At 70.4% G+C, this 56634-nt stretch carries 50 protein-coding genes, 2 tRNA genes, 1 pseudogene and 1 riboswitch (1 of these 54 only partly in view); of the genes and pseudogenes, 31 read left to right on the forward strand and 22 right to left on the reverse strand.

Going from position 1 to position 56634, the window contains the following annotated elements; translation table 11 throughout:
* On the reverse strand, nt 1-1117 hold the 5' portion of the coding sequence (locus tag SSPS47_RS22820) for a ThiF family adenylyltransferase (RefSeq protein ID WP_164252671.1). 119 nt of this gene lie to the left of the window's left edge; 1117 of the gene's 1236 nt are visible here — the first part of the coding sequence; its start codon is at nt 1115-1117; its stop codon lies beyond the left edge, outside the window.
* A 186-nt stretch (nt 1118-1303) separates the two neighbouring features.
* Between SSPS47_RS22820 and SSPS47_RS22825 the strand changes: the two genes are divergently transcribed.
* From SSPS47_RS22825 to SSPS47_RS22840, 4 genes are all read left to right on the forward strand, one after another.
* Nucleotides 1304-1927: a M48 family metallopeptidase gene (locus SSPS47_RS22825; RefSeq protein WP_164252672.1), complete on the forward strand. Its 624-nt coding sequence runs from the start codon at nt 1304-1306 to the stop codon at nt 1925-1927.
* 112 nt (nt 1928-2039) lie between these two features.
* Complete coding sequence (locus tag SSPS47_RS22830; RefSeq protein ID WP_164252673.1) at nt 2040-3704, forward strand: TerD family protein; 1665 nt, start codon at nt 2040-2042, stop codon at nt 3702-3704.
* Nucleotides 3705-3717: 13 nt separating this feature from the next.
* Nucleotides 3718-4398 carry an AIM24 family protein gene (locus SSPS47_RS22835; protein WP_164252674.1) on the forward strand — a complete coding sequence of 227 codons (681 nt, stop codon included), beginning with the start codon at nt 3718-3720 and terminating at the stop codon, nt 4396-4398.
* Nucleotides 4399-4414: 16 nt separating this feature from the next.
* Nucleotides 4415-5173: an AIM24 family protein gene (locus SSPS47_RS22840; protein WP_164252675.1), complete on the forward strand. Its 759-nt coding sequence runs from the start codon at nt 4415-4417 to the stop codon at nt 5171-5173.
* Between the two features lie 87 nt (nt 5174-5260).
* Here SSPS47_RS22840 and SSPS47_RS22845 read toward each other — a convergent pair whose 3' ends face one another.
* Complete coding sequence (locus SSPS47_RS22845; RefSeq protein WP_164252676.1) at nt 5261-5800, reverse strand: NUDIX hydrolase; 540 nt, start codon at nt 5798-5800, stop codon at nt 5261-5263.
* Nucleotides 5797-7299, reverse strand: a complete 1503-nt coding sequence (locus SSPS47_RS22850; protein ID WP_164252677.1) for a zinc-dependent metalloprotease — start codon at nt 7297-7299, stop codon at nt 5797-5799. The genes SSPS47_RS22845 and SSPS47_RS22850 overlap by 4 nt, the downstream gene beginning before the upstream one ends.
* 193 nt (nt 7300-7492) lie before the next feature.
* Here SSPS47_RS22850 and SSPS47_RS22855 point away from each other — a divergent pair, with 193 nt between their 5' ends.
* The 4 genes from SSPS47_RS22855 (at nt 7493) to SSPS47_RS22865 (ending at nt 10879) form a co-directional block, all read left to right on the forward strand.
* Nucleotides 7493-8605 carry an SDR family oxidoreductase gene (locus SSPS47_RS22855; RefSeq protein ID WP_164252678.1) on the forward strand — a complete coding sequence of 371 codons (1113 nt, stop codon included), beginning with the start codon at nt 7493-7495 and terminating at the stop codon, nt 8603-8605.
* A gap of 328 nt (nt 8606-8933) precedes the next feature.
* Nucleotides 8934-9395 (forward strand): molybdenum cofactor biosynthesis protein MoaE, encoded by a 462-nt coding sequence (locus SSPS47_RS22860; RefSeq protein ID WP_164252679.1) that lies wholly within the window; start codon nt 8934-8936, stop codon nt 9393-9395.
* A gap of 143 nt (nt 9396-9538) precedes the next feature.
* Entirely contained in the window at nt 9539-9712 is a 174-nt protein-coding gene (locus tag SSPS47_RS34900) for a hypothetical protein (RefSeq protein WP_187280061.1), read from the forward strand.
* 75 nt (nt 9713-9787) lie between these two features.
* On the forward strand, nt 9788-10879 hold the full coding sequence (locus tag SSPS47_RS22865; RefSeq protein ID WP_164252680.1) for a PDZ domain-containing protein: 1092 nt from the start codon (nt 9788-9790) through the stop codon (nt 10877-10879).
* A gap of 214 nt (nt 10880-11093) precedes the next feature.
* Here SSPS47_RS22865 and SSPS47_RS22870 read toward each other — a convergent pair whose 3' ends face one another.
* Complete coding sequence (locus SSPS47_RS22870) at nt 11094-11690, reverse strand: PPA1309 family protein (RefSeq protein WP_147873953.1); 597 nt, start codon at nt 11688-11690, stop codon at nt 11094-11096.
* Between the two features lie 159 nt (nt 11691-11849).
* Between SSPS47_RS22870 and SSPS47_RS22875 the strand changes: the two genes are divergently transcribed.
* The 4 genes from SSPS47_RS22875 to SSPS47_RS22890 all read left to right on the forward strand — a co-directional run bounded on the left by SSPS47_RS22875 (nt 11850) and on the right by SSPS47_RS22890 (nt 17273).
* On the forward strand, nt 11850-14771 hold the full coding sequence (locus tag SSPS47_RS22875; RefSeq protein ID WP_203558100.1) for a UPF0182 family protein: 2922 nt from the start codon (nt 11850-11852) through the stop codon (nt 14769-14771).
* A gap of 43 nt (nt 14772-14814) precedes the next feature.
* Nucleotides 14815-14888 (forward strand) — tRNA-Met (locus tag SSPS47_RS22880).
* Between the two features lie 237 nt (nt 14889-15125).
* Nucleotides 15126-17108, forward strand: coding sequence for a tetratricopeptide repeat protein (locus SSPS47_RS22885; RefSeq protein WP_164252681.1), 1983 nt, complete (start codon nt 15126-15128; stop codon nt 17106-17108).
* A 91-nt stretch (nt 17109-17199) separates the two neighbouring features.
* A tRNA-Met gene (locus tag SSPS47_RS22890) sits at nt 17200-17273 on the forward strand.
* Between the two features lie 95 nt (nt 17274-17368).
* Here SSPS47_RS22890 and SSPS47_RS22895 read toward each other — a convergent pair.
* Nucleotides 17369-17785: a Fur family transcriptional regulator gene (locus SSPS47_RS22895; protein WP_164252682.1), complete on the reverse strand. Its 417-nt coding sequence runs from the start codon at nt 17783-17785 to the stop codon at nt 17369-17371.
* Nucleotides 17786-17927: 142 nt separating this feature from the next.
* On the opposite strand from SSPS47_RS22895, the gene SSPS47_RS22900 reads away from it, so the two are divergent.
* A complete protein-coding gene (locus SSPS47_RS22900; RefSeq protein WP_164252683.1) occupies nt 17928-19379 on the forward strand; it encodes a catalase in 1452 nt (483 codons plus the stop codon).
* A gap of 91 nt (nt 19380-19470) precedes the next feature.
* Here SSPS47_RS22900 and SSPS47_RS22905 read toward each other — a convergent pair whose 3' ends face one another.
* Both SSPS47_RS22905 and hisN read right to left on the reverse strand, forming a co-directional pair.
* Nucleotides 19471-19872: a CBS domain-containing protein gene (locus SSPS47_RS22905; RefSeq protein ID WP_164252684.1), complete on the reverse strand. Its 402-nt coding sequence runs from the start codon at nt 19870-19872 to the stop codon at nt 19471-19473.
* A gap of 236 nt (nt 19873-20108) precedes the next feature.
* Nucleotides 20109-20909, reverse strand: coding sequence for a histidinol-phosphatase (hisN, locus tag SSPS47_RS22910; protein ID WP_164252685.1), 801 nt, complete (start codon nt 20907-20909; stop codon nt 20109-20111).
* 139 nt (nt 20910-21048) lie between these two features.
* Between hisN and SSPS47_RS22915 the strand changes: the two are divergent.
* A pseudogene (locus SSPS47_RS22915) lies at nt 21049-21510 on the forward strand (TetR family transcriptional regulator); the annotation flags it as partial.
* A 382-nt stretch (nt 21511-21892) separates the two neighbouring features.
* Here the strand turns inward: SSPS47_RS22915 and SSPS47_RS22920 are convergent.
* From SSPS47_RS22920 to SSPS47_RS22935, 4 genes are all read right to left on the reverse strand, one after another.
* The gene (locus SSPS47_RS22920; protein ID WP_147873948.1) at nt 21893-22219 is read right to left on the reverse strand and encodes a multidrug efflux SMR transporter; all 327 of its coding nucleotides are present in this window, start codon (nt 22217-22219) and stop codon (nt 21893-21895) included.
* Between the two features lie 124 nt (nt 22220-22343).
* A complete protein-coding gene (gene rsgA, locus SSPS47_RS22925) occupies nt 22344-23354 on the reverse strand; it encodes a ribosome small subunit-dependent GTPase A (RefSeq protein ID WP_147873947.1) in 1011 nt (336 codons plus the stop codon).
* Between the two features lie 4 nt (nt 23355-23358).
* The gene (aroA, locus tag SSPS47_RS22930; RefSeq protein ID WP_147873946.1) at nt 23359-24735 is read right to left on the reverse strand and encodes a 3-phosphoshikimate 1-carboxyvinyltransferase; all 1377 of its coding nucleotides are present in this window, start codon (nt 24733-24735) and stop codon (nt 23359-23361) included.
* Between the two features lie 193 nt (nt 24736-24928).
* The gene (locus SSPS47_RS22935) at nt 24929-25666 is read right to left on the reverse strand and encodes a M50 family metallopeptidase (RefSeq protein WP_164252686.1); all 738 of its coding nucleotides are present in this window, start codon (nt 25664-25666) and stop codon (nt 24929-24931) included.
* Between the two features lie 347 nt (nt 25667-26013).
* Here SSPS47_RS22935 and SSPS47_RS22940 point away from each other — a divergent pair, with 347 nt between their 5' ends.
* The 10 genes from SSPS47_RS22940 to SSPS47_RS22985 all read left to right on the forward strand — a co-directional run bounded on the left by SSPS47_RS22940 (nt 26014) and on the right by SSPS47_RS22985 (nt 35940).
* Nucleotides 26014-26529 (forward strand): lytic polysaccharide monooxygenase auxiliary activity family 9 protein, encoded by a 516-nt coding sequence (locus tag SSPS47_RS22940; protein WP_164252687.1) that lies wholly within the window; start codon nt 26014-26016, stop codon nt 26527-26529.
* A 197-nt stretch (nt 26530-26726) separates the two neighbouring features.
* The gene (locus tag SSPS47_RS22945) at nt 26727-27542 is read left to right on the forward strand and encodes an SOS response-associated peptidase (RefSeq protein WP_164252688.1); all 816 of its coding nucleotides are present in this window, start codon (nt 26727-26729) and stop codon (nt 27540-27542) included.
* A gap of 108 nt (nt 27543-27650) precedes the next feature.
* On the forward strand, nt 27651-28295 hold the full coding sequence (locus tag SSPS47_RS22950; RefSeq protein WP_164254876.1) for an alpha/beta family hydrolase: 645 nt from the start codon (nt 27651-27653) through the stop codon (nt 28293-28295).
* 277 nt (nt 28296-28572) lie between these two features.
* Nucleotides 28573-29232: a sigma-70 family RNA polymerase sigma factor gene (locus SSPS47_RS22955; RefSeq protein WP_023538783.1), complete on the forward strand. Its 660-nt coding sequence runs from the start codon at nt 28573-28575 to the stop codon at nt 29230-29232.
* Nucleotides 29229-29549: a mycothiol system anti-sigma-R factor gene (rsrA, locus tag SSPS47_RS22960; protein WP_164252690.1), complete on the forward strand. Its 321-nt coding sequence runs from the start codon at nt 29229-29231 to the stop codon at nt 29547-29549. Before SSPS47_RS22955 ends, rsrA begins: the two co-directional genes overlap by 4 nt.
* Before the next feature lie 190 nt (nt 29550-29739).
* Nucleotides 29740-31275: an HD-GYP domain-containing protein gene (locus SSPS47_RS22965; protein ID WP_164252691.1), complete on the forward strand. Its 1536-nt coding sequence runs from the start codon at nt 29740-29742 to the stop codon at nt 31273-31275.
* 444 nt (nt 31276-31719) lie between these two features.
* Nucleotides 31720-32952, forward strand: a complete 1233-nt coding sequence (locus SSPS47_RS22970; RefSeq protein WP_203558101.1) for an HD domain-containing protein — start codon at nt 31720-31722, stop codon at nt 32950-32952.
* 104 nt (nt 32953-33056) lie between these two features.
* The gene (locus tag SSPS47_RS22975; protein WP_078079485.1) at nt 33057-34061 is read left to right on the forward strand and encodes a hypothetical protein; all 1005 of its coding nucleotides are present in this window, start codon (nt 33057-33059) and stop codon (nt 34059-34061) included.
* A gap of 166 nt (nt 34062-34227) precedes the next feature.
* Nucleotides 34228-34923, forward strand: coding sequence for a peptide deformylase (gene def / locus SSPS47_RS22980; RefSeq protein ID WP_164252693.1), 696 nt, complete (start codon nt 34228-34230; stop codon nt 34921-34923).
* A gap of 279 nt (nt 34924-35202) precedes the next feature.
* Nucleotides 35203-35940: a D-Ala-D-Ala carboxypeptidase family metallohydrolase gene (locus tag SSPS47_RS22985; RefSeq protein ID WP_164252694.1), complete on the forward strand. Its 738-nt coding sequence runs from the start codon at nt 35203-35205 to the stop codon at nt 35938-35940.
* Between the two features lie 63 nt (nt 35941-36003).
* Here the strand turns inward: SSPS47_RS22985 and SSPS47_RS22990 are convergent, their stop codons facing one another.
* From SSPS47_RS22990 to SSPS47_RS23020, 7 genes are all read right to left on the reverse strand, one after another.
* Nucleotides 36004-36966 (reverse strand): helix-turn-helix domain-containing protein, encoded by a 963-nt coding sequence (locus SSPS47_RS22990; RefSeq protein WP_147873937.1) that lies wholly within the window; start codon nt 36964-36966, stop codon nt 36004-36006.
* A gap of 157 nt (nt 36967-37123) precedes the next feature.
* On the reverse strand, nt 37124-37576 hold the full coding sequence (locus SSPS47_RS22995) for a DUF2809 domain-containing protein (RefSeq protein WP_164252695.1): 453 nt from the start codon (nt 37574-37576) through the stop codon (nt 37124-37126).
* A 22-nt stretch (nt 37577-37598) separates the two neighbouring features.
* Entirely contained in the window at nt 37599-37802 is a 204-nt protein-coding gene (locus tag SSPS47_RS23000; protein WP_164252696.1) for a DUF397 domain-containing protein, read from the reverse strand.
* Nucleotides 37799-38641, reverse strand: a complete 843-nt coding sequence (locus SSPS47_RS23005; RefSeq protein ID WP_164252697.1) for a helix-turn-helix transcriptional regulator — start codon at nt 38639-38641, stop codon at nt 37799-37801. Before SSPS47_RS23005 ends, SSPS47_RS23000 begins: the two co-directional genes overlap by 4 nt.
* A gap of 97 nt (nt 38642-38738) precedes the next feature.
* On the reverse strand, nt 38739-39278 hold the full coding sequence (locus SSPS47_RS23010) for a GNAT family N-acetyltransferase (protein ID WP_164252698.1): 540 nt from the start codon (nt 39276-39278) through the stop codon (nt 38739-38741).
* A 59-nt stretch (nt 39279-39337) separates the two neighbouring features.
* A complete protein-coding gene (locus tag SSPS47_RS23015) occupies nt 39338-40357 on the reverse strand; it encodes a ribonucleotide-diphosphate reductase subunit beta (RefSeq protein WP_203557901.1) in 1020 nt (339 codons plus the stop codon).
* Nucleotides 40357-42765 (reverse strand): ribonucleoside-diphosphate reductase subunit alpha, encoded by a 2409-nt coding sequence (locus SSPS47_RS23020; protein WP_164252699.1) that lies wholly within the window; start codon nt 42763-42765, stop codon nt 40357-40359. Before SSPS47_RS23020 ends, SSPS47_RS23015 begins: the two co-directional genes overlap by 1 nt.
* Nucleotides 42766-42910: 145 nt before the next feature.
* Nucleotides 42911-43043, reverse strand: a riboswitch (cobalamin riboswitch).
* 190 nt (nt 43044-43233) lie between these two features.
* Between SSPS47_RS23020 and SSPS47_RS23025 the strand changes: the two genes are divergently transcribed.
* Nucleotides 43234-43818, forward strand: coding sequence for a Uma2 family endonuclease (locus tag SSPS47_RS23025; RefSeq protein WP_164252700.1), 585 nt, complete (start codon nt 43234-43236; stop codon nt 43816-43818).
* 61 nt (nt 43819-43879) lie between these two features.
* On the opposite strand, the gene SSPS47_RS23030 is transcribed toward SSPS47_RS23025, so the two are convergent.
* From SSPS47_RS23030 to SSPS47_RS23040, 3 genes are all read right to left on the reverse strand, one after another.
* The gene (locus SSPS47_RS23030; RefSeq protein ID WP_147873929.1) at nt 43880-44086 is read right to left on the reverse strand and encodes a YbdD/YjiX family protein; all 207 of its coding nucleotides are present in this window, start codon (nt 44084-44086) and stop codon (nt 43880-43882) included.
* Nucleotides 44083-46287 (reverse strand): carbon starvation CstA family protein, encoded by a 2205-nt coding sequence (locus SSPS47_RS23035; RefSeq protein ID WP_164252701.1) that lies wholly within the window; start codon nt 46285-46287, stop codon nt 44083-44085. Before SSPS47_RS23035 ends, SSPS47_RS23030 begins: the two co-directional genes overlap by 4 nt.
* 187 nt (nt 46288-46474) lie before the next feature.
* Nucleotides 46475-47239 (reverse strand): GntR family transcriptional regulator, encoded by a 765-nt coding sequence (locus SSPS47_RS23040; RefSeq protein WP_078075156.1) that lies wholly within the window; start codon nt 47237-47239, stop codon nt 46475-46477.
* A 280-nt stretch (nt 47240-47519) separates the two neighbouring features.
* Here SSPS47_RS23040 and SSPS47_RS23045 point away from each other — a divergent pair, with 280 nt between their 5' ends.
* The 4 genes from SSPS47_RS23045 to SSPS47_RS23060 all read left to right on the forward strand — a co-directional run bounded on the left by SSPS47_RS23045 (nt 47520) and on the right by SSPS47_RS23060 (nt 52479).
* Nucleotides 47520-48821: a sugar ABC transporter substrate-binding protein gene (locus SSPS47_RS23045; RefSeq protein WP_164252702.1), complete on the forward strand. Its 1302-nt coding sequence runs from the start codon at nt 47520-47522 to the stop codon at nt 48819-48821.
* A 197-nt stretch (nt 48822-49018) separates the two neighbouring features.
* Nucleotides 49019-50038, forward strand: a complete 1020-nt coding sequence (locus tag SSPS47_RS23050) for a sugar ABC transporter permease (protein ID WP_164252703.1) — start codon at nt 49019-49021, stop codon at nt 50036-50038.
* Nucleotides 50035-50937 (forward strand): carbohydrate ABC transporter permease, encoded by a 903-nt coding sequence (locus SSPS47_RS23055; protein ID WP_147873925.1) that lies wholly within the window; start codon nt 50035-50037, stop codon nt 50935-50937. The genes SSPS47_RS23050 and SSPS47_RS23055 overlap by 4 nt, the downstream gene beginning before the upstream one ends.
* 6 nt (nt 50938-50943) lie before the next feature.
* Nucleotides 50944-52479 carry a glycoside hydrolase family 3 protein gene (locus SSPS47_RS23060; RefSeq protein WP_164252704.1) on the forward strand — a complete coding sequence of 512 codons (1536 nt, stop codon included), beginning with the start codon at nt 50944-50946 and terminating at the stop codon, nt 52477-52479.
* An 85-nt stretch (nt 52480-52564) separates the two neighbouring features.
* Here the strand turns inward: SSPS47_RS23060 and nagB are convergent, their stop codons facing one another.
* Nucleotides 52565-53347, reverse strand: coding sequence for a glucosamine-6-phosphate deaminase (nagB, locus tag SSPS47_RS23065; RefSeq protein ID WP_164252705.1), 783 nt, complete (start codon nt 53345-53347; stop codon nt 52565-52567).
* A gap of 180 nt (nt 53348-53527) precedes the next feature.
* On the opposite strand from nagB, the gene SSPS47_RS23070 reads away from it, so the two are divergent.
* The gene (locus SSPS47_RS23070) at nt 53528-54616 is read left to right on the forward strand and encodes an SIS domain-containing protein (protein WP_164252706.1); all 1089 of its coding nucleotides are present in this window, start codon (nt 53528-53530) and stop codon (nt 54614-54616) included.
* Nucleotides 54617-54950: 334 nt separating this feature from the next.
* A complete protein-coding gene (locus SSPS47_RS23075; RefSeq protein ID WP_164254885.1) occupies nt 54951-56444 on the forward strand; it encodes a PAS domain-containing sensor histidine kinase in 1494 nt (497 codons plus the stop codon).
* Nucleotides 56445-56634: the final 190 nt, after the last annotated feature.

A 56634-nucleotide genomic window follows, 5' to 3' on the forward strand; every position in this document is an offset into this window, starting at 1 on the left:
GCAGGGGCTGGGTGATCTCCCAGCGCGCACCCGTGCTCGCCGGCAGCTCGCCGTCCAGGAAGGACAGCGCGTGGGCGGTGGTGAGACCGGCCACGGTCGTGGCGAGACCCAGGTCACAGGCCGGGGTGACAGACGCCCGGCGGCCCGACCGCCACTGGGCGAGCATGAGCGGCCATCCCGGCTCCCGGCCGACCCGCTCCTCGGTCAGACAGCCCGCGCACGCCGTGCCGCCGGGGAGCACCAGTGGACCCACCACACCCGTGGCCTCGACAACTCCCGCGTAGAGATGGGGAGTCCCGGTGGCGATCCAGCGCTCGGCGGACGCCGGATCCGGCGCGTAGGCCGCGAGCCCGTCCCGTGGCGCGACGACCACCAGCGACAGCCCCGCCCCGCCGCCGACGCTCGCCCGCGCCGCCCGCTCGTCGGCGCGCTCGGGCTTCTCGGCCACCCGCCCGCCCGCCGACCAGTCGTCGACGGCTTCGCTCTCCGCCCCGCCCGCACCGGACCCCGCTCTGCCGGCCCGGGTCGGTGCCGAGCGGCGCACCAGATGCCGCGCCGCCACTTCTCTGCGCTCACCCACCGACTCCGCGGGCAGCCCGCCCGGCGCCACGTCCCATGCCTCGGCGATCCCGCTGTCCAGCACATCCACCCGGCCCACCCCGGCGGCCGAGAGCGCCGAGGCGACGGCGGCGCCGACGCGGCCCGCTCCGCGCACCTGGACGCGCATGGTGCGCCGCGCCGCGAGCCGGTCCATCGCCGCACCCGGCTCACGGTGGGTGACGGACAGTGACGCCAGATCCGCGCGCAACCGGTCCAGCTCGACCTTTCGATTCCGTAACGCTTCGGCGGCCCGCCCGCCCGCCGTGCTGTCGTCCAGCAGCCCGGCCGAGGCGAGCCGGTCCACGAGCGCGTCCGCCTTGCCGTCCGGCAATCCCATCGTCCGCGCTTCCTCGCGCAGCAGCGGAAGTCCTCTCGTGCCGTCGAGCAGATCGAGAAAACTTCCCGTCGCCGTATCGACAGGGCCCACCACCACCGCGTGCGCGGGCGTGATTCCGAACTGCACCGTCTGCCGCTCCCGCCAGGCCCGGCGCAACGCGGGCTTCACCATTGGATGCATATTCGTCTCCCCCCGTGTGCCTGTCCCGTGATCGGAATCCAGAATGCAGGGAACTGGTGAGAGATGCGAAGAGTTATCCACAGGCATGGGGAATTAGCCGTTCAAATGACGGGTGCATGGAGTGGATCAAGATCAAAGGGTTCCCACGACGGGACGTCCCCCACTGACAGCGGGTAACGTCGAGACGTGTCCGCCGACCCTTCCCCTCGCGTTGCGGGGGAATCCCCACCGCACAGCGCCGGAAGTGAAGAGCGCAGCGTGACCGGCCGTCCGCAGCGCGGCCCGGCGACCAGTGCTGTCGAGGTCCGCAGGAGCGCCCGGCGCAACAGAACGGTCTCGGCCTACCGCGAGGGCGACCGCACCATCGTGCTCATTCCGGCCAGGATGTCCGAGGCCGAGGAGCAGCGCTGGGTGACGGTGATGCTCGACAAGCTCGCCGCGCAGGAGAGCAAGCGCATCCTCGGCGACGGCGATCTGACCGACCGGGCCAAGCGGCTGTCCGAGCAGTATTTCGAGGGTCGGGCCCGCCCCGCGTCCGTCAGGTGGGTCACCAACCAGAACACCCGCTGGGGCTCCTGTACCCCGGCAGAGGGCAGTATCCGCCTGTCCCACCGGCTCCAGGGCATGCCGGAGTACGTCGTCGACTACGTGCTCGTGCACGAACTCGCGCACCTGCTCGTGCCCGGACACGGCCCGAGTTTCTGGAAGCTGCTGGAGGCGTATCCGCGCACCGAAAGGGCCCGCGGCTACCTCGAGGGCGTCGTCGCCGGCGAGCGGCTGCCCCATCTGCCTTCCGCCCCCGGAGAGTGACGACGCCCCTCGCCGATCGTGTACCGAATCTGTACCGACTTGGCCCAAACTCGTACTCAGCCGTTAGCCTGACGCGACGTGTTCAGCTCGGGATGGGGGACGGTCGTTACGCATGGCGAGGGAATTCCAACGCGGCCACAAGGCCAAGATCAGTGACCTCACGCAGGGGACGGATCTGTACGTAGGTGTGCAGATCGCGGCACCCGGCTTGACGTTCGACATCAGCTGTTTCGGCCTCGACGCCAATGAACAGCTCTCGGACGACCGGTATTTCATCTTCTTCAATCAGCCGAAGTCTCCCGAGGAATCAGTCCAGTTGCTGGGCGCCCAGTCCGGGGACACCGAGTCATTCCGGGTAACGCTCGACCGCATTCCCGCGAACATCCAGCGGCTCTCCTTCACCGCCACCATCGACGGCGCCGGACAGATGTCCCAAGTGGGCCCCGGATACATCCGGATAGTCGCGGGCGGCGAAGAAGTCGTCCGATACGCGTTCACCGGCTCGGAGTTCACCACCGAGCGCGCGGTGATGCTCGGAGACTTCTATCTGAAGGACGTCTGGCGGTTCGCCGCGGTCGGCCAGGGCTTCGACGGCGGTCTCGACGCACTGCTGAAGAACTTCGGCGGCGAGGTCGCCGAGGAGGAGCCGGCCGCCGCCCAGCAGCCCTCCGGTGGAGCCGCGCCCGGGTTCGCCCCGCCGCCCGGTGGTCCCGCGCCCGCTCCGGCCTTCGGAGCCCCGGCCGCGCCGCAGGCCCCGCAGCCCGCGCCGTCGTTCGGCGCACCGCCGCAGGCCCCGGCCCCGCCACCCGCTCCCCACCCGATGCACGGTGCGCCGACCGTCGCCGCGCCCATGGCCCCGCCGCCCGCGCCGTCGCCGTACGCGCAGCCCGGCCAGCCGCAGGCCCCGCAGCAGCCGCAGTTCGGCCAGCTCCCCGGCCAGGCGTCGGGGCAGGCGCCGCCGGGCCAGCCGCCCGGTCAGCTTTCCGGCCAGTTCCCCGGTCAGGGCCAGCCGCCCGGCGCGCCCGCTCCGTACGGGCAGCCGACTCCGCCTCCGTACGGAGGTCAGCCCCAGGGGGCACCGCCCCCCGGCATGCCGCAGCCTGGCCAGCAGGCCGGAGCCGGTCTCCAGGCGGCGCTCCAGCCGTACCGCGAGGCGGCCACCGGCCAGCGCTGGACCCCGCAGAACCAGCAGCTCATGCGGGTCGACCTGGCCATGGGCGGCGCGTCCGTACTCGCCCGCCAGGGCAGCATGGTCATGTACCAGGGCAAGGTCGACTTCGGTTACAAGGGCGCCGGTTTCGCCGGCCGCATCGTCGGTAACGCGACCGGGCAGGAGATGCAGCTGATGCGCTGCTCCGGCCGGGGCCAGGTCTTCCTCGCCGAGGAGACCTCGCATCTGCACCCGATCGAACTCCAGGGCGACGGAATCTGTGTCTCCGCGGAGAACGTCCTCGCCTTCGACGAGTCCCTTCAGTACGAGGTCCGTCGTATCGAGGGCCACGGCATCCCCGGTGGAGCCCTGTTCACCATGCTGTTCCAGGGCACCGGGACCGTCGTCGTGAAGACTCACGGAGTCCCCGTCGTCCTGCCGGTCACGCCCACGACCTTCGCCGACAGCAACGCCGTCGTCGCCTGGTCCGCCGCGTCCCAGGTGATCCTCTCCAGCCAGGTCCGGCTGCGCCGCAACGCGTATCCCGGGCACAGCGGAGAGACCGTGAACCTCCAGTTCCGGGGAGCCCCCGGAAACTTCATCGTCGTCCAGCCGTACGAGGTCTGAGGGAGCCCGGCACATGAACCAGCAACTCGCGGGCTTCGCCCCGACCCCCGTCACGGCCCGGATGGAGAACCACGGCCGCACGATGCTCAAGGTCGCCATGGCCAGTGGGCAGGACCTCTACGCGCGCACCGGCTCGATGGTCGCGTACGAGGGCTTCGTGCAGTACGAGCCCAATCCGCCCGCCGTGCGCCAGATCGCCGGCCAGTGGGTGACGGGCGAGGGCACACCGATCATGAAGTGCGCCGGAGACGGCCTGCTCTACCTCGCCGACTACGGCGCCGACGTCGTCGTCATCAATCTCGACAACGACTCGATCTCCGTCAACGGCACCAACCTGCTGGCCTTCGACGCGCACCTCCAGTGGGGCGTCGAGAAGGTGAAGGGGCTGGCCAAGTTCGCCGGGCAGGGGCTGTGGAACGTCACGGTCGGCGGCACCGGCTGGGTCGCGCTGACCTCGCGCGGCACGCCGATCGTCGTCGACTGCGGCCGTGGTGAGGACGAGACGTACGTCGACCCCGACGCGCTTGTCGCCTGGTCACCCGGGCTCAAGGTGAAGGGCAAGCGGAGCTTCAAGGCCTCGTCGCTCGTCGGGCGGGGCAGCGGGGAGGCCTACCAGATGGCCTTCTCGGGCCAGGGCCTCGTCGTCGTACAACCGAGCGAGGACAGCACCGACCGCCTGCGGATCCGGGGCTGAGGGGGAGGGGAACATCATGCAGAGCCCGCTTTTCGGACTCGCGGAAACGCAGTCCCAGGACCGTTACGCCGTACAGAACCCGCAGCTGCTGCGGGTCGCGCTCACCGGTCACGACGACGTCCTCGCCCGTAAGGGCGCGATGGTCGCCTACCAGGGACTCATCGACTTCGACGGGGAGTACCAGTCGCCGGGGCAGCGGCGCGCCAGGGCCAACACCGGCGAGGGCCTGGACCTGATGCGCTGCTCGGGTCAGGGCACTGTCTACTTCGCCAACCTCGCGCAGCACGTGCACGTCGTGGACGTCGACCAGGAGGGCATGACCGTCGACAGCGCCTATGTCCTGGCGCTCGACTCCACGCTGCACATCGAGGTCATCGCGGTGGACAGCCAGTACGGCATCTCGGGCTCCGGCAAGTACCAGCTCAACATCTCGGGCCGGGGCAAGGTCGCCCTGATGACGTCCGGGCAGCCGCTGATGATGCACGTGACGCCGGAAAAGTACGTCAACGTGGACGCCGACGCGATCGTGGCGTGGTCCTCCGCGCTGCGGGTGCAGATGCAGGCACAGACGCACTCGTCGGGCGTACGGCGCAGGCGCGGCAACACCGGAGAGGGTTGGGAGCTGAGCTTCCTCGGCCAGGGCTTCGCGCTCGTGCAGCCCAGTGAGGTCATGCCGCCGCAGAACGCGGAGATCGGTCAGGGCGCGCGTGCGCAGTTCGGCGTGGGCCAGCAGGGTGCCCACGCGCAGAACCAGAACAACGTCTGGAACCGCTGACCGAGGCCCTTCCGGCTCCTCGTCCGTCTCTCGGGCTTCAGGGGCGGTCTCCTCGGAGGCCGCCCCTGCTCGGTCCCGCCGGGCGCGTCAGCCGCTCACCCCTGCCGCGAGCACCGCGCGCGTGCGCTCCAAGAGCCGTACGACCGACCCGTCGGCGACCGCCGCCACCTCGTCGTAGGCGAACCAGCGCAGATCCAGTGACTCCTCGCTGATCTCCTCCACCGCGCCGGCCGGCGCCAGCGCCGCGTACTGGACATCCAGATGCCAGTGGCAGGGCGCCGGAATCGCGTGCCGGTCGAGCTGTACGGGCCCGCCGGGCAGCAGTGTCAGTCCCGGGATCCCGGACTCCTCCGTGGCTTCACGCAGCGCCGCGGCGGCGAGCGAGGCGTCCCCGGGCTCGCAGTGCCCGCCCATCTGGAGCCACCTGCCCAGCTTCTTGTGAAGGGTCAGCAGGACACTCTCCCGCTCCGGGTCGATCACCAGAGCGCTCGCCGTGACATGCCCCGCCTCGCAGGACTTCCACATCCCGTCCGGACGGGCCGCCAGATGCTCCAGATAGATCCGGCGCAGCTCGTCCTGGCCGTCGTACGTCTCCAGTACGCCGACGGCGTCGTCGTGCAGGCTCACTTGGCGCCGTCGTCCTTGCCCTCGTCGTCCGTGCCCTTGCCGTCCTTGCCGTCCGTGTCGCCCGCGTCACGCCCGTCGGTGCCGGGGTCCTTCTCCAGCTTGGGCTTGCCGCCCGCCGCCTCGCCGAGCAGCTTGTCCAGCTCGGAGAAGTCCGCGTGCTCGTGGTGGACGAAGCCGTCCGGGTCGTCCAGGTCGGAGGCCGTCGGCAGGTTGTCGGGGTGCTCCCACAGCCCGTCGCGGCCGTCCACGCCCCGCGCGTCCGTGAGCGACGCCCAGAGCCGGGAGGCGTCCCGAAGGCGCCTGGGGCGCAGCTGGAGGCCGATGAGGGTGGCGAAGGTCTGTTCGGCCGGACCGCCGGAAGCGCGCCGCCTGCGCAGCGTCTCGCGCAGCGCGTCCGCCGACGTCAGACGGGTCTTGGCGGCCTCGTGCACCACCGCGTCCACCCAGCCCTCCACCAGCGCCAGCGCCGTCTCCAGACGGGCCAGGGCGGCCTTCTGCTCGACCGTGTCCTCCGGCTGGAACATGCCCTGCTGAAGCGCTTCCTGAAGCTGCTCGGGGTTCGACGGGTCGAGCTGGCTGACGGCGTCCTCCAGCTTGGACGAGTCGACCTTGATGCCCCGCGCGTACCCCTCGACGGCGCCGAACAGATGCGACCGCAGCCATGGCACATGGGCGAAGAGCCGCTGGTGGGCGGCCTCGCGCAGGGCCAGATACAGCCGCACCTCGTCCTGCGGGACACCGAGGTCCTTACCGAAGGTCGCGATGTTCAGCGGGAGCAGCGCGGCCTTGCCGGCCGGGCCAAGCGGCAGCCCGATGTCCGTCGAACCGACCACCTCGCCCGCGAGCACGCCCACGGCCTGCCCGATCTGCTGGCCGAACATGGCGCCTCCCATGGAGCGCATCATGCCGATCAGCGGGCCCGCCATGGCCTGCATCTCCTCGGGCAGCACGTCGCTCATGGCGGCGCCCACCCGCTCGGCCACCGGGTCGACGAGCTGCTGCCACGCGGGGAGAGTCGCCTCGACCCACTCGGCGCGGCTCCACGCCACGGTCGAGCCCGCACCGGACGGCAGGGACGTCACGGCGTCCAGCCAGACATCGGCGAGGCGGACGGCCTCCTCGACAGCGGTCCGCTCGCCGGGGCTCACGCTGGCGTCCCTCGTGCCGTCGGGCGTGCCCTGCGAGACCTGCCGGCGGGCGATCTGCTTGGCCATGTCCCAGTTCACGGGACCGCCCTCGTAGCTCAGCATCTGGCCCAGCTGCTGGAAGGCCGCGCCCAGGTCGTTCGGATTCATCGATCCGAACATCGCCGCGAACGGGTTGTCCCCGCCCGCGCCGCCGGGACCGCCCGGACCACCGGGGAAGCCGAACCCCGAGAAGGGGTTGCCTCCGCCCTGGCCGCCGGCACCCTGACCACCTCCGGCAGGGCCGTTCTTCTTGCCGTCGCCGTCCTCTGGCTCCTCCGGCGGAAGGCCGAATCCGAATGGGGTGTCACTCACGGGTTTCCTCGGCTCGTTGGGCCGCCGGCTTATCCGCCGACAGCGACTGCCCGACAACACCACCCAGCGTAGACATCCGAGCCCGCATCCGGGCTCGGTGCTCCGCCAACGCTTGGCCTGCGGCAGGATGGACGCCACCTGGTACGTACGTGTCATACACGTCCGTACTGAAGACAACCGCTGGAGACGCCCGGTGAGTTCCCCAGATCCACAGGTTCGCGCAGCGCGAAACCGCTCAACCCCCACCCCGCCACGCGGCCCCGTCGTCGCGGTCACCGGAGCCGCCTCCGGCGTCGGAGACCTGCTCACCCGGCGCCTCGCGGCGTCCGAGGAGATCAAGCAGGTCGTCGCGATCGACGAGCGCCGCGGGGAGGTGAGCGAGGCGCAGTGGCACATCCTCGACGTACGGGATCCGGTCATCGCCGAGAAGCTGCGCGGCGCGGACGTGGTGGTGCACCTGGCCCTCGATCTGGACCTGGAGCGGGACGCGGCTGCCCGTACGGCGTACAACGTCCGGGGCACCCAGACCGTGCTCACCGCTGCCGCCGCCGCGGGGGTGCACCGGGTCGTCCTGTGCACCTCGGCCATGGTCTACGGGGCGCTGCCCGACAACGACATCCCTCTGTCGGAGGACGCGGAGCTGCGCGCCACCGCGGAGGCCACGGGCGTCGGCGACCTGCTGGAGATCGAACGGCTCGGACGCCGGGCGCCGCGCGCGCACCCCGGCCTGAACGTCACGGTCGTACGGCCCGCCGTCCTCGTCGGCGGCACGGACACCGCCCTGACCCGCTACTTCGAGTCACCCCGGCTGCTGGTCGTGGCCGGCTCCCGGCCCACCTGGCAGTTCTGCCACGTGGACGACCTGGTCAGCGCCCTGGAGTACGCGGCGCTGGAGAAGGTCGACGGAGAGTTCGCGGTCGGCTGCGACGGCTGGCTCGAACAGGAGGAGATCGAGGAGCTGAGCGGCATCCGCCGCATGGAGCTGCCGTCCGCCGTCGCCCTGGGCGCCGCCGCCCGGCTGCACCGGATCGGCCTCACACCGTCCCCGGCCGGTGATCTCGCGTACACGATGCATCCCTGGGTGGTCAGCGTCAGCCGTCTCCACGACGCGGGCTGGCGGCCCCGGTGGACGAACGAGGAAGTCCTCGGGGCGCTGCTCGAAGAGGTGGAGGGCCGGCACACCGTCGCGGGCCGGCGCCTCGGCCGCAAGGACGCCACGGCGGCCGGCGCCGCCGGTGCGACGGTCGCCCTGCTCGGCGCGGCGGCGGTGGTACGCCGCGCCCGTAAGGCACGCCGGCGCCTCTAGGCCGTGTCTTCAAAGTCCCGCCTGGCCCGCGACGCCCGGCACGGCACCTCGCCGCGTTGTCGGACTCGGCCGAGTACGCCCGGTACGAGACCGATCCTCCGCCTTGCGACACACCGCACCGGCCGCCGCCGGACCCGCCCTGCGGGCGGACGGCGCTACTTTGAAGATTCGGCCTGGGGCCTGTCCGGCGGATCTTCGGGAACGGGGCCCGCCCGGGGCGGTCGCTCTCCGTAGGAGGCCGGTCTGTAGGACGCTCCAAGCGTCAGGCCCGGCGGCCGGTCGAACGCGCCATTACGTGAAGGCGGTGCCGTACGGCACGATGGGCCGCATGGCACGCATCGAGGCGCATCCGGGCGAGAGCGCGGCACAGGACCCCGTCCGGCTGCTGGCGATACGAGAGACCCCGCTGTCCGTCGACGAGATCTTCCAGGCCGTCGGGGACGACGCGGCGGGCGGTACCGCCCTGTTCGTCGGGACGGTCCGCAACCACGACGGGGGCGCCGACGTGGACGCCCTCGGATACTCCTGCCATCCCTCCGCCGAGGCCGAACTACGCCGGGTGGCCGAGAAGGTGATCGCCGACTTCCCCGTACGCGCGCTGGCGGCCGTCCACCGTGTGGGCGACCTCGCCGTGGGAGATCTGGCGGTCGTCGTCGCGGTCTCCTGTCCGCACCGCGCGGAGGCCTTCGAAGCCTGCCGCAGGCTGATCGACGACCTCAAGCACGAGGTGCCGATCTGGAAGCACCAGACATTCTCGGACGGTACGGAGGAATGGGTCGGAGCCTGCTGACGCCCCTCCCGGACTCCGCCGTCGCCCTCTGTTCCCGTGTGGCCCGATTTGCGTAACCGCATCCCTGCCCGGAGCGTTGAAGCAGCGGATGGCTAATCTGCTGATCATCGGTTTGCACGCACACATTGGGTAGGGAGGTCGGAATGGCCGCGCTTGCCTGGTTGCTGATTCCGCTCTTCGCCGCGGTCGGCGCGGCGATATGGGGAAGCTGGGTTTCAAGAAACCGAACCATCGGAGACATGGCCGAACTGGCCGGGTACGCGCGCTTCCGGGACGCGATGTCGAAGCCCGATCCCGGCACGACGGACGCCGCCTGAGACACCCCGTCACACCCGCCTCGTACGGACCGGCCCCGGGGGTGCGCCGACAGACCGTTCCCGTACTGTCGTTCCATGCCACGCCGCACCGCGACGATGCTCGCTTCCACTCTCGTCCTCATCGCGCTGCTCTGTGCGGGAGTGTTCATCCCCGTTCCGTACGCGGAGATGAGTCCCGGTCCCACGGTGAACACACTCGGCGACGCGAATGGCGAACCGGTGCTCCACATCGAGGGTCGCAAGACCTATCCCACGACGGGTCATCTCAATATGACGACCGTCAGGGTCACCGGCGCGGATTACAAGATGAATGTGGTCGAGGCGGTCTACGGCTGGCTGTCGCACGACAACATCGTGGTGCCGCACAACACGCTCTATCCGGACGGCAAGACGGAGGAGCAGTCGACGCAGGAGAACGCCGAGGAGTTCAGCCAGTCGCAGGAGAGCGCGAAGGTCGCGGCCCTGAAGGAGGAGAACATCCCCGTCACGTCGCGGGTCGTCGTCGCGGCGGTCGTCAAGGACAGCCCCTCCGAAGGGGCTCTGCACGCCGGTGACGTGATCAAGGCGGTGGACGGCGAGACCGTCGAGGCGCCGCCGGACGTCGCCGAGATCGTCACCAAGCACAAGCCGGGTGAGGACGTCGTCTTCACGATCGTCCCGGCGAAGGTGGCCGAGAAGGCCGAGAAGGCCGGCAAGGAGCCCGAGGGCAGCGAGAACGTGACGGTCAGGACGGTGAAGTCGGACGAGGGCGACGACCGGGCCATCGTCGGGATCCAGGCCGGGACGGACCACACGTTCCCGTTCGAGATCGACATCAAGCTGGCCGATGTGGGCGGCCCGAGCGCGGGACTGATGTTCGCGCTCGGGATCGTGGACAAGATCACGCCGGGCGATCTGACGGGCGGCAAGTTCGTCGCGGGTACCGGCACGATCGACGACAACGGGAAGGTCGGCCCGATCGGAGGGATCGGGATGAAGCTGGTCGGTGCGCGGGACGCGGGTGCGCGGTACTTCCTGACGCCGGACGAGAACTGTGCGGCGGCGGCCTCGGACATCCCGGACGGTTTGACGCTGGTGCGGGTGAAGAACATCAAGGACGCGACGGCGTCTCTGGAGAAGATCAAGGGCGGGGACACGGGGGATCTGCCGAGCTGCTCGACGCGCTGATCGTCGCGGGTCGCCTGGTGGGCGGGTCCTGTCCTCGATCGCCGGACGGGCTGAAACGGTTCCGCCCGTGCGGGCGGGGTGTCCTCGATCGCCGGGCCGGTTTGATGTGCCTGCCGGGCGGGATGCGTGGTGCGGGCGGGGTCGAAGTGGGCGCCGGGGGGCTGGTCGTGGGTGCCGGACGGGCCCCCGGCGGGGCCCGTCCGGCAAGAAGCTCCTAGGCCTCGAACGTCGCCGACAGGGCCTCCGCGAGGCCCGGTACCAGCCCCGCGCCCGTCAGGACCTGGGTCGGTGAGTCCTTCTCGCGCAGCCGCAGCGCCGAGTCCCGTGTCCCGTCACGCAGGACGGCGACCGTCATCCGTACCTCCTGACGGTCCGGGTGCGCGGCGACCCAGTCCACGAGCGCGGACTCGTCGAGGTCTTCGGGCACCGACGCCTCGGCGGACGGCGGCAGCATCAGACGCTCCACCGTGATCGCGCAGCCCGCCACCGCGCCCGGCCAGGCGATCGTGGCGAGGAACTCGTCGAGCGGCGTGCCCGCCGGGATCTCGTCCTGCTCGACGGGCGTGAGCGGGGCGGGTGTCGAGCCGTCGTCGAGGCCGAGCTGGGTGGCCAGCTCCGGCTCGTCGGACCGCAGCCGGGCCGTGTCGACGAGCGCGAACAGTCTGGCCGGCTGGTCCCAGCCCAGGCCGGAGGCGTATTCGTCGATCTCCAGCACCGCCCGGGTGATGGGGGTCGAGGCGACCGGACCCGATGCCGAGGACGGCTGATCGGACGAGGAGGCCGAGGAAGAGGAGGAGGAAAGGTTGGACATGGCCAACATCCTGCCTCCTTCGGACCCCCGTGCGGGAACTAGGTAAAGCCTCAGTAAGTTGCATGGGTGGGCCCTACGATCGCTTGGGCCCGCTGACAGACGCTGATTCAGCTGCTTCACACGACCGCGAACTTCGAGGTGCGCACGTTGGCTTTCCAGATGCCGGACCGCGGCGGAGGCCCGACCGGGCCACGGATCAGAGTGGGCCGGCCGTCCAGACGTGCCCGGACCCTGCTCATGACACTGGGCATCCTGGCCGTCCTGGCCATGCTGTTCGTCATGTTCGCGGGGTTCTGGACCGACTGGCTCTGGTATCGCTCGGTGAAATACTCGTCCGTTTTCACCACCACCCTCTGGACCAAGATCGGCCTGTTCGCGGTCTTCGGTCTGCTGATGGCGGCAGCCGTCGGCGTCAACATCTGGCTGGCGCACCGGTTGCGTCCGCCGCTCAGCGCGATGTCGCTGGAGCAGCAGAGCCTCGACCGGTACCGCATGGGCATCGCCCCGTACAAGAAGTGGGTGCTGCTCGGGATCACCGCCCTGGTCGGGCTGATCGCCGGAGCGTCCGCGGCCGGTCAGTGGCGCACCTGGCTGATGTGGATCAACGGGGTGCCCTTCGGACAGAAGGACCCGCAGTTCAACCTGGACGTGAGCTTCTACGCGTTCGATCTGCCCTGGTACCGCTTCATGCTCGGCTTCGGCTTCGCCGCCGTCGTGCTGGCGCTGATCGCCGCCGCGCTGACGCATTATCTGTACGGAGGGCTGCGCGTCACGAGCCCCGGCGCGCGTGCGACGGGCGCGGCCACCGGCCATCTCTCGGTGCTGCTCGGTGTGTTCGTCTCGCTCAAGGCCGTGGCGTACTGGCTCGACCGGTACGGGCTCGCGGTCAAGTCGAGTGACTTCAAGGCCACCGGCAACTGGACGGGTCTGCGGTACGTCGACGCCAACGCCTACCTCCCGGCGAAGACGATCCTGTTCTGCATCGCCGCCATCTGCGCCGTGCTGTTCTTCGCGACGCTCTGGCGCCGCACCTGGCAGCTGCCGGTGATCGGCTTCGGTCTGATGGTCCTGTCCGCCATCCTCATCGGCGGCCTGTACCCGGCGATCGTGCAGAAGTTCCAGGTCCAGCCGAACGAGCAGGCCAAGGAAGCCCCGTACATCGAGAAGAACATCGATGCCACGCGCTCCGCGTACGGCATCGACGACGCCGATGTGACGGACTACTCGGGCAAGGGCGACCCCGACAAGAAGGCCGAGCAGCGCAAGGCGGCCGACTCCGCCGCCAGCTACCGGCTCGTCGACCCCAACGTGGTCTCGCCCGCCTTCCAGCAGCTCCAGCAGGAACGCAAGTACTACCAGTTCCCGGACACGCTGGACGTCGACCGCTACCTCGGCCCGGACAAGAAGCCGCAGGACACGGTCATCGGTCTGCGCGAGCTGAACATCACCGGTATCCCCAAGCGCAACTGGATCAACGACCACTTCACCTACACCCATGGGTACGGAGCGATCGCGTCCAAGGGCACCGGGACGGTCACCGAGGAGAGTGACGGCACGATCGGCGCGCCCGACTTCACGGAGTCCGGTCTGCCGACCACCGGTCAGCTCGGCAAGTACGAGCAGCGGATCTACTACGGCGAGAAGACCCAGCAGTACTCGATCGTGGGCGGCCCGCAGAAGGAGCTCGACTACGAGAAGAACGGTGAGCGGACCACCAGCTACAAGGGCAAGAGCGGTGTCGACCTCTCCAGCCCGGTGAACCGCGCGGCCTACGCCGTGGCGTTCAGCGAGCCGCAGATGCTCTACTCGGGCGCCATCGGCGAGGGTTCGCGGATCCTGTACAACCGCACGCCCAAGGAGCGCGTCGAGGCGGTCGCACCGTGGCTGACCATCGACGGCGACGCCTACCCGGCCGTGGTCGACGGCAGGATCCAGTGGATCGTCGACGCCTACACCACGACGAACGGCTATCCGTACGCCTCGCGTACGACGCTCGGTGACACCACGGCCGACTCGCTGACCAACAACCAGCGCGCGGTCGTCGCGCAGCAGAACCAGGTCAACTACATCCGCAACTCGGTGAAGGCCACCGTCGACGCGTACGACGGCTCGGTCAGCCTCTACCAGTGGGACACCGAGGACCCGGTCCTCAAGACCTGGATGAAGGCCTTCCCGAACACGGTGAAGCCGAAGGCGGACATCAAGCCGGAGCTGCTGGCCCACCTGCGGTATCCGCAGGACATGTTCAAGGTCCAGCGCGAGCTGCTCACCCGCTACCACGTCACGGACGCCGCCCAGTTCTACAGCGGCTCCGACGCGTGGCAGGTGCCCGACGACCCGACGAACAAGGACAACAGCGCTGTCCCGCCGTACTACCTGAGTCTGAAGATGCCGGGACAGACGTCCCAGAAGTTCTCGCTGACGACGACCTTCACACCCAACGGACGTCCCAACCTGGGGGCGTTCATGGCGGTCGACGCCGATGCCAACAGTGACGACTACGGCACGATCAGGGTCCTGAGAGTGACCTCCACGGTCCAGGGACCACAACAGGTGCAGAGCGAGTTGAACGGCGTACCCGAAGTCGCCGAGTTCGTGAGGAACCTGAGAGGCACCGACTCGGACATCGAGTACGGCAATCTCCTGACCGTGCCGCTCGACGAGGGCTTCCTCTACATCGAGCCGGTGTACGCCCGGGGCGGCAGCGCGAACTATCCGCTGCTGAAGAAGGTGGCCGTCTCCTACGGAGGCAAGCCGGTCTTCAAGGACAGCCTGTCCGAGGCGCTGAACGCGGTGTTCGGTGTCGACGGCGAGGAGCCACCGCCGGAGACGACGCCGCCACCGGGCGACGGTGACACCACGACGCCGCCCGCCACCGGTGACGCCGCGCTCAAGGACGCCATCGCCGACGCCCAGAAGGCGTACACGGACGGTGAGGCGGCTCTGGCGGAGCAGGACTGGGAGGCGTACGGAAAGGCCCAGGAGGCCCTTCAGGACGCCCTGGCGCGCGCTGCCGAGGCGGAGAAGGCCGCCGAGACGCCGGCCAAGCCACCGGCTGGCGGGAGCGACGACAAGAGCTGATCAGCGGTCACCCCGCGTCGTGGTACGGTTTGGAACACAACGACGCGGGGTGGAGCAGCTCGGTAGCTCGCTGGGCTCATAACCCAGAGGTCGCAGGTTCAAATCCTGTCCCCGCTACTTCTCAGTCAAAGGCCCGGATCCGACAAGGATCCGGGCCTTTGCTGCGCGTTGCGATGTCTTCGTACCTGTTCGTGGCCGGTCCGTGACCGTGTGTTCGGTGAAGTGGGCGGTGGGAGTGGCGAGTTGACCGGAGTGGAGTTTGAGTTGTCTCTCTGTGGGCATGTCGACAAAACGCTGAAGTGACCTTGCTGGCCGCGATATACCAGGCGTACGCGGGTAACAGGTGGTGCAACGATGGACTTTATGGGGGACAGGGCAACTCTGTTGGAGACAGGGCGGTTTGTGCCGCGACAGGTGGATGATCCCGCCGACGTCGAGAACTCCAGGGGCGCGGCCGGCGCCACGGCCGCCGGTGGGCCCACGGAGAGCGCCGACGCCGAGACGGAGGCGCGCCACCGGCGTGCCGCCGACACGGGTGACGTCGCGTCGATGAGTGTGCTCGGCGCGCTGCTGCTGCGCCGCGGCGATCTCGACGCCGCCGAGAAGTACCTGCGCGCGGCCACCGCCGCGGGCGACCGCGCCGCCGCCAACAACCTGGGAGTCCTCCTCCACCAGCGCGGTTACACCGAGGAGGCGTCGGGCTGGTGGCGGGTCGCCGCCGTCGCCGGATCGGCCGCCGCGGCGCACGCGCTCGGCCGGCACTACCGCGAGCAGGGCGACGAGCCCGCCGCCGAGTACTGGCTGCGGCTGTCCGCCGAGCAGGGGCACGCGCTGGGCGCGTACGCCCTCGCCGATCTGCTGGAGCACCGCAGCGACGTCGGTTCGGAGCGCTGGCTGCGGGCCGCCGCCGAGCAGGGGCACCGGGAGGCCTCGTACCGCCTCGCGCGCGGCCTGGAGCGACGGGCGCGCCAGGCCGCGCGTACCGGCAACGCCGTCCGCGCGGTCATCACGGGCAAACGGGACGGCGCCCGCGGCAGTTCGGCCTCGGACGTCCGTGAGAGCGTCCCCCGGACGCCCGTCGGTGTCGACGGCGCGGGCCCCGGGGCCGCGGCCGACGCCGGGCAGTCGCTCCTCGCCGAGGCCGCCCAGTGGTACCGGCAGGCGGCGGCCCGCGGGCACCGCCGCGCCGCGCTGCACCTCGGCGCGATCCTGGAGAGCGGCGGTGAGCTGAAGGAGGCCGGGCGCTGGTATCTGTCGTCCGCCGAGGGCGGCGAGGCGCGGGCCGCCTGCGCCCTCGGCTTCCTGCTGCGTGACGCGGGCGACGAGGAGAGCGCGGCCGTCTGGTGGCTGCGGGCCGCGCAGGACGGCGACGGCAACGCCGCAAACGCCCTCGGCGCGCTCCACGCCGCGCGCGGTGAACAGCAGACCGCCGAGCGCTGGTACCGCGCCGCGATGGACGCGGGCGACGTCAACGGGGCGTACAACCTCGGGCTGCTCTGCGCCGCCCAGGACCGTACGGCGCAGGCCGAGCAGTGGTACCGGCGGGCCGCGTACGCGGGCCACCGCGAGGCTGCCAACGCGCTGGCCGTACTGCTCCTCCAGGCCGGTGACCCGACAGGAGCCGAGCCGTGGTTCTCCAAGGCGGCCGAGGCGGGCAGTGTCGACGCCGCGTTCAACCTCGGCATCCTCCACGCGGGCCGTGACGACGACCGTACGGCCCTGGTCTGGTACGAGCGGGCCGCGGCGGCCGGGCACACCGAGGCGGCCCTCCAGGTCGGCATCGCGTGCCTCAGGGACGGCGACGAGCAGGCGGCGGAGCGGCATCTGCGGTGCGCGGCCGGTGGCGGCAGCACGGAGGCGGCCTTCCGGCTGGCGACGGTGCTGGACGCGCGGCGGCCACCGCCGGGCGCGCCCGCGCTCGGCGAGACGCAGCCGGAGAAGAGCGAGTGCGAGCAGTGGTACGAGCGGGCGGCCGAGCACGGTCACCGGCGTGCCCAGGTGCGGGTCGGGATGCTGGCCGCCGGGCGCGGCGACATGACGGACGCGGCGCGCTGGTACCGGGAGGCGGCGGAGGCGGGCAGCCGCAACGGCGCCTTCAACCTGGGGCTGTTGCTGGCCCGCGAGGGCAGCGAGCGGGAGGCGGCGCTGTGGTGGTCGCGCGCGGCGCAGGCCGGCCACGGGCGCGCGGCGCTGCGGCTCGCGCTGCTCGCGGCCCGGCGAGGGGAGCTGGCCGAGGGGCAGCGCTGGTGCGCCCGCGCCGTGGAGTTGGGGCCGTCCGAGGTGACGGAGCGGGCCGCGCGGCTGCGCGAGGCGCTGCAGCAGGAGCTGACCGCGTGAGCGGCGGTCGCCGTCGGGCGACCGCCGTCTTTCCGCCGCCGGAAGGGAATTTGCGCTGGTCGACGGGGTGACGTAATGTCGTGTTCACCGACGCGGGGTGGAGCAGCTCGGTAGCTCGCTGGGCTCATAACCCAGAGGTCGCAGGTTCAAATCCTGTCCCCGCTACTGAAGAAGGACGAAGGCCCGGATCCGATACAGGATCCGGGCCTTCGTCGTGTGCCGATGAGGCGCTCGGACCCGGGGACGGGTCCCCAACGGGCTCAGGCCCGCGCGCAGTTGGGGCAGGTGCCCCGGTAGGTCACTTCCACGTCCGAGATCGCGAAACCGAAGCGCTCCGTCGTGGGGAGGTCGGCCAGCGGGTCACCCAACGGGTGCACGTCGCGGATCGTGCCGCACTGCGCGCAGACCAGGTGGTGGTGGGGCCGGTGGGCGTTCGGGTCGTACCGCTTGGCGCGGCGGTCCGTGGAGACCTCGATGACCTCTCCGAGCGTCACCATCTCACCCAGGGTGTTGTACACGGTCGCCCTGGAGATCTCGGGCAGCCGTGCGACGGCCCGCGCGTGGACCTCGTCCGCCGTGAGGTGTACGTGGTCCCCGTCGAGGACCTCGGCCACCACGCGGCGCTGGGCGGTCATCCGCCAGCCGCGTTCGCGAAGTCGTTCCAACAGGTCACTCATGAGGATCAGCTTAACAGTGAAGCCGCCCAGATCGTGAACGAGTGTGGAGTTGGACCCCTGCTTGACTTAGACAAAGTCCATTGTAGGATCGTGGCAGGCAACCGCCGAGGGACAGGTTCAGCAGGATGACCGGGAGGCGCACGTGACGCAGGGACCGCTCACTACGGAGGCCGGCGCGCCGGTGGCCGACAACCAGAACAGCGAGACGGCCGGCGCCGGTGGTCCCGTTCTGGTTCAGGATCAGGCTCTTCTTGAGAAGCTCGCCCACTTCAACCGCGAGCGCATTCCGGAGCGCATCGTGCACGCCCGCGGCGCCGGCGCGTACGGCACCTTCACGCTCACCCGCGACGTGTCGCGGTGGACGCGTGCCAAGTTCCTCTCCGAGGTCGGCAAGCGGACCGAGACCTTCCTGCGGTTCTCCACCGTCGCCGGCAACCTCGGCTCGGCGGACGCGGTCCGCGACCCGCGCGGCTTCGCGCTGAAGTTCTACACGGAGGAGGGCAATTACGACCTCGTCGGCAACAACACCCCGGTGTTCTTCATCAAGGACGCCATCAAGTTCCCCGACTTCATCCACACCCAGAAGCGCGACCCGTACACGGGCAGCCAGGAGGCTGACAACGTATGGGACTTCTGGGGCCTGAGCCCCGAGTCGACGCACCAGGTGACCTGGCTGTTCGGCGACCGGGGCATCCCGGCCACGCTGCGCCACATGAACGGGTACGGCTCGCACACGTACCAGTGGAACAACGAGGCCGGCGAGGTCTTCTGGGTCAAGTACCACTTCAAGACCGACCAGGGCATCAAGAACCTCACCACCGACGAGGCGAACCGGCTCTCCGGCGTCGACCCCGACAGTCACCAGCGCGACCTCCGCGAGTCCATCGAGCGCGGCGACTTCCCCTCCTGGACCGTGCAGGTCCAGGTCATGCCCGCGGCGGACGCGGCCGGCTACCGCTTCAACCCGTTCGACCTCACCAAGGTCTGGCCGCACGAGGACTACCCGCCCGTCGAGATCGGCAAGCTGGAGCTCAACCGCAACCCGGAGAACATCTTCGCCGAGGTCGAGCAGTCGATCTTCAGCCCGGCGCACTTCGTGCCCGGCATCGGCCCGTCGCCCGACAAGATGCTCCAGGGCCGTCTGTTCGCGTACGGCGACGCCCACCGCTACCGCGTCGGCATCAACGCCGACCACCTGCCGGTGAACCGTCCGCACGCCACCGAGGCGCGGACGAACAGCCGTGACGGATTCCTGTACGACGGCCGCCACAAGGGCGCCAGGAACTACGAGCCGAACAGCTTCGGCGGCCCGTTCCAGACGGACAGGCCGCTCTGGCAGCCCGTTCCGGTCACCGGCACCACGGGCAACACCGAAGCCCCCGGCCACGCCGAGGACAACGACTTCGTACAGGCCGGCAATCTCTACCGGCTGATGTCGGAGGACGAGAAGGGCCGACTGGTCGCCAATCTCGCCCAGTTCATCTCCCAGGTCTCGCGCGACGACATCGCCGAGCGAGCGGTCGGCAACTTCCGTCAGGCGGACGGAGACTTCGGCAAGAGGCTGGACACCGCGGTCCAGGCACTGCGCGGCTGACGGCCCTCGCCGATGAGGTGGTGGAAGCCGGGTTCCGGGACGGATCCGGCTTCCACCACCGCCCCGCGACGTCTCCCAGCCCGTCGGGATCTCAGCCGGTCAGGGCCGACGGGCGCCGCGCGACCGGGGCCCAGCAGCGGATGATGTCGCGTACGGAGACGATGCCGACCGGCTCGTGGTCGTCGCACACGATCAGATGACGGAAGCCACCGTGCGTCATCGCCTCGGCCGCCTCCTCCAGGGTCCAGGTCGGTGAGGCGTACACGACCTCGGTGGTGGTGTGCGTCCCGGCCAGTTCCTCCTCGGGATCCTGGCCGGCGCCGATCGAGATCAGGATGTCACGCTCGGTGATGATCCCGAGGCCGCTCTTGTCGGTGTCCAGGACGACGGCGGCGCCGACCCGGCGTGCCGCCATCAGCTGCGCGGACTGGCGGAGTGTGTGGGTGGGCCCGATGGTGAGGACCACCGTGCTCATGGCGTCACGGACGAGCATGAATGGAGACCTCCTAGGTGAACCGTCCCTCTGCTGGAGAACGGATTCACAAGTTCACAAATGGGGGTGGTCTCAGAGTGACACCGGCACGGTGAGTCAACAAGGGGGCGGGCGAAGCGCGGCGCCCGGCGCACGATGATCCGAAGCGCACGCCCCCGGCGCCCCAAGGATCGCCGAACCCCCGAATGGCCCATCGCCGACAGTAAAATCTCGGCCGGGTGCCGGCGTGCGCGCGCTCAGTAGCGCTGGTTCAGATAACCGAGCAGCTCCTCGTGCAACTCCCCGTTCGACGCCGCCGCGTTGCCGCTGTGCGGCCCCGAACGCCCGTCCAGGCCCGTGAACCGCCCGCCCGCCTCCTGGACGATGATCGACGGCGCCGCCATGTCCCACAGCGACAGCTCCGGCTCCGCGCACATGTCGACGGAGCCCTCGGCGACCATCATGTACTGCCAGAAATCGCCGTACCCGCGCGTCCGCCAGCAGGCGCGGGTCAGATCCAGGAACCCGTCGAGGCGGCCCTGCTCCTCCCAGCCCTTCAATGACGAGTGCGCGAACGAGGCGTCCCCGATGCGCGAGACGTTCGAGACGCGCAGCCGGGTCGCCGCGGAGAGGCTGCGGCCCGAGTACGCGCCGCCGCCCTTCGCCGCCCACCAGCGGCGCGCCAGCGCGGGCGCCGACACCACGCCGACCACCGGCTCGTAGCCGCCCTCGCCCGCCACCATCAGCGAGATCAGCGTCGCCCAGACGGGCACGCCGCGTACGTAGTTCTTGGTGCCGTCGATCGGGTCGATGACCCAGCGGCGCGGGCCGGTGCCCTCGATGCCGTACTCCTCGCCCAGTACGGCGTCACGGGGCCGCGCGCGCTGGAGATTGCCGCGGATCAGCTCCTCGGCCGATTTGTCGGCCTCACTCACCGGGGTCATGTCCGGTTTGGTCTCGACCTTCAGGTCGAGGGCCTTGAACCGGTCCATCGTCGCGGCGTCGGCGGCGTCCGCGAGGACATGGGCGAGTCGCAGATCATCGTGGTAATCGGGCATGGTCGTCACAGTATCGACAGCGTCCAAGATCGGGCTACGGGCCGGTGCCGCGGGCGGCCGGACCCGCATCCGGTCCTCTTGACAGCGCCCGAGGCTGCGTCAACTCTGAGTGCGGAGCCGAACGGCCCGGGAGGCAACGATGCCTACAGCGCGTGAAGCCCTACTCAACGCCGCTCTTTCGGCGCTCACGGACCAGTCCTGGTCCGCCGTCAGGATGGTCGACGTCGCGTCGGCCGGCGGGGTCTCGCGGCAGACCCTCTACAACGAGTTCGGCAGCAAGGACGGTCTCGCCCGCGCGCTCGTACGGCGCGAGGCGGATCTGTACCTGTACGGCGTCGAGCGGCTGCTGGCCGAGCCGGCGGACGCGGTCGACCGGCTGGTGTCGGTGGCCGAGTGGACGGTCTCCGAGGCGCGCTCCAGACCCCTGCTGAGGGCGCTTCTCACCGACGGCTGGACCGAGCGCCACCCGGCGCCGCGTCCCCTGCGCCCGGCGGCTCCTCCGGGGGGCGCGCCCGCCCAGCGACGCGCGGACGCCGGGCTGCCCGCCCCGGCGGAGCTGGTGGCGGCGGTACGGAACCGGGCCGTGGCCGCGCTGGATCCGGGCCGGCCGGACCGCCGGGGCCGTACGGACCAGCTCCGGGGCGACCAGCCGCGTACGGACCCGCTGCGCGTGCAGGCGGGGCGGGTACAGCGGGCGCGCGTCGAACAGGCCCGGGCGGAGCAGGCGCGTGCCGAGCAGGGACGTACGCCGCAGCACCGCGGACCGGAGCGGGCCCGGCGCGATCAGCCCCGGCCCGAGAACGGCCGCTCCGTCGCACCGCCCCGTGCCCCCGAGCCCGCCGTCCGTACGAAGGACGAGTCCGCCGAGCTGGCCTTCCGCTGCGAGCTGGCCGTGCGTCTCGCTCTCGCGCATGTCGTCGCGCCCGACGCGGAGCCCGTCGGACGCCTGGTGCGCGCGGCCGTCGCCGGGCCGATCGCGGCGGTCAGTGCTGCGACGACCCCGAGAGCTGGAGGCCGATGACCCCGATGATGACCAGTGAGATCGAGACAATCTTCAGCGTGGAGACCAGGTCGTCGAGGAAGATCATCCCGTAGATCGCCGTACCCGCCGCGCCGATGCCGGTCCACACCGCGTACGCCGGTCCGACGTCCAGCTTCTTGAGGGAGAGCGTCAGCAGACCGAAGCTGGCCAGCGCGAAGACCGCGAAGGCGATCGTCGGCCAGAGCCGGGTGAACCCGTGGGAGAGCTTGAGACAGACGGCGAAGCCCGTTTCGAGCAGCCCCGCGACCACGACCAGCACCCACGCCATCGTCCGTGCCTCCCCGTATTGCCCACCGCGTCTTTTCCGGGCCTTGGTAACCCTTGGTAGGGCTTGCCGAGACTTGGTGAGTTTATGCACTTAACAGTGCTTGTGGGCGGCAAACAGGGCGGGATCAGTCGCCCTCGCGCCGTTCACGGGTGGAGAGCAGCCGGCGCAGCGAGTCGAGCCTCGACGGGTCGGCGTGGCCCTCGGCCACCCACGCGTCGAGCGCGCAGTCCGGTTCGTCGTGACTGCACCCGCGCGGGCAGTTCTCCGTGCCCGGTACGAGATCCGGGAAGGCCAGGATGACGCGCGAGGGGTCGACGTGGTGCAGGCCGAAGGAGCGGATGCCGGGAGTGTCGATCACCCAGCCGTCCGCCTTCTCCAGCGGCAGCGCGAGCGCCGAGGTGGTGGTGTGCCTGCCGCGCCCGGTGACCGCGTTGACCAGGCCGGTCGTCCGGCGCCGGTCGTCCGGCACCAGGGCGTTGACGAGTGTCGTCTTGCCGACGCCTGAGTGACCGACGAACGCGGTCATCCGGCCTTCGAGATACTCGCGCACGCGGTCGGCCGCCTCGCCGGTGGCCAGTTCGTCCCGTCGTGTGACGACGTACCGGATCCCCAACGGCCGGTAGGTCTCCAGCAGTTCGTCCGCCGACGCCAGGTCGGACTTGGTCAGGATCAGCAGCGGTTCGAGTCCCGCGTCGAACGCCGCGACCAGACAGCGGTCGATCAGCCGTGGCCGCGGCTCGGGGTCGGCGAGTGCCGTGACCACGGCGAGCTGGTCGGCGTTGGCGACGACCACGCGCTCGAACGGGTCGTCGTCGTCCGCCGTGCGCCTCAGTACGGAGCGTCGCTTCTCGATCCGTACGATGCGCGCGAGCGTGTCCTTCTTTCCGCTCAGGTCCCCGACGAGCGACACCTGGTCACCGACCACGGCGGCCTTGCGGCCCAGTTCGCGCGCCTTCATCGCGAGGACGACGGTGTCACCCACCAGGCAGGTGAGCCGGCCCCGGTCGACGGTCAGGACCATGCCCTCGGCCGCGTCCTCGTGCTTGGGGCGGATGTTCGTACGCGGTCGGTTGCCCTTGGGGTTGGGGCGGGAGCGGATGTCGTCCTCGTCGGGGTTCTTGCCGTAGCGGCGCATCGCGTCAGGCTCCCGCTCCCGCGAGCATCTCGGTCCACATCCGCGGGAAATCGGGCAGGGTCTTGGACGTCGTCGCGACGTTCTCGATCTCCACGCCGTCGACGACGAGGCCGATGATCGATCCGGCCGTCGCCATGCGGTGGTCCTCGTACGTGTGGAAGACGCCGCCGTGCAGGGGGCGCGGGCGGATGTGGAGGCCGTCGGCGGTCTCGGTGACGTCGCCGCCGAGTTCGTTGATCTCCTTGGTGAGGGCGGCCAGCCGGTCCGTCTCGTGCAGCCGCAGATGGGCGACGCCGCGCAGGGTGGAGGGGCCGTCGGCGAGTGCCGCGACGGCCGCGATGCCGGGTGTCAGTTCGCCGACCTCGCTCAGGTCGACGTCGATGCCGTGGATCCGGCCGCCGCCGGTGAATGTCAGCCCCTGTTCGGTCAGTTCACAGGAACCGCCCATTTCGGTGAAGATGCGGCGCAGCGCGTCGCCGGGCTGTGTGGTGCGGCTGGGCCAGTCCCGTACGGTCACCCGGCCGCCGGTCACGAGGGCGGCGGCGAGGAAGGGCTGGGCGTTGGAGAGGTCCGGCTCGACGGTCAGGTCGCGGCCGAGGACCGCGCTGGGGGAGACCCGCCAGACGTTGGGCTCGCCGCCCGTCTCCGGCTCGTCGACCTGGGCGCCGACGCGGCGCAGCATGTCGACGGTCATCCGGATGTGCGGCAGGGACGGGAGGGTGGCGCCGACGTGGCGGACCTCGACGCCCTGGTTGAAGCGCGGGCCCGACAGCAGCAGCGCGGAGACGAACTGGGACGACGACGAGGCGTCGATCTCGACCGTGCCGCCGTCCAGCGCGCCGCCGCCGTGCACGGTCAGCGGGAGCGAGCCGCGGGCCTCGTCGTCGATGCGGGCGCCGAGGGCGCGCAGGGCGTCGATGACGCCGTTGAGCGGCCGTACGTAGGAGCGGGGGTCGCCGTCGAAGTGGATGGGGCCGTCGGCGAGGGTCGCGACGGGCGGCAGGAAGCGCATGACCGTGCCCGCGTTGCCGACGTCGACCGTGGCGGGGCCGTGCAGTCCGTTGGGGAAGATCCGCCAGGCCTCGCCGGTGAACGACGGGTCCCCGGCGCCGCGCGCGGGGGTCATCGAGCCCGCGGCTGCCGAGCTGGAGGAGACCGTCTCCTCGATGCCGACGCCCATCGCGCGCAGGGCGTCCGCCATCAGGAGCGTGTCGCGTGAGCGCAGGGGGCGGCGGAGCCAGCCGGGTTCGGCGGCGAGCGCGGCGAGGACGAGTCCGCGGTTCGTGACCGATTTCGATCCGGGCACGGTGACCGTCGCTTCGACGGCCCCGCTCGCGTAAGGGGCGGGCCAGGGGGCAGGGTGCACGGCGCTTTCGGTCATGGCCTTTACTTTAATGGCTGCACAACGGCCCCGATCTCGATCAAATACGCTGAAATCGGGGCGTAATACGAAGGTGGTATGGAGGCGTCGACCGGCTCGCGGAAGCGCCGCGTCCGCCCCGCGGGCCGTGCGGCCTCCGCGGCCGCGATGCCCCGCGGCCTCCGCGGCCGCGATGCCCCGCGGCGCCACGGCCCTACAGGCCGAGCAGCCAGGTGCCTCCGCCGATCAGTGAGCACAGCGAGACGGCGTGGAAGAGGAACAGCCACATCGCGGGCGGTACATGCGTCAGCCGCGCGAGCTGGTCGGCGTCGGAGTCGGGGGCGCCGCCGTGCCGCCGCTTGGACTGGAGCTCGAACGCCGGCCGTACGCCGCCGAGGAGCAGGAACCACACGGCGGCGTACGCGAACGCGGCCTGCACGGTCGGTCCGGTCAGCCAGGAGATCAGCAGGAAGGCCGCACCCGTCACGACGACGGTGAGCGCCCCGTACGCGTTGCGGATCATCACGAGCATCACCAGCAGCAGGGCCGTGGCCAGCCACAGCAGCAGAGTGATGTGGTGCGCGGCGAGCAGCCAGGCGCCGCCCAGGCCCAGCAGCGGCGGGGCCGTGTAACCGGCCGCCGCGGTGAGGATCATGCCGATGCCGGTGGGCTTGCCGCGGCTGACGGTCAGGCCCGAGGTGTCGGAGTGCAGCCGGATGCCGTCGAGCTTGCGGCCGGTGAGGAGGGCCACGAGGCCGTGCCCGCCCTCGTGGGCGATGGTGACGGCGTTGCGCGAGAGCCGCCAGAGGGCGTGCGGGACGACGGCGGCGAGCGCGACGACGGCGGTGGCGATCACCAGCCAGTCCTCGGGGACGGGCTGGGTGCCGAAGACGCGGTCCCACAGATCGCCCGTCGAGGCGGCCGCGCGGGCGCTGGAGTCGGTGCTGATCATCGCTCGGGCGGCTCCTTAGGAGGATGTGCGTCGTCGCAGTGTGGCACTTGGGTGAACGGCGGGGGGTCCCGCGCGGCTGCTGGGGTCTTTCAAGCCACGTGCGGTCAAGGACAGTTCAAGTCTTGACGGCGCCCGAGAGCGGCTGTCATGGTCTAGACCTAGTAGAACATCAAAGAATGGAAAGCCCCGCGACAGCTCTGGCGCCGGACCGTCAACGGATCTCAACGGCTGTCGATGCAACTGTTCGTGCACCTTCGCGAGTTCCCCACACGCAGTGAGTCCGTCACAGGTCGGAGCCTGCGCGTCTTCGGCGCCGCCCCGGCGGACGTCACCACGAAGGAGTTGTCATGCACAAGAAAACTCGTCTCGGCCTCGTACTGAGTGCGGCGGTCGCGCCGATCATCGCCGTCACCCTCCCCGCCCCGACCGCCGGCGCACACGGCTGGATCAACTCGCCCGCCAGCCGCCAGGACCAGTGCAAGACCGGCGTCGTCTCCTGCGGCGACATCAAGTGGGAGCCGCAGAGCGTCGAAGGCCCGAAGGGCCAGAAGAACTGCCACGGCGGCGTCGCCCGCTTCGCCGAGCTGAACGACGACAGCAAGGGCTGGCAGCGCTCCAACATCAGCGCCAACCAGACGTTCACCTGGACGCTGACGGCGCGGCACCGCACCAGCACCTGGCAGTACTTCGTCGGCAACACCAAGGTCGCCGAGTTCAACGACGGCGGCGCCCAGCCCGGCGCGACCGTGAGCCACAACGTCAACTTCGGCAGCATCCGCGGCAATCAGAAGGTCCTGGCCGTCTGGAACGTCTTCGACACCGCGAACGCGTTCTACGCCTGCGTCGACGTCAACATCCGCTGACCGAAGCCAGGGCTGAGCTGAGGTCGTCCGTCCCTGTTGGGGCCGGGGCAGTCGCCGGTCCCGACAGGGCGGCGGCCGGACCACCGTCCGCCCGCCGCCCCGGCACACCGGCGCCGGACCATCTGCGAGGGTTGGAGGGGTGTCGGTAGCGTGATCCGGCGCGAGTGCGTCGGGTCATGGGCAAGGGGTGGTCGAACATGTGCGGTCGGTACGCGGCGAGCCGGAGGCCGGAAGATCTCGTCGGGCTCTTCGAGGTCGAGAAGTGGGAGCCGGAGGAGACCCTCGCGCCCGACTGGAACGTCGCACCCACCAAAGAGGTCTACGTCGTCCTGGAGCGCCCGGTGAAGGGCGCCGACGACCCCGCCCCCGTACGGCAGCTCCGCACGCTCAAGTGGGGGCTCGTGCCGTCCTGGTCCAAGACGCCCGAGGGCGGCGCCCGGATGATCAACGCGCGCGCGGAGACGGTGCACGAGAAGCCGTCCTTCCGGCGGCCCTTCGCCTCCCGGCGCTGCCTCATACCGGCCGACGGCTACTACGAGTGGGTCACGGCCCCCGAGGAGCGGCAGCTGGAGGAGCTGGGCAAGAGGAAGCGGCCCCGCAAGCAGCCCTACTTCGTCACCCCGGCCGACGGGTCGGTCATGGCCATGGCCGGGCTGTACGAGTTCTGGCGCGACAAGACCCTGCCCGACGACCACCCGAACGCCTGGTGGGTGACCTGCTCGGTCATCACCACCGACGCGGAGACGGGGCCGCTCGGGGTGGCGCCCGCCGAGGGGCCGGGATCGCTCGCCGACATCCACCCCCGGATGCCGCTGATGCTGACGCCCGACCGGTGGGACGCCTGGCTGGATCCGGCCCGTACGGACGTGGAGCAGCTGCGCGAGCTGCTGGCGCCGCCCCCGGAGGGGCTGATGCGGGCCTATCCCGTGGCGACGGCCGTCAGCAACGTACGGAACAACGGCCCGGAACTCCTGGAGGAGCTGGCGGCGCCCGAGGAGAGCACCCTCTTCTAGAGGAGGGTCGGACCGCGGCGGGCAAGGAGACCGGTCCACGGAGGCCGCGTGCCGCGCACGGGCAGGGGATCCCCGCTCTTCCCGCGCGCCGGTGTGATCCTGGTGCGCATGCAGAGCGAGATCGTCGACACTCCCGCGGGCGACGCCCGTATCACCTGGCGCCCTCCCAAGAAGGGGACGGCCGCGCGCCTCGTCCTCGCCGTCAGCCATGGCGCGGGAGGCGGCATCGAGGCGCGCGACCTCCAGGCGCTCGCCGCGGCACTGCCCCCGCTCGGTGTGAGCGTGGCGCTGGTCGAGCAGCCGTGGCGGGTCGCCGGGAAGAAGCTGGCACCGGCGCCCAGGACGCTGGACACCGGCTGGCGGGCCCTGTGGCCGGCGCTGGCGAAGCGCGGCCTGCCCGTCGTCGCGGGCGGGCGCAGCGCCGGGGCGCGGGTGGCCTGCCGTACCGCGGGCGAGCTGGGCGCCCACGCGGTACTGGCGCTGAGCTTCCCGCTGCACCCGCCCGGCCGGCCGGAGAAGTCCCGCGCGGACGAACTGCTCGGGGCCGGAGTGCCGACGCTCGTGGTCCAGGGCGGGAACGACCCCTTCGGGAAGCCCGCCGAATTCCCCGACGGCGCTCACGAACTGCTGGAGGTGCCGTACGCAGACCACTCCTTCACCGTCCCCAAGCGGGCCACGATCAGCCAGGACGAGGCCCTGACGGTGCTCACCGACGGCGTCGGGAAGTGGATCCGGTCACAGTCGGCCCGTTGACGGAGGGTGCCCGCGCACCCGGGAATGCGTCGTGGGCGGCGACTGTTGTGCCGGATGTCGGTACACAGATCCTGGAAAGGGAGTCCGTCGCATGGGTTCGACCATCTGCCCCGCCCGGTCGCACGCCACCGAAGTGGAGTGGACGGTGCTCTCCGCACCCAGGACCGCGCCTGTTCGTCCGTCGGCCGAGACGGCACCGCGGCCCGCCTCGGCACAAGGTCGACTATTCTCCGATTCGAGTGGGTCCGCCTTCGGGCCCGCCGCAGCGTTGGAGGAGGTGGGTCCGGTCACTGGGACCGACACAGGGACCGACGACGGCCACAAGGAAGAGTCAGCCGCCGAGCGCAACGCCCGCTTCGAGCGGGACGCACTCGGCTACCTCGACCAGATGTACTCGGCCGCGTTGCGTATGACGCGCAATCCGGCCGATGCCGAGGACCTCGTGCAGGAGACCTATGCCAAGGCGTACGGCTCCTTCCACCAATTCCGTGAGGGCACCAACCTCAAGGCGTGGATGTACCGCATCCTCACCAACACCTTTATCAACTCGTACCGCAAGAAGCAGCGTGAGCCCCAGCGCAGCGCCGCCGAGGAGATCGAGGACTGGCAGCTGGCGCGCGCCGAGTCGCACATGTCCACGGGGCTGCGCTCCGCAGAGTCCCAGGCGCTCGACCACCTTCCGGACTCCGACGTCAAGGAAGCGCTCCAGGCGATTCCCGAGGAGTTCCGCATCGCCGTGTATCTCGCCGACGTAGAGGGCTTTGCGTACAAGGAGATCGCGGACATCATGGGGACACCCATCGGTACGGTGATGTCGCGACTGCACCGTGGCCGGCGTCAACTGCGCGGCATGCTTGAGGACTACGCCCGCGAGCGCGGGCTTGCCCCGGCCGGCGCCGGAGAGTCGTCGGACGATCGGAAAGGCTCGGGCTCATGAGTTGCGGAGAGCCGCACGAGACGGATTGCACCGAAGTTCTCGACCATCTTTACGAGTACCTCGACCGGGAGATGCCGGACAAGGACCGCACCAAGTTCGAGGAGCACTTCGACGAGTGCTCACCGTGTCTGGAGAAGTACGGACTCGAACAGGCCGTGAAGAAGCTGGTCAAGCGGTGCTGCGGGCAGGACGACGTGCCCACCGACCTGCGGGCCAAGGTCATGGGGCGGATCGACCTCATCCGGGCGGGCCACACCGTGCCCGAGCGGGACGTGACGGCCGTCGACACCGACCGGACGGCGGCCGCCGGCGAGTAGTCGGCAACCGCAGCACCACACGCCTACGGGGCGCGCCGCGCACATCGCGGCGCGCCCCGCGTGTATTTCCCCACGTATCACCCGATGGTGCTAATCACCGCCGCACACCGGTGGGGCGACGCCCAACTGGCTAGCCTGGCCCTTCCTTTCGGGCCGGTGGCACAGGGGGCGGGTGCGGGGTGAGAGCGGGGTGAACGCCATTCCGGTAGCGGCACGCGCGTACATCTGCTGCGCCGCGCTGGGCGCCCTCACGTGTGTGCTTCCCGCGTTCGCGCTGCCCGGGCTACGACTGCTGGGCCCCGTGGCGGGGACGGCGAGCCTGTGGCCCGCCGTCCTGCTGCTCGGCGCGCTGTACGCGCTCTGCGAGACGCCCGCCCGCTGCCGCTTCGCCGGGAGATCGGTGCGCGGCTCGGTACCCGTCGCCGCCGGATCGTTCTTCCCCGTGCTGCTCACCGCCGCGTACCTGCTGCCGCCCGCGGCCGCCGCGCTCGTGGCCGTCCCCGGAGCGCTGGCCGGCCAGGTGACGCGCCGGCCGGCCGGGGTCCGCCGGGTGTGGCGCGCGGCGCAGCTCGCCATCGCCGTCTGGGGCGCCGCCCAGGCCCACCGGCTCCTCGGAGGACCGGCCGCGCTGGGCGGCACCGCCGCCGCCCCCGGCCACGGCGTCCCCGACTTCCCGTACGTCCTGCTGCCCGCCGGGGCCGGGGCGCTCGCCCTCTGCGTGGTCCTGAGCGCGCTCGACGGCGGCATCCTCGTCACCGCCGAACGGCGCCCCGTCCGCACGGCCTGGCGCGGCCTGCTGCCGCGCTCGCTCGCGCCGTACGGCGCGCACGCGCTGGCCGGGCTGATGATGGCCGTCCTCTGGCGCAGCCCGTACGGGCCGCTCTCCGCGCTCTTCGTACTGCTGCCGATGTACATCTCCTGCTGGGTCTTCGCGCAGTACCACCGTGAGCGCGCGGCCCACCAGGCGACCATCAGGGCACTCGTGCAGGCCGTCGACCTCAAGGACCGGTACACGCGCGGCCACAGCGAACGCGTGGGGCGCGCGTCGGCGATGATCGCCGGGGAGCTGGGGATGGACGGCGAACGCCTGGAGGTCCTCCGGTTCGCCGGGATCCTGCACGACGTGGGCAAGCTAGGCGTCCCCACGCGCGTGCTGCGCAAGGACGGGCCGCTGACCCCGGAGGAGCGGCGCGTCATCGAGCTGCACCCCGAGTACGGCCACGAGATCGTGCGCGGCATCGACTTCCTCGGCGAGGCCCGGTCGGCGATCCTGCACCACCACGAAAGGCTCGACGGCAGCGGCTATCCGTACGGACTGGCGGGCGCCGAGATCCCGGAGTTCGCACGGGTCGTCGCCGTCGCGGACGCCTTCGACGCGATGACCTCGACCCGCTCCTACCGCCGGGCGCGGCCGGTGCCGGTGGCGGTGGCGGAGCTGCGGCGCTGCGCGGGCTCCCAGTTCGACCCCAGGATGGTGCGGGCGCTCGTACGGGCGCTGGACCGCCACGGCTGGCAGACGGCGGTGACGTCGGACGAGCAGTGCCCCGTGCCACGGCGCCCGCCCGAGCCCGCCGTGCGCGCCGGGGCGCGTCTTCCGGCACCTGAGCGCGCGGTCGCAGCCCCCCGAAAAGATGTCCCACCCACACGCCACCCGGACGGCCCGCGCACGACCCCGACGACCCCGACGAGACCGACGACACCGGGCGCTCCCGGCGGTGGCGCGTGAAGGCGGCGCGGGCCGGCGGCGGGGCGACCCCGACCGCTCCTCGTCACGGCCCCCGCGGCGCGAGACCGTGGGGGCCGTGCCGCCGGCGGCAAGGCCCGCGCCCGGGTCCCCGGCGGTCGCGCGTGAACGCCGGGGGACCGGACGGCGGGCGGCCCCGGCGGCCGTTCCCGCGGAGGTGCTTACGGCAGGGCGTGCGCGTGCCTGCGGCGTTCCCGAGCGGGCAGCTGTGAGCGCCGGGTGGGCCCGGTTGCCGGGCGATGGCTCCGGCGGCCCCCGGCGTGGGGCTCGGGGGGCCTCGTGCGGCGCGAGGGCCCGCCGGCCGGTGGCCCCGGCCGCCGCTTCCCGTACCGGCGCTTACGGCATCCGCGCCTGCGAAACCCCCAGCAGGCGCCCGTGAGCGCCCCGCACGCTCCGCCGTGCCGGCTCTCCCCCACCGTCGTCGCCGTGCGTGGTGCCGCGCTCGGGCTCGCGGGGGCCGGGCTCGGGTGGACGCTGTGGCACGGTGTCGTCGAGCCCCGGAACGCGCTCGCCTTCGGTGTGCTCATCACCCTCGGGGAACTCGTCCGCCAGGGCGCCCTCCCCGGTGAACGCGAGCCCGCGCCCCTCGCGTACGCCGGGGCCCTCGCGTACGCCCTGCTCGGGCAGAGCGCGGGGCGGCCGGTCGAGCACGGTGTGCTCCAGACCGTCGCCGTCGTCGTCGCGGCGGTCCTCCTCGGCGCCGTACCGCATGTCGCCCTCGGGCGCGGCCCCTCGCTCGACCACGTGGCCCGCCGTGTGCTCACCGTCGGCTTCGCCGCCCTCTGTTTCCAGCCGCTCGTCGCCTCGGGCGAGTTGGGAAGGCGCGTCGGCGAGGGCCCGTACTACGCCCTTCTGCTCCTCCTCCTGCTGATTCTCACCGCCCTGTGCGACGCGGTCATCTCCGCGCTGACGCTGCGCGCCCGCACCCGCCATCCGTACGGCCCGCTCCTGCGCGACGAACTGCGCGCACTGATCGGCATCGGCTCGGCCGTCTGCGCGACCGGCGCGGTGATGGCGCTCGGCGTCGCCGTCGCGGGGCTGTGGGCGCTGCCCGTCCTCTGCGTGCCGCTGCTGCTGACCCAGCTGTCCTTCCGCCGGTACGTCGCGGTCCGTACGACTTACCGGCAGACCATCGCCTCGCTCGCCCGCGCCACCGAGATCGCGGGCTACACCCGGCAGGGTCACGCCCGCAGGGTCGCCGAGCTGAGCCGCGCGGTCGGCCGTGAGCTGGGGCTCTCCGGGACGGAGCTGACCGTCCTGGAACACGCCGCGCTGATGCACGACATCGGCCAGCTCTCGCTCGTCGACCCGGTGCCCGACGGCGCGACCGCCCTGCTGCCGATCACCGAGCAGCGGCGGATCGCGCTGCTCGGCGGCGCCGTCGTACGCCGCACCGGGGTCCCCTCGGCGGTCGCCGTCGTCGTGGAACGGCAGGCCGATCCGTACCGCGAACAGTCTCTGCCGGCCCGGATCGTCCGCACCGTCAACGCGTACGACGATCTCGCCACCGCGGGTGCCGACGGCGGAGGGGCGACCGGGCCGCTCAGCGCACTGGAGCGGCTACGCCTCGGAACCGGCCACGACTACCAGCCAGAGGTCGTGGAATCCCTGGCACGCGTCCTGTCACGTGGTGGTCTGACCCCTGGTCGGGCTGGGTAACCCATGGGTAAGGAGCGAGCGTCCGACCGGGCATGGTTGGATGCGAAGAGGAGTCCAAGAGGGTGTACGGGGGCACAGACCCGAGCGACCGGCAGGCGGGAATCGTGAAGATCTTCGGGAAGGTACGGCATCGACCCTCCGCCTCGTGGCGGCAGGCCACCGACCGCGCGTTCACGCTGATCGGCGACGGACGGTACGAGGACGCGGGTGCGCTGCTCACGCGCGCGGCGGATCTGGAGCCCTGGCTCTCCGAGTCCTGGTTCAACCTGGCTCTGCTGCACAAGTTCCGGCACGACTGGGAGCAGGCGCGGGCCGCCGGGCTGCGCGCCGTCGCGCTGCTCGACAAGGAGGCCGGGGCACCCGATTGGTGGAACGTCGGGATCGCGGCCACCGCGCTCCAGGACTGGCCGCTGGCGCGGCGGGCCTGGCAGGCGTACGGCCTCAAGGTGCCCGGCAATCAGTACACGGCCGCCGCGACCGGCGAGCCCGTCGGCATGGAGCTGGGCAGCGCGGCCGTCCGGCTCTCGCCCGAGGGCGAGGCCGAGGTCGTCTGGGGCCGCAGGCTCGACCCGGCCCGGATCGAGATCCTGTCCATCCCGCTGCCGTCGTCGGGCCGCCGCTGGGGCGAGGTCGTCCTGCACGACGGCGTGCCGAACGGCGAGCGTACGACCGCCGCGGGGTCGAGCGGCGCCGCGCGGGCCTTCCCGGTCTTCGACGAGATCGAGCTGTGGGCCCCGTCGCCCGTGCCGACCTGGGTGGTGCTCCTGGAAGCGGCGACCGAATCCGACCGGGACGCCCTGGAGCGGCTGGCGGCCGACGCGGGCTTCGCCGCCGAGGACTGGTCGTCCTCCGTACGGCTGCTCTGCCGGGCCTGCTCGGAGAGCCGGATGCCGAGCGCCGAGGGCGACGGCGAACATCTCGATCCGCACGACCACAGCGAGCCCGGACATCCGGGGCCGCTCGGGCATCGTACGGAGGGCGAGCTGTGGGTGCCCGAGCGCGAGTGCGGGATAGCCGCTCCGCCCGGACTGGTCAAGGGCCTGCTCGACGGCTGGGTGGCCGACAGCCCGGACACGCGTGAGTGGCGGGACCTCGAAGAGGTCTGCTGACGCACGGCCCTGGACACGCCCTGGGCGGGCCTTGAGGGGCCTTGGGCGGGCCGGATCCCGGGCAGGGCTGCGGACAGCGCCACGGCGGGCCGTAGGCTGTACGGGCACATCGCGCAGGCAGCGGTGTACAGGCAGCAGCGGGTACCGAGGAAGGCGTACTGCGGACATGGCGCAGCAGGAGACGGACCAGAAGACCGAGGGCGGGGCCTCCCAGGCGGAGCGGGGGGACGGGTTCGTCGCGGGCGGCGAGGGCATCGTGGACGACGAGGGGTTCGTCGCCGACACCCAGGACGCGCAGGCGCGTGAGCTGGCGTACCGCGAGCGCGGCACGTCGCGCCCGATCACCGTCGTCGGCAATCCGGTCCTGCACAAGGAGTGCAAGGACGTCACCGAGTTCGACGGCAAGCTCGCCGAACTCGTCGACGACATGTTCGCCAGCCAGCGGACGGCGGAGGGCGTGGGCCTGGCCGCCAACCAGATCGGCGTGGACCTGAAGGTCTTCGTCTACGACTGCCCGGACGACGACGGCGTGCGGCACGTCGGCGTCGTGTGCAACCCCGTGCTGGACGAACTCCCTCCCGAGGCGCGCAACCTGGAGGACGGCAACGAGGGCTGCCTGTCCGTCCCGACCGCGTACGCGGAGCTGGCGCGGCCCGACTACGCGGTGGTCCGGGGCCAGGACGTCAACGGCAAGCCGATCAAGGTGCGCGGCACGGGCTACTTCGCGCGCTGCCTTCAGCACGAGACGGACCATCTGTACGGATACCTGTACATCGACCGGCTCTCGAAGCGCGACCGCAAGGACGCGCTGCGGCAGATGGAAGAGGGCACGCCGCGCTACGAGACGGTGCCGAACGCCTGACCGTCCGATCGCCCGGTCCGGCGCCCGGTCCGGGCTCCGGACCCGGCGATCGGCCCGGCGTCGCCGACCGGATGTCGGCCGACCCTCCGTACCTGACGACTCAACGGCCCCGTTTCCGGACATCCGGAAACGGGGCCGATGTCATCGCGCGGGAGCAGGAGGTGGAGCGTGGCCCCGTCGCCATTGGTTCGACAAATGGCCCTGCTCGGGGGCGGGTTGACGCGCGTCGACCCTTGCGCCACTCTCTGCCGTACATCTCGCCTCGAGTCTGGAGACCCGATGCTCCGACGTACCTCAAGACTTCTGCTCAGCATGGTCATGACCCTGTCGTTCGCTTGGGCGGGCGCGGTGGTCACCGCCGGCACCGCTCAGGCCGACGGCTGCTACACGTGGTCCGGCACCCTCTCCCAGGGGTCCAGCGGCGCCGCTGTGACCCAGCTCCAGATCCGCGTGGCCGGCCACGCGGGCAACGGCGCCGTACTCGCCATCGACGGCGCGTACGGACCGGCGACGGCCGCCGCGGTCAAGCGCTTCCAGTCCGCGTACGGACTCGCCGCCGACGGCGTCGCCGGCCCCGACACCTTCAACAAGATCTACCAGCTCCAGGACGACGACTGCACGCCGATCCACTTCACCTACGCCGAGCTCAACAACTGCAACTCCGACTGGTCGGGCGGCGCGGTGAGCGCGGCGACGGCCAAGTCCAACGCCCTGCGCACCATGTGGAAGCTGGAGGCGATGCGGCACGCGATGGGCGACCAGCCGCTCCGTGTCACCAGCGGATTCCGCTCGCAGGCGTGCAACAACGCGGTCGGCGGGGCCAGCAACAGCCGCCATCTGTACGGTGACGCCGCCGACATCGGGTCCGGACCGCACACGCTGTGCGCGCTGGCCCAGAACGCGCGGAACCACGGCTTCAACGGCATCCTCGGCCCGGGCTACCCCGGTCACAACGACCACGCGCACGTGGACCACCGCTCGGGCCGCTTCTGGTCGGCGCCGAGCTGCGGGATCTGATTCACGGGATCCGTCCGCGGGATCTGTCCCTCTGATCCTCTGACGCCTCCTCGCACCGGGGCCTCACGCGACGCGCGTGGGGCCCCGGAACGTGCGCCGGTAGACGTTCGGGGTCGTCCCGAGCGTGCGCAGGAAGTGGTGCCGCAGCCCCGCCGCGTTGCCGAAGCCCGACCGGCCGGCGATCGCGTCCACCGTCTCGTCCGTCCCCTCCAGCAACTCCTGTGCCAGCAGGACGCGTTGGCGCAGCAGCCAGCGGTACGGGGTGGTGCCCGTCTCCTGCTGGAAACGGCGCGCGAAGGTGCGGGGTGACATGTGGGCGCGCTCCGCGAGCTGTTCGACGGTCATCTCGCTGTCCAGGTGCCGCTCCATCCAGGCGAGGACCCCGCCCACCGTGTCGCACGCGGTGGGCAGCGGGCGCTCGATGAACTGCGCCTGCCCGCCGTCGCGGTGCGGCGGAACCACCATGCGGCGGGCGATCGCGTTGGCGACCTCGGGGCCGTGCTCCTGGCGTACGACATGGAGGCAGGCGTCGATGCCGGCGGCCGTACCGGCGGAGGTGACGACCGGTCCGTCGTCGACGTACAGCACGTCGGGCTGCACGTCGGCCAGCGGGTACGCCTCCGCCAGCTCGGCGGAGTGCATCCAGTGGGTGGCGCAGCGGCGCCCGTCGAGCAGCCCGGCGGCGCCGAGGGTGAACACGCCCGCGCAGACACTGAGCACCCGCGCGCCCCGGTCCACGGCCCGGCGCAGCGCGTCCAGCAGCTCGGGCGGGTAGTCCCGGACGACGTAGGTGTCCCCGGCCGGTACGCAGATCAGATCGGCCTCCTCCAGCCGGTCGAGCCCCTGGAGCGCGGAGATGGTGAACCCGGCGTGCGTACGCAGGACGGGACCCTCGGCGGAGACGACGGCGAAGTCGTAGACGGGCAGCCCCTGCGCGCTGCGGTCGAGGCCGAACACCTCGCAGAGCACGCCGAGCTCGAAAGGGTGCACTCCGTCGAGCAGGACGACCGCCACGTTTCTCAGCATGGATGCAGTGTGGCAGTAATTCGATGGTTCATGACAGTCCTGCCACTGCTCTTTCCGGTGCGGAACGACGACAGTGGAGGCATGAACGCAATCGGTGGTTACCTCGTCGTACTTGCCCTTTTCGGCCTTCTCGCCCTTCCCGGTCTCATCGGGTACATCAGGGACCGCGCCATCGACCGCCAACTGCGGCGCGCGGAGCACCTGGACGGCGCCCCCGAGCCGCCCGTCGGCCGCCCACCCACGTATGCGCCGACGCGGCCACCGCTGCACCGATCGCGTACCACAGCAGGTCAGGCGTATTGAAGGTCGAGCCGAGCACGAGCCGCACGATCACGCTCCGCTCGGCCGGCCCTTCGGTCACCCCGCTGAGCTGAAGCAACTCGACGGCGCAACTGAACCCGAACGCGCCGGCGCCCGCGACGACGGGCCGCACACGGGGAGCGGCCAGGACGACGAGGACGTACACGAGGACGGCATACAGCGCGACCCCGCCGTACTTTGCGACGTCTCCTCCGGCGACAACCCGTATCCCGAGCCCGGCCCCGACAACCCCCACGGCAACCGCCGCAACCACCAACCGCTCACCCGCACGAACCCCCATGGTGCTCATGCGGGACAGGCTATGTCCGGATTCAGGAGCCGGCGAAGGAGAGGAACGTGCGCCACGGGTTGTTGGAGACGTGCAGGACGGGGCCGGGAGCCGTCTTGGAGTCGCGGATGTGGACCGTGGTGGGGGCGAGGGCAATCTCTACGCAGTCGCCGCCGGCCGAGCCGCTGTAGCTGCTCTTGAACCATGTCAGCCGGGCGGGTCCGGCCGTGGCCTGTTCAGCGTTCATGCCTCTCCTGCCAAGCGCTTGATAAGCCGTGCAGACTGCTCGATGTTCAGAGCCTGCATACGCAGCTTGCCATGACGCAACCCGAAGGCACTGACAGTTGTGGGATTGGTGATCACGAATCCCACTTCCTGGGATTCGATGTAACCGACTCGGCGATGCTCCAGGGTCTCCAGAATGACCATGGAGCCGTCGAGCCCCGGGTGAATACCGCGATCCGCAGGCATGACCTGGATCGACACATTGCGCAACGCGCCCTGGTTCAGAAGGTGGTGAAGCTGGTTCTTCATTACGTCGGCGGTGCCCACCGTGTTGGTCAGGGCCTGTTCGCCGATGACGAAGCATGTCTCCACCAGCGGTGTCCTCGTGAGCAGCTTCTGCCGGTTGAGCCTGGCTTCGACACGTTGGTCAATGACTTCCTCGCTGAGCGGCGGGCAGTGGGCCGAAACCACCGCTTTCGCGTACTCCTCGGTCTGGAGCAAGCCAGGGACGAGCAGCGGATCGGACGAGAACCGGCTCACAGCTTCCGTCTCGATCTGCGCGAAGTCCTGGAAGAACGCGGGAAGTTTCGCGAGGTCGACGTCGTCCTGCAGGACGGCCAGCGCCCCGCCCGCGTTCAGCGTCGCCTCCGCGCCCTCGGTGAACGCCCTCTTCGCCGGTCTGCGGCCCCGCTCGACCGAGGCGACCAACTCCACGGAGTAGCCCAGCGCGTCCGAGAGTTCCTGTTGGGTCATCCCCAGCCGCTCGCGGTAGAGCTTGACCAACTTCCCGTAGCCGACCCAGATGCCCGGACGATTGTCGACCGGTGTCCCCTGCCTTTTCTGACCGCGGCTGGTTCCCATACGCCTCACACCCCAACGTACCGATGTGCGAATGTAGTTCACCATCCAACGCGGGGCGTACAACCCCGGTCACGGTCCGCGAGCCGTACAACCGGGGTCAGTACGGGGCGCCCCTCCGCAGTTCCCACGTCTGGAGCGTCACGCTTCGCGGCTCGTTCTCACGGATCACCGGTGGCTCGTCCGTGAGTTGGAATCCCGTCTTGCGCGCCACCGCCGCGCTCGCCGCGTTGTCCGGTTCTATCCGGAGCAGCGCACGGCGGACTCTCGCGTCGTGGAACGCGTGCGGGAGCATCAGGCGTACCGCTCGGGACGCCAGGCCCCGGCGGCGGTGGAGCGCGCCGATTCCGTAGGCGAGTTCGACCTCGGATCCGTCCCCCGCCGCGACGAACAGCAGCACCTCGCCCATGGGAGTGTGCCCGTCCGTCGTGATGGCGAGCTGGAGCGCCTGGCCCGCCGCCCGCCGTTCGTGGGCGCGGATCACGTACGCACGTGCCGCCGTCTCGTCGAACGGTGCCCGCAGCGGCGTCCAGCGGTCCATCTCGGGCTCGTCGAAGAGGGCGGACAGGGCGGGGGCGTCGGCCTCGGTCCATTCGCGGAGTTGAAGGCCCTCACCCGCGGGGAGGGGAGTGTGAAACATGGGGTCATCGTGCCCGAGCCCCGCGGCACCCGCCACGGGGCTCGGGCAGTCACGCCTTCTTAGAAGTCGTCGTCGAAGCCGACCGTGCCCTCCACCGCCACCTGGTACGCCGACGGGCGGCGTTCGAAGAAGTTCGTCAGTTCCTGGACGCCTTGCAGCTCCAGATACGAGAACGGGTTCTCCGAGCCGTACACCGGCGCGAAGCCCAGGCGCTGGAGGCGCTGGTCCGCGACGCACTGGAGGTATTCGCGCATCGACTCCGTGTTCATGCCCGGCAGACCATCGCCGCACAGGTCGCGGCCGAACTGGAGCTCCGCCTCGACCGCCTCCTTCAGCATGTCGGTGACCTGCTGAAGGAGCTCGTCGTCGAAGAGTTCCGGCTCCTCCTTACGGACGGTGTCCACGACCTCGAAGGCGAAGTTCATGTGCATCGTCTCGTCGCGGAAGACCCAGTTGGTGCCGGTGGCCAGCCCGTGCAGCAGGCCGCGCGAGCGGAACCAGTAGACGTACGCGAACGCTCCGTAGAAGAACAGGCCCTCGATGCAGGCCGCGAAGCAGATCAGGTTCAGCAGGAAGCGGCGCCGGTCGGCCCGGGACTCCAGGCGGTCGATCTTCTCGACCGAGTCCATCCACTTGAAGCAGAACTGCGCCTTCTCGCGGATCGACGGGATCTCCTCGACCGCGTCGAACGCCGCCGCTCGGTCCGCCGGGTCAGGAAGGTAGGTGTCGAGCAGCGTCAAGTAGAACTGGACGTGCACGGCCTCCTCGAAGAGCTGGCGTGAGAGGTAGAGCCGCGCCTCGGGGGAGTTGATGTGCTTGTAGAGCGTCAGCACCAGATTGTTCGAGACGATCGAGTCGCCCGTCGCGAAGAACGCGACCAGCCGGCCGATCATGTGCTGCTCACCTGGGGTGAGCTTGCCGAGGTCGGCGACGTCGGAGTGGAGGTCGACCTCCTCCACCGTCCAGGTGTTCTTGATCGCGTCGCGGTAGCGCTCGTAGAAGTCCGGGTAACGCATGGGGCGCAGGGTCAGTTCGAAGCCCGGGTCGAGCAGGTTCTTCTCTACGGCAGGGGTGGTCATCACTGGCAGGCCTCGCAGGACTCGGGGTTTTCCAGGGAGCAGGCGATGGCGTCGGCGTCCGGCGCCATCTGTGCGGGTGCGGGCACGGCGGCGGTGACCGGCTGCGACTTCGCGGCACGGGCGATCCGCGTCGCCGGGCGCGACCGCAGGTAGTACGTGGTCTTGAGGCCCTTCTTCCAGGCGTACGCGTACATCGAGCTGAGCTTCCCGATGGTCGGCGTCTCCAGGAACAGGTTCAGCGACTGGCTCTGGTCGAGGAACGGCGTACGCGCCGCCGCCATGTCGATCAGGCCGCGCTGCGGGATCTCCCACGCCGTGCGGTACAGCTCGCGCACCTCGGCCGGGATCCAGCCGAAGCCCGCCACCGAGCCGTTGGACTCGCGCAGCGCCTCACGGGACTGGGCGTCCCACACGCCGAGCTTCTTCAGTTCGGCCACCAGGTAGGCGTTGACCTGGAGGAACTCGCCCGACAGCGTCTCGCGCTTGAAGAGGTTGGAGACCTGCGGCTCGATGCACTCGTAGACGCCCGCGATCGAGGCGATGGTGGCCGTCGGCGCGATGGCGAGCAGCAGCGAGTTGCGCATACCGGTCTTCGCGACGCGCGCCCGCAGGGCTTCCCACCGCTCGGGCCAGTTGAGCGTGACGTCGTAGTGGTCCGGGTGCAGCACGCCGCGCGCGGCGCGGGTCCTCGACCAGGCCGGCAGCGGGCCCTCGCGCTCGGCGAGGTCACAGGACGCCTCGTAGGCGGCGAGCATGATCCGCTCGGCGATACGGGTGGAGAGCGCCGCGGCCTCGGCGGAGTCGAACGGCAGCCGCTTCTTGAAGAAGACGTCCTGGAGGCCCATCACACCCAGGCCCACCGGGCGCCACTTGGCGTTGGAGCGGCCGGCCTGCTCGGTCGGGTAGAAGTTGATGTCCACGACCCGGTCGAGGAAGGTCACGGCGGTACGGACGCTGTCGTCCAGCCGCTCCCAGTCCAGCTCGCCGCTCTCGGTCACGAACGCGCCGATGTTGACCGAGCCGAGGTTGCAGACGGCCGTCTCGCCGTCGTCGGTGACCTCCAGGATCTCGGTGCAGAGGTTCGAGGAGTGCACGACGGCGCCGGGCTCGGCGGTCTGGTTCGCCGTACGGTTCGACGCGTCCTTGAAGGTCATCCAGCCGTTGCCGGTCTGCGCCAGCGTACGCATCATGCGGCCGTACAGCTCACGCGCCGGGATGGTCCTGCGGGCCTTGCCGGCCGCCTCGGCCGCCCGGTACGCCGCGTCGAAGTCGTCGCCCCACAGGTCGACCAGCTCGGGCACGTCGGCGGGGGAGAACAACGACCAGTCGCCGTCCGCGTCGACCCGGCGCATGAACTCGTCGGGGATCCAGTGCGCGAGGTTCAGATTGTGCGTACGGCGCGCCTCCTCGCCGGTGTTGTCGCGCAGCTCCAGGAACTCCTCGATGTCCGCGTGCCACGTCTCCAGGTAGACGCAGGCCGCGCCCTTGCGCCGGCCGCCCTGGTTGACCGCGGCGACGGAGGAGTCGAGCGTCCGCAGGAACGGCACGATGCCGTTGGAGTGCCCGTTCGTGCCGCGGATCAGCGAACCGCGGGCGCGGATGCGGGAGTACGAGAGGCCGATGCCGCCCGCGTGCTTCGAGAGGCGGGCCACCTGGTGGTAGCGGTCGTAGATGGAGTCCAGCTCGTCCAGCGGGGAGTCCAGCAGATAGCAGGACGACATCTGGGGGTGCCGGGTGCCGGAGTTGAAGAGCGTGGGGGAGGAGGGGAGGTAGTCGAGCCGGCTCATCAGGCCGTACAGCGCGGCGACTTCGTCCATGGCGGCCGGGGAGTCGTCCTTGGCCAGCCCGGACGCGACGCGCAGCATGAAGTACTGCGGCGTCTCGATGACATCGCGGGTGATCGGGTGCCGGAGCAGATAGCGGCTGAAGAGGGTGCGCAGACCGAAGTAGCCGAAGCGGTCGTCGGCGGCGGGGTCGATCAGCGCGTCGAGGCGGGGGGCGTGGCGGGTGACGAACGCGGCCGTACGGTCGGCGATCAGGCCCTCCGCGTGGCCCACGGCGACCGAGGAGGAGAACGAGACGGCGCCCTGGCCGGCGGCCTCGTCCGCGATGGTGCGGGTGAGCAGCCGGGCGGCGAGACGGGAGTACGCGGGGTCCTCGGAGATGAGTCCGGCGGCGGCCTCGGTGGCGAGTTCGCGCAGTTCGGCCTCGTCCGAGGCGGCGCTGCGGCCACGGAGCGCGGCGGCGGCGACCCTGCCCGGGTCGGTGTCGGCGAGGTCGGCGGTGAGGTCGGTGAGGAGCCGCAGTAGGCCCGTCCCTGGTCCGTCGGCCGGTCCGCCGGCCCCTACGGCCGTCTCCCCTACCCGCTCGGAGATCGCTGAAGCCGGATCGGCTGGCGCGATGGTCACGTGGTGCTCTCCCTCGCTCGGCTCTGGGCCTCGGGGAGGGCACGGCGGCGCACGCCCGCGTACGCCGTCCCGGAGACGGGCAGCGCGCGGCGCGGCGTCCACCGGCCCTGCCTCGGGGCCCGGACGTCTCGGCACCCGGATCGGTCGAGCCGGGTGCGCCGTCGGCAGGTGCTCGGACTCACGGGCGCGGCAAAGCGCACCACAGCACACCGTTGCGGGACAGTTCCGGATTTCCACCGGATTCTCCTGCGGCGACAGCAGACTTGAGCATACATGTGGGGCTCGTTGACGATGGAACCCCCCACATGTTGTGTCGGGCCTCTTCGACCGTGGGGAGCGATGCATGGCAGCGGCCCGCGGAGGTACGACGCGCCTTGACACAGGTCGCCGCTATCGTGGGCAGCACTGTGCACGGTTGCATGGTGCGCGGCTGTCGATGCCAGGTGCGGAGTGAAGTAGGGAGGGCCCATGACCGTGACCACCGACCGAGTTCACGTCTATGCCGATGAGTTCGATGAGGTCTCCCGGATACTGGCCCGCACGACCGAGCGCGTGCGTCTGGAACTGATCGACGGGAAGCTCAGGAGCAAAGCAGTGCCGGACGGGGATCACGGGCGCATCATCCAATGGCTGCTCCGCATCTGTATGCAGTCGCGGCCGGAGCTGTTCCTGCATCCGGACCAAGGGCTGAAGGTGCAGGCCTACCGCCACGGTCGGGCCAGGCCGGATGCCTCGCTGGCGTCCAATGACGCGTTCGTCGGCCAAGGCGAGTGGGCCGACCCCGGCCCCGTCCTGATGGCCGTCGAGGTCACGTCGTACGACTCCGACACCGACGCGCGCGACCGGGTGGAGAAGCCCCGCGCCTACGCGGAGACCGGCATCCCCGTCTATCTGCTGATCGACCGGGACACCTGCGAGGTGACGGTCTACAGCGAGCCGGACGGCGTGCGGTACGAAAGCGCCCGCACCGTGCCGTTCGGCAAGACAGTGGTCCTGCCCGGTCCGGTGGACATCGCACTGGAGACCGAGCAGCTCAAGGACTGGGTGCACTGACGCCCCCCGCACGACGGAGGGCCGCCGCTCCCCGCAGGGGAACGGCGGCCCTCCGAACCGCTCAGCAGCAGCGGAACCCTTCCCTCGGGTCCGCCTCGCGCGCGTCCATCCGCTCGCGTTCGAAGGCGCGGCGCGTCAAGGGCTGCGCCGTCGGGTCGCAGGCGCGGGTGTGGGCCACGTAGTGGTCGTACGCCGACTCGCCCGTCAACTCCCGTACGTACCAGCGGATCCGGCCCACCGCGTGGCGCACCTTCGCCGCGGAGGTCATGACGAACCCGTCCCGGCACCCGCCCCGGCGGACGCCTTCGTCTCCGCCGCCGCCAGTTCCGCCTTCTCCTCCTTCGTCGCGAACATGCCCGCGGGTGCGACCAGTTCCGACTTCACGTACGGCGTCTCCGAGAGCTTCACGCTCTCCGGGTGGCGGATCGCCTTGTAGCAGACCCGTCCGGCGTCCGCGATGACCACGATGATCAGGATAGCGAAGAGCGCGCAGAGCACGCCGTCCACCGTCGAGTTGGTGACGACCGTGTGCATGTCGTCCATCGTCTTCGCCGGCGGGAGCACCTCGCCGTTGTCGATGCCCGTCTGGTAGACCTCGCGCTGCTTGAAGAAGCCGACCTTCGGGTCGTCGGAGAAGATCTTCTGCCAGCTCGCGGTGAGCGTGACCGCCGCGTCCCAGGCCAGCGGAACCGCCGTCACCCAGGCCCATTTGAGCCGTCCGGACTTCACCAGCAGCGTCGTGCACACGGCGAGCGCCACCGCCGCCAGGAGCTGGTTCGCGATGCCGAACAGCGGGAAGAGCTGGTTGATGCCACCGAGCGGGTCGTGCACGCCGACCCAGAGGAAGTAGCCCCACGCGCCGACGACCACGGCGCTGGCGAACCAGACGCCCGGCTTCCAGCTGACCTGGCGCATCGGCTTGTACACGTTGCCGAGCATGTCCTGGAGCATGAAGCGCCCGACGCGCGTCCCGGCGTCCACCGTCGTCAGGATGAACAGCGCCTCGAACATGATCGCGAAGTGGTACCAGAACGCCTTCATCCCCGCGCCGCCGATGACGGACGAGAAGATGTCCGCCATTCCGAGCGCGAAGGTCGGCGCGCCGCCGGTGCGGGACAGCAGGCTCGACTCCTCGACGTCCTTCGCCGCCTGGGCGAGCTGGTCGGGCGAGATCGTGAAGCCGAGGTTGGCGACCGCCTGGGAGGCGGATTCGACCGTGCCGCCGATGACTCCGGCGGGGGAGTTGACCGCGAAGTAGAGACCCGGGTCGATGATGCACGCCGTGATCATCGCCATGATGGCGACGAACGACTCGGTGAGCATCGCGCCGTACCCGATCATCCGGATCTGGGTCTCCTTCTGCACCATCTTCGGCGTGGTGCCCGAGGAGATGAGTGAGTGGAAACCGGACAGCGCGCCGCACGCGATGGTGATGAAGACGAACGGGAACATCGATCCGGCGAAGACCGGACCGTCACCGCGGCTCGCGAACTCGGTGACCGCGTCCATCTTCATCGTCGGCATGGCGACGACCACACCGATCGCCAGCAGCGCGATCGTGCCGACCTTCATGAAGGTCGACAGGTAGTCGCGCGGCGCCAGCAGCATCCAGACCGGCAGTACGGACGCCAGGAAGCCGTACACGATCATCCAGATGACGAGCGTGCCGGCCTCCAGCGTGAAGGTGTCGGCGAGCGAGGACTCGGCGACCCAGCCGCCGGCCACGATCGCGAGCAGCAGCAGCGTCACACCGACGAGCGAGACCTCACTGACCTTGCCCGGCCGCATCACCCGCAGATACACGCCCATGAAGAGCGCGATCGGGATGGTCATCGCGATGGAGAAGACGCCCCACGGCGAGTCGGCGAGCGCGTTGACGATGACCAGCGCCAGCACCGCCAGCAGGATGATCATGATGAGGAAGACCGCGATGAGCGCGGCGGCGCCGCCGAACGGGCCTATCTCGTCACGGGCGATCTGGCCGAGCGAACGGCCGTCGCGGCGCGTGGAGAAGAACAGCGTGACCATGTCCTGGACCGCGCCCGCGAAGATGACACCCGCGACGATCCAGATGGTGCCCGGCAGATAGCCCATCTGCGCGGCCAGCACCGGTCCGACGAGCGGTCCCGCGCCCGCGACGGCCGCGAAGTGGTGGCCGAAGAGCACGCGACGGTCGGTGGGGTGGAAGTCGACCCCGTTGTCGAGCCGTTCGGCGGGCGTGGCACGTGTCCTGTCGACCTTCAGGACCCGCCGGGCGATGAATCTGGAGTAGAAGCGGTAGGCGATCGCGTATGAACCGAGTGCCGCGGCCAGCATCCAGGCCGCGGAGATCTCCTCACCGCGCGACAGCGCGAGGACACCCCAGCCGACCGCGCCCACCAGAGCGACGAGCGCCCATATGACGATCGACTTCGGCGTGAGACGCCCGGAGGATTTCGGTGCGGAACTTGGCTGTGCCGGCTCTGGCATGGCGAGTCGTCCCCTCACTGGATGACCTGCTGAAACTCGCAGGAAATCTAGGGGACCTTTTCGGCACGCGTCACCCCCCGTCCGCATATCGGTACGGCAACGGTGCGCGTTCCGTACTCCGGCGTCGGTTCCCGAACATGCCCTTTGACGTGGGCTTCCGCCGATATCGGCGGTCGGCCGGCCGGTGTCAGTCCGTCGGTCTGCGCAGCCGCGCCACGAACTTGTACCGGTCGCCCCGGTACACCGAGCGGACCCACTCCACGGGCTCCCCGGCGGTGTCGATCGAGTGCCGCGAGAGCATCAGCATCGGCAGGCCCACATCGGTCCCCAGGAGCCCCGCCTCGCGCGGCGTCGCCAGCGACGTCTCGATCGTCTCCTCGGCCTCCGCCAGGTGCACGCCGTACACCTCGGCCAGCGCCGTGTAGAGGGAGGTGTACTTGACGAGTGAACGGCGCAGCGCGGGAAAGCGTTTGGCCGAAAGGTGTGTGGTCTCGATGGCCATCGGCTCGCCGCTCGCCAGCCGCAGCCGTTCGATGCGCAGCACGCGGCCGCCGGCGGTGATGTCGAGCAGTCCGGCCAGCGTGTCGTCGGCGGTGACGTAGCCGATGTCCAGCAGTTGCGAGGTCGGCTCCAGGCCCTGCGCGCGCATGTCCTCGGTGTACGAGGTGAGCTGGAGCGCCTGTGACACCTTGGGCTTGGCCACGAACGTGCCCTTGCCCTGGATGCGCTCCAGCCGGCCCTCGACGACCAGTTCCTGGAGCGCCTGGCGCACGGTGGTGCGCGAGGTGTCGAACTCGGCCGCCAGGGTGCGCTCCGGCGGTACGGGCGTGCCCGGTGGCAGCGTCTCCGTCATGTCGAGCAAATGCCGCTTCAGCCGGTAGTACTTGGGCACGCGTGCGGTACGGGTCGCCGCCCCGTTCTCGGTCTCGGTGCCGCCCCCGTCCGTGGCCATGGTCTGCCTTCCCGACTCCTGCGCTGCTGCCGTCACCGGCTCCTCCGTCTGTTGCGGCTCACATGGTGGCACGGTCCGGTCGCGGGTCGTCTCCCCGATCCAGGTGTCGGTCCGATAACGGACACGACAGCCCTCTTATACACCCTTGACACCCCTAAAGGTCTAGGCCAAGCTCCCCGTACTGGTCTAAACCATTAAGGACCAGGTCCCAGCCCCGGTGGTACTCGTCGTAAGTCTTCGCGGTGGGGAGGGGGTTGCAGGAATCCCTGAGGAGGGTGGCGTGAAGCGCAAGCTCATCGCGGCGATCGGCGTCGCGGGCATGATGTTCTCGGTCGCGGCGTGTGGATCGGACGACAGCGGTTCGGCGAGGGATCCGAAGGACCGTAAGGACACAGTCACCGTCTGGCTGATGGTGGACGCGCAGAGCACCTGGCCGGAACTGGTCAAGGATGTCAACGCGCAGTTCAAGGAGAAGTACCCGAACGTCAAGGTCAATGTCCAGTACCAGCAGTGGGCGGACAAGGCCAAGAAGCTCGACACCGCCCTCGGTGGCGACAAGTTCCCGGACGTCGTCGAGCTCGGCAACACCGAGACGATGCAGTACATCCTCAACGGCGCGGTGGCCGAGGTCGATCCCAAGAAGTACGACAACTCGGACACCTGGATCCAGGGACTGAAGGACACCTGCACCTTCGAGGGCAAGCAGTACTGCGTGCCCTACTACGCCGGTGCGCGCGTGGCCATCTACAACACGGACATGCTCAAGAAGAGCGCCGGCCTCGACACGCTGCCGGAGACCGAGGACGAGATGCTCGCGGCGATGGACAAGATCGCCACGGCGAACAGCAAGAAGGACAAGCGCTCCTCCAGCCTTTACCTGCCGGGCCGTTACTGGTACGCCGCCATGTCCTACGTCGCCGCGTACGACGGCGCGATCGCGACGTACGACGAGGGTGCGAAGGAGTGGAAGGCCTCGCTCTCCACCCCCGAGGCGCAGAAGGGCATCCAGCACTTCATCGACCTGGTCAAGAAGTACAACAAGGCCGACCAGACGAAGGACGAGCAGGACCACGCCAACGTGATGGCCAACGAGAAGGCGGCCCTCATCTACGGCAACGGCTGGGAGTCGGGCTCCGTCATCGACGGCAAGAACAACGGCAACCCGAAGCTGGAGGGCAAGATCCTCACCGCCGGAATGCCCGGCCCGAACGGCAAGGCGCTGCCCTCCTTCATCGGCGGCTCCGACCTGGCGATCACAGAGAAGTCCAAGGTCCAGGACCTGGCCGAGGACTGGGTCTCGATGTTCACCAGCGAGAAGTCCATGGAGGTTCTCGCCGGCAAGAACATCCTCCCGAACAACGAGAAGCAGCTGGAGCCGCTGAAGGCGAAGCCGGAGACCGCTCCGATCGCCAACGCCGTACCCGACGCGTGGTTCACCCCGATCGCGCCCGGCTGGACCTCCATCGAGAAGGAGGAGGTCCTGGAGAACTTGCTCCTGTCGATCCTCAAGGGTGACTCCGTGGCCGACGCCACGAAGGAAGCCGACGCGAAGATCAACGAACTGATCAACGAAGAGTCCTGACCCAGGAGTCCCAGGGCCGGGGCCTGAGCCACACGAGTCCCCGACCCCAAGGGTCCTGAACGCCAGGGCCTCCGGCGCCCCGCCCCCGGAGGCCCGTCGGCGGGGGCGGGGGCGGGGGGCCGGTCACCACCGGGCCGCCGCTCCCCGCCCTTTCGGGCGCGGATTCGGTGCGGAGAACGAAACGGAAGGTCAGTCACGTGACTGCTGCCGACACGCAGGAGGCCGCCGGACCACCGGCGCCCCCGGTACCGCGTGACCCGAAAGGGACAGACGGCCGGCCCACCCCCGGGAACGGGACGGCCGGGACGACCGGGAAGAGACGCCGCAAGAAGGGCGAACTCCTCCCGTTCCTGCTGATCCTCCCGGCGATCGTCGCCATCGCCGCCGTCTACGCCTTCCCGCTCACCAAGACCGTGATCATGTCCTTCCAGGACATGGGCCGGCGTGAGCTGTGGACGGGGGAATCGCCCCCCTGGGTCGGCTTCGAGCAGTTCACCAACATCCTCGGTGACAGCGAATTCTGGTCCGTCACCGGCCGCACCGTCCTGTTCATGGCCGTCTGTGTCGGCCTCACCATGGCCATCGGCCTGCTGGTCGCCATGATGATGACCCGGCTGTCCACCTGGGTGCGCCTGACCCTGACGGCGGCGCTGATCGCCGCCTGGTCGATGCCCCTGATGGTCGCCGCCTCGATCTTCCGCTGGCTGTCGGACTCCGACTACGGCCTGCTGAACACCCTGATAGCCAAGGTCGTCGGCGAGGAGTTCCTCGGCCACAACTGGTTCCTCGACCCCTGGCAGGGCTTCGCGATCATCACCCTGCTGGTCGTCTGGGGCGCCGTACCGTTCGTCGTGATCACCCTGTACGCGGCCCTCACCCAGGTCCCCCGGGAACTGGAGGAGGCGGCGGCCCTCGACGGCGCCAACGTCCGCGGCATCTTCCACTACGTGACCTGGCCCGTCATCCGCCCGGTCTTCGTCATGGTCACCACGCTCTCGGTGATCTGGGACTTCAACGTGTTCGGCCAGATCTGGCTGCTGCGCGGCAACAAGCCCGAACCGGAGTACGAGACCCTCGGCCTCTACTCCTTCTCCAAGGCCTTCGAGTCCACCTCCTTCAGCCAGGGCACCGCGATCGCCCTGATCACCGTCCTGCTGCTCTCCGGCGTGGCCGTGTTCTACCTGCGTCAGCTGATGAAGACAGGAGAGGTCGAATGAGCACCTCAACCTCCACCGCGCCCGCGCCCGTTCCGGCCACGCCCCCGGCGGTCGCCCCGCAGAAGCTGCGCCCGGACCGCAAGAAGAGCCGCGGCCTCTACGACGTGCTCGGTCTGCTGTTCGCCGTCGTCATGGCGTTCCCGGTGTACTGGCTGGTCATCAGCTCACTGCGGCCCAACCACGAGATCCGCTCCTACGACCAGACGCTGTGGCCGTCGTCGCTCACCTTCGACAACTTCGCCCGCGCGGTCGACCAGCCGAACTTCTCCACCGCCGTCCAGTCCAGCCTGATCGTCTCGGTCACCGCGGTCGTCGGCGGCATGATCATCGCGACGCTGGCGGCGCTCGCCATCGGCCGGTTCCGGTTCTTCGGCCGCCGCGCGCTGCTGATGGTGCTGATCCTCGTACAGATGCTGCCGCCCACGGCGATGCTCATCCCGATCTACGCGCAGCTCAACGCGATGGGGGGCCTGGACGAGTACTGGGGCCTGATCATCGTCTACCTGGTCTCCACGCTGCCGTTCGCGATCATCATGATCCGCGGCTTCGTCGTGAACATCCCGGTGGAGCTGGAGGAGTCGGCGATGGTCGACGGCTGTACGCGGATGGGCGCCTTCCGGCGGGTGATCTTCCCGCTGCTGGCCCCCGGCCTGGCGGCGGCGTCGATCTTCGCGCTGGTCAACGCGTGGAACGAGTACCTCTTCGCGTACATCCTGATCAACGACAACTCCAAGTACACGCTCAACGTGTGGCTGATGACCTTCACCACCGAGCGGGGCACCGACTACGGGGCGCTGATGGCGTCCTCGACCCTGATCGCGCTGCCCGTGGTGGTGTTCTTCATGATCATTCAGAAGAAGATGGCGACCGGTCTGACATCCGGCGCAGTAAAGGGATAGCGCCGTATGACCACTCTCACCCACAGCTCCGACACCCTGACCCGCGACGCCCTCGCCGTCCTCCAGCCCGGCTTCCGGGGCACCACGGCGCCGGACTGGCTGCTGCGGCGCATCGGCGAGGGTCTGGCCTCCGTCGGCCTCTTCGGCCGCAACATCACCTCGCCGGCCCAACTGACCGCGCTCACCGCGCAGCTGAGGGCCGAGCGGGACGACGTCCTCGTCGCCATCGACGAGGAGGGCGGGGACGTCACCCGTCTCGAAGTGCGCGACGGCTCGTCCTTCCCCGGCAACTACGCGCTCGGCTCCGTCGACGACGTGGACCTCACGCGCGCCGTGGCGCGGGAACTGGGCGGCCGGCTCGCCGCGTGCGGCGTCAACCTCAACTGGGCGCCGTCCGCCGACGTCAACTCCGACGTCGACAACCCCGTCATCGGCGTCCGGTCCTTCGGCGCCGACCCGGCGCTCGTGTCCCGCCACACGGCCGCCTATGTGGAAGGTCTCCAGTCCGCCGGGGTCGCCGCCTGCACCAAGCACTTCCCCGGGCACGGCGACACGGCCGTCGACTCCCACCACGCGCTGCCCCGCATCGACGTGGACTTCGACACACTCCACGCCCGTGAACTGGCGCCTTTCCGCTCGGCGATCGCCGCGGGTTCCAAATCGGTGATGAGCGCGCATATCCTGCTCTCCGCGCTGGACCCGAACCGCCCCGCGACTCTCAGCCCGCAGATCGTCACCGGTCTGCTCCGGGAGGAGCTGGGCTTCGACGGGCTGATCGTCACCGACGGCATAGAGATGCAGGCCATCGCGTCGACGTACGGCATCGAGCGCGGCTCCGTCCTCGCGATCGCCGCGGGCGTCGACGCGATCTGCGTCGGCGGCGGCCTGGCCGACGAGGAGACCGTCCTGCGACTGCGCGATGCTTTGGTCGACGCGGTGCGGGAAGGCGAACTGCCCGAGGAGCGACTGGCCGACGCGGCGGCGCGGGTACGCGCCCTCGCCGACTGGACGCTCCGGGCGCGGGGGGCTTCGGGGCCGGGCGCGGCCGTACAGGAGGGGATCGCGCCCGGCATCGGCGGCACCGGCAACGGCGCCGGGTCCGGCATCGGACTGGTCGCCGCGCGCCGCGCCCTGCGGGTGACCGGCACGGTCGAACCTCTTCAGGAGGCGCCGTACGTCGCCTCCTTCGCGCCCGTGGCGAACATCGCCGTCGGCGACGAGACCCCCTGGGGCGTCGCGGCCGAGCTGACGGCGCTGCTGCCCGGCACGGGGACCGGCACCTACGGTGGCGAGAACACCGCGGCCGAGGTGCTGGCCGCGGCGGGACGGCGCAGGATCGTCGCCGTCGTCCGCGACATCCACCGGCACCCCTGGATGGCGGCCGTCCTCGACGGCATCCTCGCCGCCCGTCCGGACACCGCCGTCGTGGAGATGGGTGTCAACCACGCCGAGCCCACGGGAAGCCCGCACATCGCCACGTACGGCGCCGCGCGCGTCTGCGGCCGGGCGGCGGCGGAGGCGCTGACGGGCCGGGGAGCCTGAGCAGGACGCGAGTACGCGAACGCCGGAGGGGCCGCGTGGTGCGGCCCCTCCGGCGTTTTCCCCCGGGTGTTCCGGGGAGGGCCCGTCAGATGCCCTGCCAGTCCGGCTTGGCGGCGTAGGTGGCGCGGAAGTACTCCGCCAGCTTCAGCTTGGAGGCGGCGGCCTCGTCGACCACCACCGTGGCGTGCGGGTGCAGTTGCAGCGCGGAGGCGGGTACGACGGCGGCCACCGGCCCCTCCACGGTCTGCGCCACCGCCTCGGCCTTGCCCTCGCCCGTGGCCAGCAGCACCAGGTGCCGGGCCTCCAGGATGGTGCCGATGCCCTGGGTGATGACGTGGTGCGGGACCTCGTCCGGGCTGTCGAAGAACCGGGCGTTGTCCTGCCGGGTCTGCCGCGTGAGCGTCTTGATGCGGGTGCGCGAGGCGAGCGACGAGCACGGCTCGTTGAAGCCGATGTGCCCGTCGGTACCGATGCCGAGCAACTGGAGGTCCACGCCACCGGATTCGGCCAGCGCCCGGTCGTAGGCCTCGCACGCCGCCTGTACGTCCTCGGCGGCGCCGTCCGGCCCCATGAACGCGTCCTCGGTGAGCCCGAGCGGTTCGACGACCTCACGCAGGACCACCGAGCGGTACGACTCCGGGTGCCCGGCCGGCAGGCCGACGTACTCGTCCAGCTGCGCGATGCGGGCGCCCGAGGCGTCCACCTCGCCGGCGCGCACCTTGGCGGTCAGCGCCTGGTAGACGGGCAGCGGGGTCGATCCGGTGGCCACCCCGAGCAGGGCGTCGCGCTTCCGGCGCAGCAGGCCCGCGATGCTCTCCGCTATGAGCTCGCCGCCCGCCTTGGCGTCCTGGACGATGACAACTTCCACGCTGGGCCTGCCGATCTGGTAAGAGTCCTCTGAGTCTCGTGGTATAGACCAATCTAGCAGAGCGCCCGGCGGCGGGGCGGGCCCTTCCGCTGGCGAAGGCGGACGTTCCCGTGGTCGACTTGTGCGGGCCCCGTGGGCGCCGTCCCCCGGTCATCTCCAGCGATGTGGAGGCACCCCGGCATGTCCGCGACGAACCCTTCCCAAGAGGCCGCACAGCTCACGCACACCGAACCGCCCGGCCGGCTGATGGCCGCCGAGATGGCCGAGCAGCCGGCGATGCTGCGCCGCATCCTCGAAGAGGGCGCGCCGCGCATCCGGGACGTGGCCGCCCGCATCGCGGCGCGCGGTCCGCGCTTCGTCCTGCTCACCGCTCGCGGCACCTCCGACCACGCCGCGCTCTACGCCAAGTACCTGCTGGAGATCCGCCGGGGCATGCCCTGCGGGCTGGCCTCCATGTCCACGACGACCGCCTTCGGCGCCCGGCCGGACCTGCGCGACGTACTGGTGATCACCGTCAGCCAGTCGGGCGGCTCGCCCGACCTCCTCGCCTCGACGCGGGCCGCCCGCGAGGCGGGGGCGATCACGCTCGCGGTGACCAACAACCCGGACTCGTCGCTGGCCGCCGTCTCCGAGTTCCACATCGACGTCCTCGCGGGCCCGGAGAAGGCCCTGCCAGCGACGAAGACGTACACGGCGTCCCTGCTCTCGCTCTACCTCCTCGCCGAGGGCCTGGGCGGCGGCGCCGGGGAAGCCGCGAACGTCCTGCCGGACCTGGCCGGGCGGATCCTGGCCCGCGCGGACGAGGTGCGCACGCTGGCCTCCCGCTACCGGTTCGCCGAGCGGATGGTCATCACCTCGCGCGGCTACGGCTACCCGACGGCCAAGGAGGCGGCGCTCAAGCTCATGGAGACGAGCTACATCCCCGCGCTCGCCTACTCCGGCGCGGACCTGCTGCACGGCCCGCTCGCCATGGTCGACAACATCTCGCCGGTCATCGCCGTGGTCACCGACGGCCGGGGCGGCGAAGCGCTCCAGCCGGTCCTGGAGCGGCTGCGCGGCCGGGGCGCGGACCTGTGCGTGGTCGGACCGGAGCGCGAGGCCGCAGCCGCGTCGGCGGGATTCGCGCTTCCCACGGAGGGCGTCGCCGAGGAGGTCCAGCCGGTCCTGGAGATCCTGCCGCTCCAGCGGCTGGCGTACGAGATCACCCTGGCCCGCGGCCAGGACCCGGACGCGCCGCGCGCGCTGGCCAAGGTCACCGAGACCCACTGAGTCCGCCGCCCCGCGCCCGGCCCCGCCGGTGGCCCCGGAGACACCCACGGGCCGCGGCGCCAGGACGGGACCCTCAGCCCGTCCGGCACCGCAGCCCGGAGTTGCTACGGCCGCGAGGGCCGTGAGGAGGTATCGACGCAGTCAGGGCAGAGAGCGCCGGTTACCTCGTTCCGTCCTCCTGTGCGGGGAGGGCGGAAGCTTTACCCAAGCATTGTGGACTAGACCATTCTCATATGTCCATGGATCGGAGAGGGCATTTTCCGGCCCCACCCGCCACCACGTCGCACCGACCGTCCCGGTTCACCTCGCGGGTACGCTCCCCTGTGTGCCCTCCATGAACGACCTCGTACGCCAGCACACCGCCCTCACCGAGTCCGACCTCGAATGGCTCCATCTGCTGGTCTCGGAGTGGCAGCTGCTCTCCGACCTGTCCTTCGCGGACCTCGTCCTGTGGGTCCCCACCCGCGACGGCGCCCGCTACGTCTCCGTGGCCCAGATGCGGCCCAACACCGGCCCCACGTCCTACCAGGACGACATGGTCGGCCATCTCGTCCCCCGGGGCCGCAGACCGCTCCTGGACGCCGCGCTGGACGAGGGCCGGATCGTGCGGGAGGGGGACCCGGAGTGGCGTGAGGAGGTCCCGGTGCGGGTCGAGTCCATCCCCGTACGCCGGGAGGGCCGCGTGCTCGGCGTGATCGCGCGCAACACCAATCTGCTCACGGTCCGCACCCCCAGCCGGCTGGAGCTGACCTACCTCCAGTCCGCCTCCGACCTCGCCCAGATGATCGCCGCCGGATCGTTTCCCTTCCCCGGCCAGCAGGTCGACATGGACGCCTCACCGCGGGTCGGCGACGGTCTGATCCGGCTCGACGTCGACGGCGTCGTCCAGTACGCGAGCCCCAACGCCCTCTCGGCGTATCACCGGCTGGGACTGGCGTCCGACCTGGTGGGACACCATCTCGGGCAGACGACCGACGAACTGGCCCCGGCGCGCGGCCCGGTGGACGAGGCCATGGTCAAACTGGCCAGCGGATACGCCCCGCGGGAGACGGAGATCGAGAGCAGCGGCGGCGTCATCCAGCTGCGGGCCATCCCGCTCAAGCCGAAGGGCACCCGGATCGGCTCGCTGATCCTGCTCCGTGACGTCACCGAACTGCGGCGACGTGAGCGCGAGTTGATAACGAAGGACGCCACGATCCGGGAGATCCACCACCGGGTGAAGAACAACCTCCAGACGGTCGCCGCGCTGCTCAGGCTCCAGGCCCGCCGGATGGACTCGGAGCAGGGCCGCGAAGCCCTCAACGAGGCGGTGCGCAGGGTCGGTTCCATCGCCATCGTCCATGAGACGCTTTCTCAGAATCTGGACGAACGGGTCGAGTTCGACGAGATCGCCGACCGGGTGCTCGCGATGGTGTCGGAGATCTCACCCGGCAAGACGGTCCGCCGGACGGGCCGGTTCGGGATTCTGGACGCGGAGGTGGCGACGCCCCTGTCCATGGTCCTCACCGAGATCCTGCAGAACGCGCTGGAGCACGCCTTCGCGACGGGGGAGCGCGGCACGGTCGAGGTGCACGCCGTCCGAAGCGGCGGGACCTTGCCCAAACGCCCCGCCGACGAAGGCCGTTCGGATGCCCGGCTGCTCATCACCGTCCAGGACGACGGGCGCGGACTGCCCGAGGGCTTCGACCCGCGACGGGCCGGCAATCTGGGTCTGCAGATCGTACGAACCCTGGTGGAAGGGGAGTTGGGCGGCGGTTTCGACATGCTTCCGGGCCAGGAACGGGGCACTCGGGTGATCCTCGACATCCCGGTCGAGCCGCACAAGTAACCGGAGCCGGCCCGTCCTTCGGGCCGTCCGCTCCGCACCGGCCGACTCTTCTTCACAGCATTCTCACCGTGGCCCGCACAGCAACGAGCCCCGGACCGTGGTGACGGTCCGGGGCTCGGCCTCAAGCTCTATGACGTTTGCGCATCGGGGGGTACTGCGCGCTGCGGCTCGGGGGCGGGGTTATACGTAC

Source organism: Streptomyces sp. S4.7, assembly GCF_010384365.1.
GTDB lineage: Bacteria > Actinomycetota > Actinomycetes > Streptomycetales > Streptomycetaceae > Streptomyces.

Excerpts from the sequence above, each read along its gene's own strand:
- SSPS47_RS22830 (WP_164252673.1), top strand. The coding sequence starts at position 2,040 with ATGGCGAGGGAATTCCAACGCGGCCACAAGGCCAAGATCAGTGACCTC.
- SSPS47_RS22835 (WP_164252674.1), top strand. The coding sequence starts at position 3,718 with ATGAACCAGCAACTCGCGGGCTTCGCCCCGACCCCCGTCACGGCCCGG.
- SSPS47_RS22840 (WP_164252675.1), top strand. The coding sequence starts at position 4,415 with ATGCAGAGCCCGCTTTTCGGACTCGCGGAAACGCAGTCCCAGGACCGT.
- SSPS47_RS22860 (WP_164252679.1), top strand. The coding sequence starts at position 8,934 with ATGGCACGCATCGAGGCGCATCCGGGCGAGAGCGCGGCACAGGACCCC.
- SSPS47_RS34900 (WP_187280061.1), top strand. The coding sequence starts at position 9,539 with ATGGCCGCGCTTGCCTGGTTGCTGATTCCGCTCTTCGCCGCGGTCGGC.
- SSPS47_RS22865 (WP_164252680.1), top strand. The coding sequence starts at position 9,788 with ATGCCACGCCGCACCGCGACGATGCTCGCTTCCACTCTCGTCCTCATC.
- SSPS47_RS22870 (WP_147873953.1), bottom strand. The coding sequence starts at position 11,690 with ATGTCCAACCTTTCCTCCTCCTCTTCCTCGGCCTCCTCGTCCGATCAG.
- SSPS47_RS22875 (WP_203558100.1), top strand. The coding sequence starts at position 11,850 with ATGCCGGACCGCGGCGGAGGCCCGACCGGGCCACGGATCAGAGTGGGC.
- SSPS47_RS22885 (WP_164252681.1), top strand. The coding sequence starts at position 15,126 with ATGGACTTTATGGGGGACAGGGCAACTCTGTTGGAGACAGGGCGGTTT.
- SSPS47_RS22895 (WP_164252682.1), bottom strand. The coding sequence starts at position 17,785 with ATGAGTGACCTGTTGGAACGACTTCGCGAACGCGGCTGGCGGATGACC.
- SSPS47_RS22905 (WP_164252684.1), bottom strand. The coding sequence starts at position 19,872 with ATGCTCGTCCGTGACGCCATGAGCACGGTGGTCCTCACCATCGGGCCC.
- hisN (WP_164252685.1), bottom strand. The coding sequence starts at position 20,909 with ATGCCCGATTACCACGATGATCTGCGACTCGCCCATGTCCTCGCGGAC.
- SSPS47_RS22920 (WP_147873948.1), bottom strand. The coding sequence starts at position 22,219 with ATGGCGTGGGTGCTGGTCGTGGTCGCGGGGCTGCTCGAAACGGGCTTC.
- rsgA (WP_147873947.1), bottom strand. The coding sequence starts at position 23,354 with ATGCGCCGCTACGGCAAGAACCCCGACGAGGACGACATCCGCTCCCGC.
- aroA (WP_147873946.1), bottom strand. The coding sequence starts at position 24,735 with ATGACCGAAAGCGCCGTGCACCCTGCCCCCTGGCCCGCCCCTTACGCG.
- SSPS47_RS22935 (WP_164252686.1), bottom strand. The coding sequence starts at position 25,666 with ATGATCAGCACCGACTCCAGCGCCCGCGCGGCCGCCTCGACGGGCGAT.
- SSPS47_RS22940 (WP_164252687.1), top strand. The coding sequence starts at position 26,014 with ATGCACAAGAAAACTCGTCTCGGCCTCGTACTGAGTGCGGCGGTCGCG.
- SSPS47_RS22945 (WP_164252688.1), top strand. The coding sequence starts at position 26,727 with ATGTGCGGTCGGTACGCGGCGAGCCGGAGGCCGGAAGATCTCGTCGGG.
- SSPS47_RS22950 (WP_164254876.1), top strand. The coding sequence starts at position 27,651 with ATGCAGAGCGAGATCGTCGACACTCCCGCGGGCGACGCCCGTATCACC.
- rsrA (WP_164252690.1), top strand. The coding sequence starts at position 29,229 with ATGAGTTGCGGAGAGCCGCACGAGACGGATTGCACCGAAGTTCTCGAC.
- def (WP_164252693.1), top strand. The coding sequence starts at position 34,228 with ATGGCGCAGCAGGAGACGGACCAGAAGACCGAGGGCGGGGCCTCCCAG.
- SSPS47_RS22985 (WP_164252694.1), top strand. The coding sequence starts at position 35,203 with ATGCTCCGACGTACCTCAAGACTTCTGCTCAGCATGGTCATGACCCTG.
- SSPS47_RS22990 (WP_147873937.1), bottom strand. The coding sequence starts at position 36,966 with ATGCTGAGAAACGTGGCGGTCGTCCTGCTCGACGGAGTGCACCCTTTC.
- SSPS47_RS22995 (WP_164252695.1), bottom strand. The coding sequence starts at position 37,576 with ATGAGCACCATGGGGGTTCGTGCGGGTGAGCGGTTGGTGGTTGCGGCG.
- SSPS47_RS23000 (WP_164252696.1), bottom strand. The coding sequence starts at position 37,802 with ATGAACGCTGAACAGGCCACGGCCGGACCCGCCCGGCTGACATGGTTC.
- SSPS47_RS23005 (WP_164252697.1), bottom strand. The coding sequence starts at position 38,641 with ATGGGAACCAGCCGCGGTCAGAAAAGGCAGGGGACACCGGTCGACAAT.
- SSPS47_RS23010 (WP_164252698.1), bottom strand. The coding sequence starts at position 39,278 with ATGTTTCACACTCCCCTCCCCGCGGGTGAGGGCCTTCAACTCCGCGAA.
- SSPS47_RS23015 (WP_203557901.1), bottom strand. The coding sequence starts at position 40,357 with ATGACCACCCCTGCCGTAGAGAAGAACCTGCTCGACCCGGGCTTCGAA.
- SSPS47_RS23025 (WP_164252700.1), top strand. The coding sequence starts at position 43,234 with ATGACCGTGACCACCGACCGAGTTCACGTCTATGCCGATGAGTTCGAT.
- SSPS47_RS23030 (WP_147873929.1), bottom strand. The coding sequence starts at position 44,086 with ATGACCTCCGCGGCGAAGGTGCGCCACGCGGTGGGCCGGATCCGCTGG.
- SSPS47_RS23035 (WP_164252701.1), bottom strand. The coding sequence starts at position 46,287 with ATGCCAGAGCCGGCACAGCCAAGTTCCGCACCGAAATCCTCCGGGCGT.
- SSPS47_RS23040 (WP_078075156.1), bottom strand. The coding sequence starts at position 47,239 with ATGGCCACGGACGGGGGCGGCACCGAGACCGAGAACGGGGCGGCGACC.
- SSPS47_RS23055 (WP_147873925.1), top strand. The coding sequence starts at position 50,035 with ATGAGCACCTCAACCTCCACCGCGCCCGCGCCCGTTCCGGCCACGCCC.
- SSPS47_RS23060 (WP_164252704.1), top strand. The coding sequence starts at position 50,944 with ATGACCACTCTCACCCACAGCTCCGACACCCTGACCCGCGACGCCCTC.
- SSPS47_RS23070 (WP_164252706.1), top strand. The coding sequence starts at position 53,528 with ATGTCCGCGACGAACCCTTCCCAAGAGGCCGCACAGCTCACGCACACC.
- SSPS47_RS23075 (WP_164254885.1), top strand. The coding sequence starts at position 54,951 with ATGAACGACCTCGTACGCCAGCACACCGCCCTCACCGAGTCCGACCTC.